At 60.8% G+C, this 55,511-nt stretch carries 43 protein-coding genes, 1 tRNA gene and 1 pseudogene; 23 read left to right on the top strand and 22 right to left on the bottom strand.

Annotation, left to right across the window (positions count from 1 at the left end; translation table 11 throughout):
• Nucleotides 1–1,449, bottom strand: a 1,449-nt coding sequence (gene traA, locus MOV76_RS17290; protein WP_247264953.1) for a Ti-type conjugative transfer relaxase TraA, incomplete at its 3' end; no start/stop codon positions are given.
• A gap of 298 nt (nt 1,450–1,747) precedes the next feature.
• Between traA and MOV76_RS17285 the strand changes: the two genes are divergently transcribed.
• Both MOV76_RS17285 and MOV76_RS40355 read left to right on the top strand, forming a co-directional pair.
• A complete protein-coding gene (locus tag MOV76_RS17285; protein ID WP_130651745.1) occupies nt 1,748–2,761 on the top strand; it encodes a nucleotidyltransferase and HEPN domain-containing protein in 1,014 nt (337 codons plus the stop codon).
• 44 nt (nt 2,762–2,805) lie between these two features.
• A pseudogene (locus MOV76_RS40355) lies at nt 2,806–2,987 on the top strand (IS481 family transposase); the annotation flags it as partial.
• Nucleotides 2,988–3,104: 117 nt separating this feature from the next.
• On the opposite strand, the gene MOV76_RS17280 reads toward MOV76_RS40355, so the two are convergent.
• Nucleotides 3,105–3,181 (bottom strand) — tRNA-His (locus MOV76_RS17280).
• A 129-nt stretch (nt 3,182–3,310) separates the two neighbouring features.
• Nucleotides 3,311–3,760: a phasin gene (locus MOV76_RS17275; protein ID WP_018244864.1), complete on the bottom strand. Its 450-nt coding sequence runs from the start codon at nt 3,758–3,760 to the stop codon at nt 3,311–3,313.
• Between the two features lie 213 nt (nt 3,761–3,973).
• Between MOV76_RS17275 and MOV76_RS17270 the strand changes: the two genes are divergently transcribed.
• Nucleotides 3,974–7,771, top strand: coding sequence for an ATP-binding protein (locus MOV76_RS17270; RefSeq protein ID WP_247264952.1), 3,798 nt, complete (start codon nt 3,974–3,976; stop codon nt 7,769–7,771).
• Between the two features lie 221 nt (nt 7,772–7,992).
• Here the strand turns inward: MOV76_RS17270 and MOV76_RS17265 are convergent, their stop codons facing one another.
• Nucleotides 7,993–9,945 (bottom strand): acetoacetate--CoA ligase, encoded by a 1,953-nt coding sequence (locus MOV76_RS17265; protein ID WP_028733992.1) that lies wholly within the window; start codon nt 9,943–9,945, stop codon nt 7,993–7,995.
• Nucleotides 9,946–10,221: 276 nt separating this feature from the next.
• Here MOV76_RS17265 and MOV76_RS17260 point away from each other — a divergent pair, with 276 nt between their 5' ends.
• Nucleotides 10,222–12,114 (top strand): AsmA-like C-terminal region-containing protein, encoded by a 1,893-nt coding sequence (locus MOV76_RS17260; protein ID WP_028733993.1) that lies wholly within the window; start codon nt 10,222–10,224, stop codon nt 12,112–12,114.
• A gap of 89 nt (nt 12,115–12,203) precedes the next feature.
• On the opposite strand, the gene MOV76_RS17255 is transcribed toward MOV76_RS17260, so the two are convergent.
• The 5 genes from MOV76_RS17255 to MOV76_RS17235 form a co-directional block, all read right to left on the bottom strand.
• Nucleotides 12,204–13,022 (bottom strand): ABC transporter permease, encoded by an 819-nt coding sequence (locus MOV76_RS17255; protein WP_028733994.1) that lies wholly within the window; start codon nt 13,020–13,022, stop codon nt 12,204–12,206.
• Nucleotides 13,023–13,025: 3 nt separating this feature from the next.
• Nucleotides 13,026–13,937, bottom strand: a complete 912-nt coding sequence (locus tag MOV76_RS17250) for an ABC transporter permease subunit (protein ID WP_247264951.1) — start codon at nt 13,935–13,937, stop codon at nt 13,026–13,028.
• 4 nt (nt 13,938–13,941) lie between these two features.
• Nucleotides 13,942–15,084, bottom strand: coding sequence for an ABC transporter ATP-binding protein (locus MOV76_RS17245; RefSeq protein WP_012756109.1), 1,143 nt, complete (start codon nt 15,082–15,084; stop codon nt 13,942–13,944).
• 95 nt (nt 15,085–15,179) lie between these two features.
• The gene (locus tag MOV76_RS17240; RefSeq protein WP_247264950.1) at nt 15,180–16,277 is read right to left on the bottom strand and encodes a polyamine ABC transporter substrate-binding protein; all 1,098 of its coding nucleotides are present in this window, start codon (nt 16,275–16,277) and stop codon (nt 15,180–15,182) included.
• A gap of 126 nt (nt 16,278–16,403) precedes the next feature.
• Entirely contained in the window at nt 16,404–17,813 is a 1,410-nt protein-coding gene (locus MOV76_RS17235; RefSeq protein WP_247264949.1) for a short-chain fatty acyl-CoA regulator family protein, read from the bottom strand.
• A 190-nt stretch (nt 17,814–18,003) separates the two neighbouring features.
• On the opposite strand from MOV76_RS17235, the gene aceA reads away from it, so the two are divergent.
• From aceA to MOV76_RS17175, 12 genes are all read left to right on the top strand, one after another.
• On the top strand, nt 18,004–19,293 hold the full coding sequence (gene aceA, locus MOV76_RS17230; protein ID WP_018445780.1) for an isocitrate lyase: 1,290 nt from the start codon (nt 18,004–18,006) through the stop codon (nt 19,291–19,293).
• Between the two features lie 21 nt (nt 19,294–19,314).
• Entirely contained in the window at nt 19,315–19,551 is a 237-nt protein-coding gene (locus MOV76_RS17225; RefSeq protein WP_018244855.1) for a hypothetical protein, read from the top strand.
• A gap of 374 nt (nt 19,552–19,925) precedes the next feature.
• Nucleotides 19,926–21,071 (top strand): enhanced intracellular survival protein Eis, encoded by a 1,146-nt coding sequence (gene eis / locus MOV76_RS17220; protein WP_247264948.1) that lies wholly within the window; start codon nt 19,926–19,928, stop codon nt 21,069–21,071.
• A 9-nt stretch (nt 21,072–21,080) separates the two neighbouring features.
• Nucleotides 21,081–21,920, top strand: a complete 840-nt coding sequence (locus MOV76_RS17215) for a MurR/RpiR family transcriptional regulator (protein WP_309506198.1) — start codon at nt 21,081–21,083, stop codon at nt 21,918–21,920.
• Between the two features lie 140 nt (nt 21,921–22,060).
• Nucleotides 22,061–22,762, top strand: coding sequence for an N-acetylmannosamine-6-phosphate 2-epimerase (locus MOV76_RS17210; RefSeq protein WP_130715655.1), 702 nt, complete (start codon nt 22,061–22,063; stop codon nt 22,760–22,762).
• The gene (locus MOV76_RS17205) at nt 22,759–23,769 is read left to right on the top strand and encodes a Gfo/Idh/MocA family protein (protein ID WP_247264947.1); all 1,011 of its coding nucleotides are present in this window, start codon (nt 22,759–22,761) and stop codon (nt 23,767–23,769) included. The genes MOV76_RS17210 and MOV76_RS17205 overlap by 4 nt, the downstream gene beginning before the upstream one ends.
• Before the next feature lie 60 nt (nt 23,770–23,829).
• Nucleotides 23,830–25,122, top strand: a complete 1,293-nt coding sequence (locus MOV76_RS17200; RefSeq protein WP_247264946.1) for a sugar ABC transporter substrate-binding protein — start codon at nt 23,830–23,832, stop codon at nt 25,120–25,122.
• 54 nt (nt 25,123–25,176) lie between these two features.
• Complete coding sequence (locus MOV76_RS17195) at nt 25,177–26,049, top strand: carbohydrate ABC transporter permease (RefSeq protein ID WP_130715652.1); 873 nt, start codon at nt 25,177–25,179, stop codon at nt 26,047–26,049.
• Nucleotides 26,049–26,858, top strand: coding sequence for a carbohydrate ABC transporter permease (locus MOV76_RS17190; protein WP_130718759.1), 810 nt, complete (start codon nt 26,049–26,051; stop codon nt 26,856–26,858). The genes MOV76_RS17195 and MOV76_RS17190 overlap by 1 nt, the downstream gene beginning before the upstream one ends.
• Entirely contained in the window at nt 26,855–27,955 is a 1,101-nt protein-coding gene (locus MOV76_RS17185; RefSeq protein ID WP_130715651.1) for an ABC transporter ATP-binding protein, read from the top strand. The genes MOV76_RS17190 and MOV76_RS17185 overlap by 4 nt, the downstream gene beginning before the upstream one ends.
• An 11-nt stretch (nt 27,956–27,966) precedes the next feature.
• A complete protein-coding gene (gene nagB / locus MOV76_RS17180) occupies nt 27,967–28,722 on the top strand; it encodes a glucosamine-6-phosphate deaminase (protein ID WP_247264945.1) in 756 nt (251 codons plus the stop codon).
• Entirely contained in the window at nt 28,719–29,561 is an 843-nt protein-coding gene (locus MOV76_RS17175; RefSeq protein WP_247264944.1) for an ROK family protein, read from the top strand. Before nagB ends, MOV76_RS17175 begins: the two co-directional genes overlap by 4 nt.
• Before the next feature lie 98 nt (nt 29,562–29,659).
• Here MOV76_RS17175 and MOV76_RS17170 read toward each other — a convergent pair whose 3' ends face one another.
• Nucleotides 29,660–30,529, bottom strand: a complete 870-nt coding sequence (locus MOV76_RS17170) for a LysR family transcriptional regulator (RefSeq protein ID WP_247264943.1) — start codon at nt 30,527–30,529, stop codon at nt 29,660–29,662.
• A gap of 90 nt (nt 30,530–30,619) precedes the next feature.
• On the opposite strand from MOV76_RS17170, the gene MOV76_RS17165 reads away from it, so the two are divergent.
• Complete coding sequence (locus MOV76_RS17165; protein ID WP_247264942.1) at nt 30,620–30,856, top strand: hypothetical protein; 237 nt, start codon at nt 30,620–30,622, stop codon at nt 30,854–30,856.
• Here the strand turns inward: MOV76_RS17165 and MOV76_RS17160 are convergent.
• The 4 genes from MOV76_RS17160 to MOV76_RS17145 form a co-directional block, all read right to left on the bottom strand.
• Complete coding sequence (locus MOV76_RS17160; protein ID WP_247264941.1) at nt 30,829–32,676, bottom strand: methyl-accepting chemotaxis protein; 1,848 nt, start codon at nt 32,674–32,676, stop codon at nt 30,829–30,831. The two genes, MOV76_RS17165 and MOV76_RS17160, sit on opposite strands and share 28 nt — an antisense overlap.
• 258 nt (nt 32,677–32,934) lie before the next feature.
• Entirely contained in the window at nt 32,935–35,466 is a 2,532-nt protein-coding gene (locus MOV76_RS17155) for a HAMP domain-containing methyl-accepting chemotaxis protein (protein WP_018445785.1), read from the bottom strand.
• A gap of 311 nt (nt 35,467–35,777) precedes the next feature.
• A complete protein-coding gene (locus MOV76_RS17150) occupies nt 35,778–35,921 on the bottom strand; it encodes a hypothetical protein (protein WP_018445786.1) in 144 nt (47 codons plus the stop codon).
• A gap of 271 nt (nt 35,922–36,192) precedes the next feature.
• A complete protein-coding gene (locus tag MOV76_RS17145; protein ID WP_047622516.1) occupies nt 36,193–37,413 on the bottom strand; it encodes an NAD(P)/FAD-dependent oxidoreductase in 1,221 nt (406 codons plus the stop codon).
• 88 nt (nt 37,414–37,501) lie between these two features.
• Between MOV76_RS17145 and MOV76_RS17140 the strand changes: the two genes are divergently transcribed.
• The 5 genes from MOV76_RS17140 to edd all read left to right on the top strand — a co-directional run bounded on the left by MOV76_RS17140 (nt 37,502) and on the right by edd (nt 44,467).
• The gene (locus MOV76_RS17140) at nt 37,502–38,938 is read left to right on the top strand and encodes a glutamine synthetase family protein (protein WP_047622517.1); all 1,437 of its coding nucleotides are present in this window, start codon (nt 37,502–37,504) and stop codon (nt 38,936–38,938) included.
• Nucleotides 38,939–38,947: 9 nt separating this feature from the next.
• Complete coding sequence (locus tag MOV76_RS17135) at nt 38,948–40,246, top strand: FAD-binding oxidoreductase (protein WP_247264940.1); 1,299 nt, start codon at nt 38,948–38,950, stop codon at nt 40,244–40,246.
• 135 nt (nt 40,247–40,381) lie between these two features.
• Nucleotides 40,382–41,857, top strand: coding sequence for a glucose-6-phosphate dehydrogenase (gene zwf, locus MOV76_RS17130; protein ID WP_018244847.1), 1,476 nt, complete (start codon nt 40,382–40,384; stop codon nt 41,855–41,857).
• 10 nt (nt 41,858–41,867) lie between these two features.
• On the top strand, nt 41,868–42,566 hold the full coding sequence (gene pgl / locus MOV76_RS17125) for a 6-phosphogluconolactonase (RefSeq protein ID WP_028734002.1): 699 nt from the start codon (nt 41,868–41,870) through the stop codon (nt 42,564–42,566).
• A 77-nt stretch (nt 42,567–42,643) separates the two neighbouring features.
• Nucleotides 42,644–44,467 carry a phosphogluconate dehydratase gene (gene edd, locus MOV76_RS17120; RefSeq protein WP_018445790.1) on the top strand — a complete coding sequence of 608 codons (1,824 nt, stop codon included), beginning with the start codon at nt 42,644–42,646 and terminating at the stop codon, nt 44,465–44,467.
• Between the two features lie 118 nt (nt 44,468–44,585).
• On the opposite strand, the gene MOV76_RS17115 is transcribed toward edd, so the two are convergent.
• From MOV76_RS17115 to MOV76_RS17090, 6 genes are all read right to left on the bottom strand, one after another.
• Nucleotides 44,586–44,939, bottom strand: a complete 354-nt coding sequence (locus MOV76_RS17115; RefSeq protein ID WP_018445791.1) for a hypothetical protein — start codon at nt 44,937–44,939, stop codon at nt 44,586–44,588.
• A gap of 176 nt (nt 44,940–45,115) precedes the next feature.
• Nucleotides 45,116–46,204: an ABC transporter ATP-binding protein gene (locus MOV76_RS17110; RefSeq protein WP_018244844.1), complete on the bottom strand. Its 1,089-nt coding sequence runs from the start codon at nt 46,202–46,204 to the stop codon at nt 45,116–45,118.
• 143 nt (nt 46,205–46,347) lie between these two features.
• Nucleotides 46,348–48,000 (bottom strand): alpha-glucosidase, encoded by a 1,653-nt coding sequence (locus tag MOV76_RS17105; RefSeq protein WP_130728895.1) that lies wholly within the window; start codon nt 47,998–48,000, stop codon nt 46,348–46,350.
• A 34-nt stretch (nt 48,001–48,034) separates the two neighbouring features.
• Nucleotides 48,035–49,198, bottom strand: coding sequence for a carbohydrate ABC transporter permease (locus MOV76_RS17100; RefSeq protein ID WP_047622520.1), 1,164 nt, complete (start codon nt 49,196–49,198; stop codon nt 48,035–48,037).
• Between the two features lies 1 nt (nt 49,199).
• Nucleotides 49,200–50,213: a carbohydrate ABC transporter permease gene (locus MOV76_RS17095; protein WP_018445795.1), complete on the bottom strand. Its 1,014-nt coding sequence runs from the start codon at nt 50,211–50,213 to the stop codon at nt 49,200–49,202.
• Nucleotides 50,214–50,400: 187 nt separating this feature from the next.
• Nucleotides 50,401–51,762: an ABC transporter substrate-binding protein gene (locus MOV76_RS17090; RefSeq protein ID WP_018244840.1), complete on the bottom strand. Its 1,362-nt coding sequence runs from the start codon at nt 51,760–51,762 to the stop codon at nt 50,401–50,403.
• A 297-nt stretch (nt 51,763–52,059) separates the two neighbouring features.
• Here MOV76_RS17090 and MOV76_RS17085 point away from each other — a divergent pair, with 297 nt between their 5' ends.
• Entirely contained in the window at nt 52,060–53,085 is a 1,026-nt protein-coding gene (locus tag MOV76_RS17085; RefSeq protein ID WP_247264939.1) for a substrate-binding domain-containing protein, read from the top strand.
• Between the two features lie 16 nt (nt 53,086–53,101).
• On the opposite strand, the gene folD is transcribed toward MOV76_RS17085, so the two are convergent.
• Both folD and MOV76_RS17075 read right to left on the bottom strand, forming a co-directional pair.
• The gene (folD, locus tag MOV76_RS17080; protein ID WP_018244838.1) at nt 53,102–54,001 is read right to left on the bottom strand and encodes a bifunctional methylenetetrahydrofolate dehydrogenase/methenyltetrahydrofolate cyclohydrolase FolD; all 900 of its coding nucleotides are present in this window, start codon (nt 53,999–54,001) and stop codon (nt 53,102–53,104) included.
• 120 nt (nt 54,002–54,121) lie between these two features.
• The coding region (locus tag MOV76_RS17075) for a succinoglycan biosynthesis protein exop (protein WP_247264938.1) at nt 54,122–55,511 on the bottom strand (1,390 nt) is incomplete at its 5' end.

Below are 55,511 nucleotides of genomic sequence, written 5' to 3'. Positions count from 1 at the left end.
GATGACAAGCACATTGCCACGTTCGAGCAATTCGCGTCCGCTGGCCCAGGCGAGTTCCCAGGCGGCGAGTGTCCGCGACCTGATGCCGGAACTGTCTTCCAGCCCTTCGGCGGCTTTCCCGGCAAGGGCAGCACCGATCACCCGGCGACCATCATGTTCCCAGGCAACGCGTGCAGCGGCAAGCAAGGTCGACTTGCCGGCGCCGGCAAGGCCGACCACGGCGGCGATACCTTTGTCGCGGGTGATATGGTGGATGGCATCCACCTGTTCCGGATCGAGCCGGAATGACGTGTCCGGATCCCGCGTTTCGACCTGTCTGATCGCGGCTGCAACCACCCGATCGGAAACGGCAAATCCGCGGCCCTCCACCAGAACCTGCGCCGACCGCCCCATGTCATATTCGATGCGCAGCATCTCCCGCGTGGTGAAGACGGCAGGTTCGCTCGCCTTTCCCGTTTCGGCATCGATCTGCTGCGGCTTCAGCATGATGAGATCGTCCGACGCCATCAGGCGCGCGCGGATATTGGCGAAGTCCGCGGGATCGTCGACAGTGCGATGCAGCGCCTTGGCGATATCGCGCTCATTGAAGGTGGAGCGTTCGTTGCTCAACTGCTTCAGCAGGAGCGCAGGATCTGCAAGCAGCCGGTCGGCCATCTCCTGGCGACGGGCAAGGTCGGCCGGAGCAAAATACATCTCCGCGTCCCTGCGGGAGAGGGCTGCCTTCTCCGGACCGAGATGTCTTTGCGCGATGCCATCGAGGCCCTGTTCGGCATAGGAGCGGCCATCGAGCCGGATCTCGTGACCGGCAAGCGCCAGGTGCCGGCTGGCCGTTTCCGCCCAGGCGATCTTCCACGCCTGCAAGGTTTCCTTGTCGCCGCCCCAGGACTTATAGACAATCCGACCAGTGGGCCGCCTGGCCGTGACAAAACGCAATGGCTCGCCATTCTCTCCCAAAACAGGAGCGTTTTTCGGCCCGAAGCCCTCCTCCGTCAGCGGTCTCACGGTCGTTAACAGATGGATATGCGGATTGCCGTCTTTGTCGTGATAAACCCAATCGGCGACCATTCGCTCGGACGTAAAGTTATCACGGACGAACTCGCGCACCAGCGCGATGTTCTCGGCCCGCCTCAGCTCTTCCGGCAACGCGATGATCAACTCGCGCGCCAGCCGCGCGTTTGCCTGTTTCTCGAAAGCTTCAACAGCATTCCACAGCGCTTCACTGGCACCAGCGACGGAACGCCCCTCGACCGCCGACCGCAGCCAGGCCGGCGTCTGATCCGGTAGGGCCAGTTCCTCGTGCACCAGTTCGGAAGCCCCGCCGCGATAGCTGAACGACGTACCGGCCTGTTCGTCCATCATCCTCGTGCGATGACGATAGGCGGCGGCCGAGACGATGTTGCGTCCCGCTCCCCTGCTGATCACCTGCGCTCTGACGAACATGATCGCCATGATTGTCCTCGCATATTCGGAGCAGTGCACCAACAAGCGACGCCGCTCTCTTGCAATGGTCAGGCCGAACGACGTTTTTGCGCCGGGTCCTTATCAGCTGCGACAAATAAGCAATTTAACTGATTTTTTCAAGATAGTATAATCGAATACTTAATTCACGCTTTGTTCGGGCTGTGCACGGCGTTCCGACTACGCCGCGATCAGACAGAACTTGTCCCTAAGCGGCTGAAGTTTTTCATCAATCTCGAGCGTGGGTTGGCAACCGGATGAGACACAAGGGCAAAGCTGGAGTTGAGCGGTGCTAAATTTGCCAGTAGACGATATTGGATCTTTCGCCTATCGATTGCTCATGAAATCGTCGCTCGATCATATGCCGCTTCGCAAGCAGCGAGAACTCGGCCGGGTTCTCGAAATCCTGCACGAGGAATTCGAGGATGCGCTGAAGGAAGGTACGGCCGATTTCAAGAAGCGCGGCAGGATCCTGAAGATTCTCCTGTTCGGCTCCTACGCGAAGGGTGGATGGGTCGATGAACCCTTTACCATGAAGGGGTATCGCTCCGATTTCGATCTGCTGATCATCGTCAACAACCGCAAGCTCTGCGAATTCACCGAATATTGGCACAAGGCCGCCGACCGGCTGATCCACGAAGCCTCGATCGAAACGCCGGTTAGCTTCATCGTCCATTCCAGACGCGAGGTGAACACCTACCTCAAGGAAGGACAGTATTTTTTCTCCGATATCCGCAAGGAAGGCATCGTTCTCTACGAACTCGACGATGAGCCGCTGGCCGAGCCCGAGCCTCTTTCGGCGGAGGATCGACTGCGGTTGGCAAAAGAGATTTTTGAGCAAAGGTTTGCCGAAGCCACAACCATCCTGGAGACAGCTAAATTTCAACTCAGCAGGTCGGAAAGGACCGGGGACGCCTGGATAAATTGGTCGGCATTCAGCCTGCATCAATCGCTCGAACAAGCCTACTCCTGCGTCCTGTTGACCCTAACCAACTACGGCCCGCCATCGCACAACCTCAAGTTTCTGCGCTCGCTCGCTGAGGAGCAGGACCGCCGGCTGGCCGAAGCCTTTCCGCGTGATCAGCATCGTGAGCGCGCCTGGTTCAACACGTTGAACGAGGCATACGTGAAGGCGCGCTATTCGAAACATTTCGAAATTAGCGAGGAAGCGCTTGGCTGGCTCGCTGAACAAACTGCATTACTGCTCGAACTGGTCAAGACGGTTTGCGAAGGGCACCTGGAGGTCCTTAAAGGAATAGTTTGCAGCGACGTAGTCAAACGAGATTCGCTGTCATGCGGTTGACCAGCCGTATGAATGTAATTCGGCATCTCGGCACGACCGGCTAAAAAATTTTCAATTGCTACAAAGATGACGGCCTGGAGGCCGTGGCGGATCGGTCGCGACGGCCGAAGCATTGCGCCAACCACTCCGTGAACCGGTCGAGGCGATGATCATCTCGCAAAAGAAGCCGCATTGGGCTGCCAGGAAGATCAGAGAACTGCTGGTCAAGCGCGTGGCCGGCGATGTCGGCCTGCGGTCGAGCAAAGGACTTTGCGTCCGATCGGCAACCCGTTCGCCACGAGGTTGTCACCTATGTCTTAGGGACGCTCTGTTACCTATTTCTTCGATATGGACAAGTGGGAGATGGTACGGTTGGGGGGTCTCGAACCTCCGACCTCAGGTGCCACAAACCTGCGCTCTAACCAACTGAGCTACAACCGCATAAATCGCGCTTGGCGCGACGGGGGTCACATACGAGGACTTGGCGACGAATTCAAGCCCCATTCCTCGCCAATATACAAAAAGGCTGGACGCGAGGTCCAGCCTTTTATCTCCGATCGGTAAAACCGATCAGGCAACCTTGAAGGAAGCCATGGCCTTTTCGGCGGCGTCCTTGGAGGGCTTTGCGAGCTTCTCGGCCACCTGCTTGGTGGTTTCCTGGATCGACTTCGCCTGCTCGACGGTGAGTTCGGCCTGCTTGCGGATGAACGAGGTCTGCAGCTCGAAGAATTCGGCAGGCGACTTGACGCCGAGCAGCGCTTCGAAGTGCGACAGCGAGTTCTCGGAATTGACGCGCAGGATGTCGATCGCCTTCAGGCCGATCTCGACCGAGCCGGCCTGAGCCGTCTGGACGGTGGCTTCGAGCGTCTTGCCGGCTTCCTCGCCGGCGGTCTTCAGCTTGGCATAGGCATCCTTCGACTGCTGAGCGCCCTTTTCGGCGAATTCACGGAAAGATTCCGTGAACTTGGACGGGTCGAAAGAAGCGATTGAAAAAACGTCGTCGGTCTTTATGGTAGCCATGGGTCGCATCCTTTGGGTTGAGGCAGCCGCTGCCTGCGTTTGTTGGATGATGCTTATATAAGACATTTCATTGTGCATTGCAACAATTATTGTGCGGTGCACAAGACGTTAACCTTTCCGGCCGAAAACCCCCTCCTCTTCTGGACCGGCATGCGCCCCGCAGTTATTAATAAGCCGTTAATTTAAGAAGGCCGACAGCGACAAGGTTCGAACATGCCCGCAGTCCAATATCCGTTCATCGATATCGCCGTGCATGCACGGGTACGGGAACGCTTTTCACGCGGCGAGGCCATGGTGCTGTTTTCGGCCGATCTTGCCCGTCTGCTCTGGGCGAACGGTGCAGGTGCCGAGCTTTTCGGCCATTCGGCTGTCTATGACCTGCTCGATCAGGGGGTCGACCGCGCCGACATCACCTTCCGCCAGCTGGAAACCGCCGCGCGCCAGCTGACCGATATCGGCGACAGCCGCAGCCTGATGATCCGCGTTGCCAAGGGCTTTCAGCGTGCGCAGGTACAGGCGGCTGCCGAACTGATCCGCCTTTCCCAGGGCGAAAAGGCCATCCTGTTTTCAGTGCCGATCTCGGCAAAGCCACTCGCGGCCGGCGCATCGGCGGCCCAGATGCTGCAGGGACTTGATGATCCCGACACACATATGGCGGTGATCGGCGCCAATGGCGAGGTCATCGCGGCCTCGCCGGGCTTTGCCTCGCTCGGGATCTCCGAGCAGACGGCAAAAACCTTGATCAACCTTGCCGGCGCGCATCCCGACCGGTTGGTGAAACGACCCGTCGCCACCAGCAGAGGCAATCTTCCGGCCGCCGTCGGCAAGCTCAGCGACGATCCGGCGTTCAATCTGCTTTTTGCCGTGGAGACTGCGATCGGTCATCTCGACGGGATCGATGCGCCCGCGCTCGACCCGGTCGATGCGCCCGCACAGGAAGAAAGCGTGCCGCCGGCCGAAGCGCTTCAGGACGAGCCTGTTGCCGCTACAGGCTTCACCGATATCATCGACGCGGTCTCGGGAATCGAAGAGGTCGAGGAGACGCTCGAGGAGATCGCCGGCGAAAGCGAACAGCCGGCCGGGACAGCTCTAGCATCCGCAGACGAGGCGGTTGACGATGGGCTGTATCCTGCCGCGGATGCGAAGCCGGAGAGCAACGAGAGCACGATCGACAGCAGCGCGGCTGAAGCCTCCGAGCCCGTCGCGGTCATCGAGGACGATTTGGCCTCCGTTGCCGATACGGTGGAACCGCCTGTTGAAGCCAGCGAAACGCCTATCGAAGACACGCCGGAAGCGGTCCATGAACAGCCCGTCATCGCAAAGTCTGTGGTCGCCGACCTGCCCCCGCTTGCGGCTGAGCCCGGCTTCGTCTTCAGGCCGAACAGCCGCGCCACGCGCTTCGTCTGGAAAATCGACGCCGAAGGCCGGTTCAACGAGGTCAGCCACGAATTTGCCGAGGCCGTCGGTCCGCACGCCTCCGATATCATCGGATCTGCCTTCGGCGATGTCGCCGCCCTCTTCAATCTCGATCCTGACGGCAAGCTTTCCGAGGCGCTCGCCCGCCGCGACACTTGGTCGGGCAAGACGATCCTCTGGCCGGTCGAAGGCACCAGCCTCGTCGTTCCGGTCGATCTGGCGGCGCTGCCGACCTATACCCGCAACCGCGACTTCGATGGGTTCCGCGGCTTCGGCGTCGTCCGGCTTTCCGATGCCCAGGAAGATCCGCTGGCGCTCGGTCTGACACTCGGCCCTGATGGTATCGGCCATGACGCAGCGAGCCTCGGCCCACCTGCCGAAACCATTGCCGAGGTGGTAGATGAAGCGGAGACAGCGCTTGAAGAACCGCTGATCGAACCCGCCCTGACGCAAGAGGTCGAGGATCAGGCGCCGCAGACGGAGCCAGCGCCAGAAGAGATTGCCACCGAGCAGGTGGCCATCGAGACACCTGCCCAGGAAAGTGCAGCAGAAAAAGCGGAAGGCAGCGTCGATGCCGGCGACGTTTCCGCTGCAGAGCCCCCAGCCGATCTTCCGCAAGAGCCGCCGGCGCTTCGCATTTCGGAAACGCCCAATCGCCGTTTCTCCGACAAAATCGTTCAGCTCCACAACAGCGGTGCTGCGCTGACGGCCGCCGAACAGGCCAATTTCCGCGAGATCGCCAAGCGCCTCGAAGCCTTCGGCGCCAGCAAGGACGAGCCTGCCGTTCCGGCGCCGATAGAAACCGCCGTCACCGAAACCGCCGGCTTCGAAAAGGCCTCCGGACCCGAAGAGGTCGAGGCCGAAACACCCATCTCCGAGAAGGCGGAAACACTGTCGCTCGAAGAGGTGGCGGCGCAGGAGGCGATCTTCGAGAATGCCGTCGAGGCGCAGAGCGAAGACGACGACGCCACCGAAGAGCCTTCAGTCATCGCCGAAGACGAGGCAACGGAAGGGCTCGAGGAGACGGTCAGCCAGATCGAGGTTCTCACCAGCTTCATTCCGCCGCGCGTCAAGATGACGGACGGGCTTTCGGTGGGCACGGTCGACCAGTTGCCTGTTGCCGTGCTCATCCATATCGGCGATGCGCTGATCCATGCCAATCCGGAATTCATGCGGCTGACGGGCTACGATTCGCTCGAGGCATTGCGCGAGGTGGGCGGCATCGAAGCCCTGCTGCAGCGCCGTGAACTCGAGGAAAAGTCTGTCGGCACCGGCACCATGATGCTTGTCAAGGCCGATGATACGCTGGCCCCGGTGACCGCGCGGCTACAATCGGTGCGCTGGGAAGACGCCAACGCATTGATGCTGGCGTTGATGCCGGTGGAAGGCAAGGAAGATGGCCGTGGCGAAGCAAACCGGTCCGAGGGCCGTTCCGAAGGCCGCCCCGAGCGGATGGTCGAGAAAGTCGCCAAGCTTCAAGTCGAAGTGGAGGAATTGCGCTCGATCCTGGAAACGGCGACCGACGGCGTCGTCGTCATCGGCACCGAGGGCGACATCCGCTCGATGAACCGGTCGGCCAGCGCGCTTTTCAATTACGACGAGCAGGAGACGCGCGGCAAACCCTTCGTCATGCTGTTTGCCCATGAGAGCCAGAAAGCGGTCATCGACTATCTGAACGGCCTCTCCGGCCATGGCGTGGCAAGTGTGCTGAACGATGGGCGTGAAGTGATCGGCCGCGAGGCCGCCGGCGGCTTCGTGCCGCTGTTCATGACGATGGGCCAGCTCACCTCCTCAAACGGCTATTGCGCCGTCATCCGCGATATCACCCAGTGGAAGCGCACCGAGGACGAGTTGCGCAACGCCAAGGGTGCGGCTGAAACCGCCAACGCGCACAAGACCGATTTCCTCGCCCGTGTCAGCCACGAAATCCGCACGCCGCTCAACGCCATCATCGGCTTTTCCGACATGATGGCGGGCGAGCGCTTCGGCCCGATCGGCCATCCGCGTTATATCGAATATGCCAATGACATCGGCCGCTCCGGCCGGCACGTGCTCGACATCGTCAACGACCTGCTCGACATTTCGAAGATCGAAGCGGGCGAGATGGATCTCGATTTCGATGCCGTCGGTCTCAACGAGGCGGTCTCCGAGGCCGTGGCGCTGATCCAGCCGCAGGCGAATGGCCAGCGCGTCATCATCCGCACGGCGCTGTCGCAATCGGTGCCCGATGTCGTGGCCGACCTGCGCTCGATCAAGCAGATCGCCCTGAACATCCTGTCGAACGCCATCCGCTTCACCCCATCAGGCGGGCAGATCGTCGTTTCCACATCTTATGAGGCCAATGGCAGCGTCGTCCTCAGGGTCCGCGATACCGGCATCGGCATGACGCGCAGCGAACTCGACCAGGCGATGAAGCCGTTCCGGCAGGTCTCCTCGACCCAATCGCGCCATCGCGGCGACGGCACCGGGCTCGGCTTGCCGCTGACCAAGGCGATGGTGGATGCCAACCGGGCAACGTTCTCGATCAATTCGACGCCCAACGAGGGCACGCTCGTCGAGATCACCTTCCCGTCGCAGCGCGTGCTGGCCGGCTGATCGGAGCGCAAAGAAAAGGCAGCCAAAGGCTGCCTAGAATTTAGTGCTGTTCAACAAGAGCTCAGTCGATCAACGTCATGTTTCGGAGGCCAGAAGGCCCCAGGCCGCCTCGTTCATGTGCGACCCCCAAGATGGCTTCACCTTTGACAAACCTTTCTTAACGAAAGGTTTCCATGACAGGAGATTGATAGAGGGTGAAAGCTTGTAGTTTCCGATCGCTGTCAATCCTTCAGTTCGCTTAGCCCGGCGAAGAGCCGCAGCGCCTCGGGATTGGCAAGCGCTTCCTGGTTCTTAACCGGCCGGCCGTGAACAACCTCGCGCACGGCAAGCTCGACGATCTTGCCGGATTTGGTGCGGGGAATATCAGCAACCGCGATGATCTTCGCCGGCACGTGCCGCGGCGAGGCGCCGGTGCGAACACGCGTCTTGATCGCCTTGACGAGATCCTCCGTCAGCGTCACACCGGGGGCAAGGCGAACGAAGAGGATGACGCGCACGTCGTCGTCCCACTCCTGGCCGATGCAGAGCGCCTCGGCCACCTCCTCCATCTGCTCGACCTGATTGTAGATCTCCGCCGTGCCGATGCGAACGCCGCCAGGATTGAGCGTCGCATCCGAACGCCCGTGGATCACAAGGCCGCCATGCTCCGTCCATTCGGCGAAGTCGCCGTGACACCAGACATTGTCGAAGCGGTCGAAATAGGCGGCGCGATATTTGGCGCCATCGGGATCGTTCCAGAACATTACCGGCATCGAGGGGAAGGCCTTGGTGCAGACGAGCTCACCCTTCTCCCCGCGCACCGGCTTGCCATCATCGTTCCAGACATCGACGGCAAGGCCGAGGCCGGCCCCCTGGATCTCACCGCGCCAAACCGGCTGCAGCGGATTGCCGAGCACGAAGCAGGAGACGATATCGGTGCCGCCTGAGATCGAGGCGAGCTGCACGTCTTCCTTGATGCCCTCATAGACGAAGGTGAACCCCTCAGGCGACAGGGGCGAACCGGTGGAGGTCATCAGCCGCAGGCTGGAAAGATCGTGACTTGCGCGCGGCGTCAGCCCGCCCTTGCGCACCGCATCGATATATTTCGCCGAGGTGCCGAAGATGGCGAATTTTTCGGCCTCGGCATAGTCGAACAGCACGTTGCCATCGGGGGCAAAGGGCGAGCCGTCGAACAGGCAGAGCGTTGCGCCGCTGGCGAGACCGCTGACCAGCCAGTTCCACATCATCCAGCCGCAGGTGGTGAAGTAGAACAGCTTCTCGCCCGCCTGCAGGCCGCAATGCAGCCGGTGCTCCTTCAGATGCTGCAGCAGCGTGCCGCCGGCCGAATGCACGATGCATTTCGGCACGCCTGTCGTGCCTGACGAAAAGAGGATGTAAAGCGGATGCGCGAAGCCAAGCCGCGTGAATTCGACTTCCCTTGCCTCATAGGGCGCGACAAAGGCCTCGAGCGTTGAAGCCCCCGGCGTCTTGCGCGCCACTGCCTCCGCATCGCCGGCGTAGTGGACAATGACGGAGGGAATACCCAGACTTTTTGTGACGGTGGCGACCTTGGCGCCGACATCCTGCAGCTTGCCGGAATACCAATAGGCATCGCAAGCGATGAACAGCCTCGGGCCGATCTGGCCGAAGCGGTCGAGCACACCCTGCTCGCCGAAATCAGGAGAGCAGGACGACCAGATGGCACCGATTGAGGCGGCGGCGAGCATGGCGGCGACGGTCTCCGGCATGTTCGGCATCATGGCGGCGATGCGGTCGCCCTTGCCGATCCCGAGTGCTGCGAAGGCCTGCTGCAGCTTCGAGACCAGCGCGCGCAGCCGGTCCCACGACCAGCGGTCCTCGGCCTTGTCCTCGCCGCGGAAGATGATGGCATCGCCCTCACCGCGGCCAGACAGCAGGTTCTCGGCGAAGTTCAGTGTCGCGTCAGGAAAGAAGCGGGCGTCCAGCATGCGATCGCCATTGGCAAGCACCTCTACGCCGCGCTCTCCCTTCACGCCGCAGAAATCCCAGACGGTCGACCAGAAATTCTCCCGCTCGGCCACCGACCATGCGTGCAGTTCCTCAAAGCCAGAAAGAGAAAGCCCGAAATCGGCATTGCAGCGTTCCATGAAGGCATGGATCGGGCTTTTTGCAACGGCATCCCCCGAGGGCACCCAAAGTGGTCTGTTATCCTGCATTCAATCCTCCTCCCCAATGCCGTCTTTATATCATGCTGCATTGCATTATAAAGTGCGGAACCGACGCGATCCGTCGCCTGGAGCATGATGCCGAAAAGTGTGAGCGGTTTTCGGACGACATCATGCTCCAACTATTTAATTGAAAGTGCTACAGCGTCCTTTGCGCGTCTGAAATGACGCGCGGCACTGTATGGGATTTGCATATGCCTGATATTTCCTATATCCGCCGAATTCAGCGCATAACGGGATGACCGGCTGAATTTGCCGGCGGAGATCATGAGCACGTCAAGACATCGCAGGTGGCGCAGGAAGATCGGACCCGTTTCGCGCTGGCTTCCGGCCTTCGCCCGCCTGTCGACGGTATTCCTGCTGATAGCGCTCGCGCTTTTCGTGGCGCTCAGGGTCGCCGCACCCTATCTCATCTCGACCGGCTTCGTGCGCTCCGGCATCGAGGACGCGCTGTCGAAATGGACGGGCTACCATGCCGAGATCAAGGGCAGTCCGGTTCTCGAATTCTGGCCGACGCCGCGCATCACACTGAACCAGATCACCATCCGCCAGCCGCGCGAAAGCGGCGACAAGCTGCTCGGCAGTATCGAAAGCCTGTCAGCCGATTTCAGCCTCATCGATGCGTTGCGAGGCCGGACGAGCTTCCACGAATTCCACCTGGTGCGCCCCAACTTGGCGCTGACGCGCGACGAGAAAGGGCTGATCGACTGGAGTTATGCCGGCCTGCTCGCACGCGCGATCAACGGCGTACGCTCCGAAAACGGAGCTGAGGTGCTTGCTCGGGATCTCGATGCCGAGATCGGCGCAGTGACGGTCGAGGACGGGACGCTTGTGGTCACCGACATCAAGTCCGCCAAGACCTATCATTTCGATAGCGTCACCGCAGATATCGCCTGGCCGAGGCTATCCGGCGCGATCTCGGCGGTCGTCATCGCCCGCATCAACGGCGAGGACCTGAAGGTCGATTTCGCCTCGCGCCAGCCGCTGCTCGCCTTTGCCGGCAGGAATGCCGAGACCCGGACGTCGCTCACATCAAACCTGTTGACGGCGCACTTCCAGGGGATTGCCAGCATCGCCAGCCTTTCGGCCCTTTCCGGCAATATCACCGCCAGCATTCCCGATGTGCCGGCACTGCTGACATGGTCGGGCAAATCGATCCCCGGCATCGCAACGTTGAAGAGCGCTTCGCTGGAATCCGACATCATGTCGTCGGGCAACGGGCTGCGCTTCAACAATCTCAGTCTCTCGCTGAACGAAGCGAGTGCCACCGGGGTGATGGACCTTTTCACCCAACCCGGAAAACGGCCGAAGATCGGCGGCACGCTGGCCTTCGACCAGATGAACCTCAAGCCCTTCCTCGATGCCTTCGCCCTCAGGCTCGCCGCCGGCGAGGCGGAGGAAATCTCCGCCGGCATAACCGGGCCGCTGCGGCTGCTCGATGTCGACGTCAGGCTTTCGGCACGGCGCGCGCAGATGGGTCTCTTCGAGCTTTCCGACGTTGGCGCCAGCGTGATCGTTGCCGGCGGCGAAGCGAAATTCGATATTGGCGACAGCCAGTTCGAAGGCGGCGAGATGACCGCGCATCTGGAAGCGACGCAGCGCGACTTCGACGGCGGCGGCAGGCTGCAGCTGTCGATCCGCAATGCCGACTTCGCGGCCCTTGCAGAGCGCCTGCAACTGAAGGGTCCGCTGCCGCTTGCGACAGGATCGCTCGATCTCGACCTGCAGTCGCCGAAGGCGATTTGGACGACCGGCCTTGCCGACGTCACCGGCAAGCTGCACTTCTGGACCAGGGAAGGCACGATTCCCGGCATTGATGCTGCGGCATTGCGCACGCAGGCAGCCGAAAAGCCGTTCTTTCCGCTGAGCGCGGCAGCAGGCGGCGCCTTCGCCTTCAACCAGCTGAACCTGCAGGCCGATTTCGCCAACGGCACCGCCGAGATGCACGACGCCCGTATCGCCGGCGCCACTCAGACGCTGACGCTTTCCGGCGTCATCACCTATCAGTCGAACGGGCTGGCGCTTTCCGGATCGCTGGAGGCAACCGATCCTGCCAAGGCGGCGGAGCTGCCGCTTCTGCCGTTCTTCGTCGGCGGTTCATGGCCGAACCCGGTGATCTCGCCGGTTCCACTTTTCGGCAATACACCCCACGCGCAATGAAGCATGTCGCGCAAAAGCGTGCAGCGGTTTTGCGAGAACGACATGCGTAAAATGGAGACATAAAGCGCAAGGAGCACGCGCTTTAGACCTCACGCCCCTGCGGCGGCGGCGCGTTCGTCCCTCTGCCGCTGCGTTTCGCGGCGCTTGGTAATGATCGAGGCGCAGATGACGCCGAAGGCGACGATGCCGATCAGGATCGTGCACACCGCATTGATCTCGGGCGTCACGCCGAGGCGGACCTGGCTGTAGATCCTCATCGGCAGCGTGGTGGCGCCAGGCCCCGAGGTGAAGCTCGCAATCACCAGATCGTCAAGCGACAGGGTGAAGGCCAGGATCCAGCCGGAGAGCACGGCTGGCGCGATGATCGGCAGGGTGATCTCGAAGAAGGTGCGCACCGGCGGCGCGCCGAGATCCTGGGCAGCTTCCTCGATCGAATGATCGAAACTGAGCAGGCGCGACTGCACTACGACGGCGACGAAGCACATGGTCAGCGTCGTGTGCGCGAGCGTGATCGTCCAGAAGCCACGATCGAGACCGATCGCCACGAAGAGCAGCAGCAATGACAGGCCGGTGATGACCTCCGGCATGACGAGCGGGGCATAGACCATGCCCGAAAACAACATGCGGCCGCGAAAGCGGGTGTAGCGCACCAATGTCAGCGCCGCCATCGTGCCGAGGATGGTTGCAAACGTTGCCGACAGCAGCCCGACGCGCAGCGTCACCCAGGCAGCGTCGAGCAAGGCCTGATTGCTCATCAACGAGACATACCATTTCGTCGAGAAGCCGCCCCAGACGGTCACGAGTTTGGATTCGTTGAAGGAGAAAATGACGAGAAGCACGATCGGCAGATAGAGGAAAGCGAAGCCGAGCGTGACGGAGACGATGTTGAAGCGGGTCCATTTCAGCATGGCTTATTTCCCCCGCTCTTCGGCTTTGGCCTGGACATTCTGGAAGAAGACGATCGGGATGACCAGGATCAGCAACAGGATGGTCGCCACCGCCGAGGAGACCGGCCAGTCGCGATTGGAATTGAACTCGTTCCACAGCGTCTTGCCGATCATCAGCGTCTGCGACCCGCCGAGCAGATCGGGAATGACGAATTCGCCGACGGCCGGGATGAAGACCAGCATGCAGCCGGCCACCACGCCGGGGATCGACAGCGGGAAGGTGACGCGCCAGAAGGCGGTGATCGGCGGGCAGCCGAGATCCTGGGCGGCTTCGATCAGCGTGCCGTCCATCTTCTCGAGCGCCGAATAAAGCGGCAGCACCATGAAGGGCAGATAGGAATAGACGATGCCGATATAGACGGCGGTATTGGTGTTGAGGATGATCAGCGGCGTATCGATCAGGTGCAGCGACAGCAGCAGCTGGTTGAACAGGCCCTCCGGCTTGAGGATGGCGATCCAGGCGTAGACGCGGATCAGGAAGCTCGTCCAGAAGGGCAGGATGACGAGCATCACCAGCGTCGGCCGCAGGCCACGTGGCGCCTGCGCCATGCCGTAGGCGATTGGATAGGCGATCAGCAGCGTCAGGAAGGTGGAGATCGCGGCGATCATCACGCTCGACACATAGGCGTTGAAATAGAGCGGGTCGTCGGTGAGGTAGGTGTAATTGTCGAGGGAGAATTCGCCGATCTTGCTTAAGAGGCCGGCCCAGCCGTCAGCGAAGGAGAAGACAGGCTCATAGGGCGGCATGGCGATCGCCGTCGTCGACATCGAAATGCGGAAGACGATGAAGAAGGGCGCCAGGAAGAAGAGCAGCAGCCAAGCATAAGGGATGACGATGACGAGGCGATTGTAGAGGCCGGACGTGAACTTCCCCATGATGTCAATCCTTCAGCAGGACGCCGGCATTCTCGTCGAAGGAGACCCAGACTTCCTGATCGTAGGTGAAGGGGTCGTCGACGGAGCGCTGCGCATTGAGCGACGAGGCCTTGACGACGTTGCCGCTCTGCAATTTCACATGGAAGACGGTCATGTCGCCGAGATAGGCGATATCCCAGAGTTCGCCTCTGGCGGCGTTGACGGAGGCGTTGGCGGGCGGCGTGCGCCCGACCCGCATCTTTTCCGGCCGGATGGCGAAACCGACGGCGCTGCCTGCAGAAGGTGTTTCGGCGGCGGCGACACGCACGCTGAAGCCGCTGTCGACTGATATCTCGACGGTGCCATTGCCCGATGAGGCGACCTTGCCGTCGAAGATGTTCACGTCGCCGATGAAATCCGCGACGAAACGGCAATTCGGCGCCTCGTAGATCTCGGCCGGCGTCGCCACCTGCACGACCTTGCCGTGACTCATGACGGCGATACGGTCCGCCATGGTCATCGCCTCTTCCTGGTCGTGGGTGACGACGACGAAGGTGAGGCCGAGATTCTGTTGCAGGTCCATCAGCTCGAACTGGGTTTCCTCGCGCAGCTTCTTGTCGAGCGCGCCGAGCGGTTCGTCGAGCAGCAGCACCTTCGGGCGCTTGGCGAGCGAGCGGGCCAGCGCCACGCGTTGGCGCTGGCCGCCGGAAAGCTGGTTCGGCTTGCGGGAGGCAAATTGCTCCAGCTTGACGAGCTTCAGCATCTGCAAGACGCGGTCAGTCATCTCGTCCTTCGCCATGCCGTCCTGTCTCAGGCCGAAGGCGATGTTCTTCTCGACCGTCATGTGCGGGAAAAGCGCATAGGACTGGAACATCATGTTGACGGGGCGCCTATAGGGCGGCGTGCCGGCCATGTCGGTGCCGTCGAGCACGATTTCGCCCGAGGTCGGCTGCTCGAAGCCGGCGAGCATGCGCAGAAGCGTCGACTTGCCGCAGCCGGAAGCGCCGAGCAGCGCGAAGAACTCGCGGTGATAAATATCGAGCGACAGGTTATCGACGGCGGTGAAATCACCGAAACGCTTGGTGACGTTCTTGATGGATATGAAGGGCTTGGCGGACGGATCGGTCCAAGGTGCGAAAGAGCGGCGAATATTGCCTAGAGACTTCATATTGTTCCCCGAAAATACATTCTTTTGCTCCCGGCTTCACCCGGCCGGAATCGTCAAAAAAAGACCCGGACGTTTCCGTCCGGGCCGTTATGCTATTATTGGCCGGTGACCACGGTGGTCCATAGCCGCGTCACGATCCGCTGCGTCTTCGGATCGAGCGGCGGAACGGTGAAGAGTTTCGCCATCACCTCGGGCGTCGGGTAGATCGCCGTATCCTCGAGGACCTCCTTGTCGAGGAACGGCTGCGACGCCTTGTTGCCGTTGGCGTAGAAGACGAAGTTCGAGGCCTTGGCGATCACTTCCGGCTTCATCATGTAGTTGATGAATTCATGGGCTTCGGCGACATGCGGCGCATCCTTCGGAATGCCGAAGACGTCGAAGAAGATCTGGGCTCCCTGCGACGGCACCGAATAATCGACCTTGACGCCGGCATTGGCTTCCGCGGCACGGTCGCGGGCCTGGAACATGTCGCCGGAATAACCGAGCGCGATGCAGATATCGCCGTTCGCCAGCGCGCTGATATACTCGGATGAATGGAACTTGCGGACGAAGGGACGGACGGCCGTGAGAACCTCTTGCGCCTTCTTAAGATCGGCTGGATCGGTGCTGTTGGGGTTGAGCCCGAGATAGGCGAGCACCGAGGGCACGACGTCGGTCGGGGAATCCAGCATATAGATGCCGCAATCCTTGAGTTTCGCCGCTTTCGCCGGATCGAACAACGCGTCCCAATTGGGCTTGTCGTCGGTGCCGAGGGCAGCCTTGACCTTGTCGACATTATAGCCGATGCCCGTCGTGCCCCACATGTAGTCGACGCTGTATTCATTGCCGGGGTCGAAGGACGCCACGCCCTTCATGATGACGTCCCACATATTGACCAGGTTCGGCAGCTTCGATTTGTCGAGCTTCTGGTAGACGCCGGCGGCGATCTGCCGCTGCATGAAGGATACGGTGGGGACGACGACGTCATACCCCGAGCCACCGGCCAAGAGCTTGGTTTCCAGCGTCTCGTTGGAATCGAAAGTGTCGTAGACGACCTTGATGCCGGTTTCCTTGGTGAAATCCTCGAGGATGGAACTGTCGATATAATCCGACCAGTTGTAGACGTTGACCACGCGTTCCTGGGCAAAGGCCGGAGCGGCAGCAAGGAGTGCGGTAACGGCGGCGGCCGTCACGCATAGAATGGTTGACCTCATGACTTCTCCTGTTTGTTCAAAGATTCCGCACCCCCGGACATCTTTTCCCTCTGGTTTTCCACGCAGACTAAGAAGGAATTTCACAGCCCACAAGCGCAAAATCCTGCGCCCTCAATGATTTCACAATCACTGGAAATCAAAGGCGCTGAGCCCCGCCACCATCTCATCGAGCCCGAGCGGTCTCGTCACCGGCGGCTCGGCCCGGGAAAGGCAGCCGCGTCGCTCGCAAAGGCGACATGCCGGACCGATCGTGACCGGATCGAGCGCCATCGCCTGCCCATAGACCACACCCTCGCCAAGGGCAGCGTCGCAGCCGATCAGGATCGCGGTGCGCCTGATCCTTTCGCCGAATTCGACGCTCGGTCCCTCCAGGGTGCGGGCGACCGTCAGGAAGGATGCCCCGTCCGGCATGACCACCGTTTCGGCAAGGATCTGGCCCGGCTGCAGGAAGGCGGCATGGATATTGAGCTTCGGACAGCCGCCGCCGAAACGGGCCTGCGGAAAGCCCTGGGCGCCTGCCCTGCGCAGCCGGTGGCCAGCGGCATCGATCTCGATCAGGAAGAAGGGAATGGCCGCCGCTCCGGGACGCTGCAGCATGGCAAGGCGCGCGGCGGCATGACCGAAGGAGACGCCGAAGCGTGCACGCAGAATGTCGATATCGTAGCGCGTTGCCTTGGCGGCCGAAAGAAAGGCCTCGTAGGGCATTGCAAGCGCCAGTGCGGCGATGCGGGCAAGCTCGAAACGGGCGATGCGGCGTGCCTCGGCGGAGGAGAGCGAAAGATCGGCGAGCTCGGCATCGATTGCCGGCAGCAAAGCAAGAGTCGCAGCTTCGATTGATATCTCATGCGCGCGGTCGGCCTGTGACAGGCGCTCCGAGATGAAAAGCCGCATCGAATGGCGATCGAAACGGCGGCGCAGATCCGGCATCACATGGACGGGCAAAACACGTACCGCGATGCCGCGCTCGGAACGCAGCCAATCCTTCAGCCCGGCAGCAAGATCGAGGCCGCCGGGGAGCGTTGCGGCAAAAGCTTCTGCCGCCGTCTCGATCCGTCCGAAATAACCAGACCTGCGCTCCAGCGTCTCGCGCACCTCGTCCAACGGCAACCGGCCGGCAGCGACCGGTGCATGTCCTTCGGCGGCCATCAGCGCCGTCAGATCGGACAGCCTTGCCGCCTGCTCGCGATAGGCGCGATAGAGCTTGATCATGCCGCTCGCGGCATTGGGTGCTGCCTCGGCCACCTCCACCAATTCCTGATCGCCCGGCAACTCGCCCGACAGCAGCGGATCGACAAAGATCTCCTTGAGCTGATCGAGACTGCCGCCGGTCTGCCCCCGCAATTCCTCGAGATCGACCCTATAGACGCTTGCAAGCTTGAGAAGGAGCTGCACCGTCAACGGACGCTGGTTGCGCTCGATCAGGTTCAGGTAGGACGGTGATATTTCAAGCGCTTCGGCCATGGCGGTCTGCGTCAGCGCCAGCGCATTGCGGATGCGCCTGACTTTCGGGCCCGCGAATATCTTTCGTTCCGCCATGTCACACCCTTTGACAAGGAAGGAGCGCCATATTTACAAAATTTTACACATTCACAGCGCCGCTCTGTCAATCCTCGTCATCTTAACCTCTTTCCAAGCAAGAAATCAAAGGTTTTTCTGGCCATATCGGCTCATATTGTCAATCTTGTCATGCAGCACCTTTGTCGGGCTTTTTAATAAGGAGAGCAGCATGACGGATTTTTACAAGCTTGTTCCAAACGCAACAGCTGATCGTTTCGACGGCATCGAGAGACCGTACTCGACCGATGACGTGCGGCGGCTCAGAGGCTCGGTGGCGCTGCGCCATTCGCTGGCCGAAATGGGGGCGGACCGGTTGTGGCAGCTTCTGCACCAGGAGGATTTCGTCAATGCGCTCGGCGCACTTTCCGGCAACCAGGCCATGCAGATGGTGCGCGCCGGGTTGAAGGCGATCTATCTCTCCGGCTGGCAGGTGGCGGCCGACGCCAATACGGCATCGGCGATGTATCCCGACCAGTCTCTCTATCCGGCCAATGCCGGTCCGGAGCTTGCCAAACGCATCAACCGCACGCTGCAGCGCGCCGATCAGATCGAGACCTCGGAAGCCCAGGGACTTTCCGTCGAGACCTGGTTCGCACCGATTGTTGCCGATGCGGAAGCAGGCTTCGGCGGACCACTCAACGCCTTCGAAATCATGAAGGCCTATATCGAGGCGGGTGCCGCGGGCGTTCACTTCGAGGACCAGCTTGCTTCGGAGAAGAAATGCGGCCATCTCGGCGGCAAAGTGTTGATCCCGACGGCCGCCCATATCCGCAATCTCGACGCCGCGCGGCTTGCCGCCGACGTCATGGGCGTTGCGACGCTCGTCATCGCCCGCACCGACGCGGAAGCGGCAAAGCTGCTGACGTCAGACATCGACGAACGCGACCAGCCCTTCGTCGACTATGATGCCGGCCGCACGGTCGAAGGTTTCTATCAGGTGCGAAACGGCATCGAGCCCTGCATCGCGCGTGCCGTCGCTTATGCGCCGCATTGCGATCTCATCTGGTGCGAGACCTCGAAGCCGGACCTCGATCAGGCGCGGCGCTTTGCCGAAGGCGTGCACAAGGTGCATCCCGGCAAGCTACTCGCCTATAATTGCTCGCCTTCCTTCAACTGGAAGAAGAATCTCGACGAGGCGACGATTGCGCGGTTCCAGCGCGAACTCGGCGCGATGGGCTACAAGTTCCAGTTCATCACGCTCGCCGGCTTCCACCAGCTGAACTACGGCATGTACGAACTGGCGCGCGGCTACCGGCAACGGCAGATGTCGGCCTATTCCGAGCTGCAGCAGGCGGAATTCGCCGCCGAGGTCAATGGCTATACCGCGACCAAACACCAGCGCGAGGTCGGCACCGGCTATTTCGACGCCGTGTCGCTCGCCATCACCGGCGGCCGGTCTTCGACCACGGCGATGCACGGCTCGACCGAACATGCGCAGTTCAAACCGGCTGCGGAATAACTCGAAGAGGAGGAGATGATCATGGCATCCATCACACGCGTCAGGGAACGGGCCGAGGAGCAGGCAAGCAGCATGAGCGAGGATCAGCAGACGACGATCCGCATGCTCGCCAACGATCTGCATCGGCTGAACCAATCGGTCATGAAAGCTGTCGAGGCCGGCGTCTCGGTCGAACTGGTGCGCTCGGCCCGTCATCACGGCGGCGACGGTAACTGGGGTGACCTGCTGATCCCCATCGTCGTCACCAACCGGCATTGACGAAAAGCCGACCGTTGGCGGGGTGAAGTCGGCCCCATTTCTCAATCGGAGCGCCTGCGCGCCAGAGAGACGCGTGGGCGCTTATCCTTTTCGAAAACTCGTCCCGATCTGAGGCGCGCGCGCCGGGTCGCACGGTGCGCTGGTCACTGCCCTTTACAATTTGGCGCAATTGTCACCTTCGCCAAGTCGGCGTTCCAAGGAATGACCGAGCCGATAGGTTGGCGTCCCACGGTACCAGATCGTTCAACCTGTGCCGGATCGAAAATTAAGGACCGTTCAGGTCAGCTGGGATGGCCCTCGACAGCTCCGCACCGTTCGTATAAAAATATTTTTCAAATTTTCAATTTTTCTGGCAATTATCACCAGGGCGAACCATGACGTCACGTATTGCAGTAACACAAGATGCGGATTTCATCGTGAGGGCCTATGCAACGTCCTTCGGGTTTACGGTGCAACAGACTGAAGCCTATGTGGGCAAGGTGGGCCTCGAAAACTTCTATATCGCCGACCATGAGGATACGCCGGCGGCGGTCTTCGCTCTCATCGCCACCGGGCACTGGTTCGGTGGTAGAGCCGTGCCAGCATGCAACATTGCACATGTGGCCATTCTACCCGAATATCGCGGCCTGGGTCTCGCAGATGCCATCCTGGAGGATGCAGGTGCGATCGCTGCCCGCAGAGGCGCCCTCCTGACAACCTTGTTTGCATCAACCCGCCCCGTCTATCGAAGAGGCGGCTATGAATTGGCCGGATCGGAAATTGTCTACGAAGCGGAAACGTCAGAGCTTTATAAAATCAAGGAAAAGTACCAGTGCCGTCAGGTGACGCTGCCTGCCGCGCTACCGACCTTAGCCTCTATCCATGAGCGACAATGCGTGGTGGAGGCAGGTAATCTGCAGCGTAGTACGGCACAATGGTCCCTTCTTTTGACGTGGCCGGATCCCCCGACATCCATTTACGTCTTCGACGAGGACGAGGACGTTGCGTATGTGATCATCGATACGAGCAATCCCGAATGTATGATCATCCGGGATTGGGCGGCGCTGTCCGGACGGGCGGCTCGGTGCATATTGCGGTTTTTAGGGACATTCTCGACGGTATACCCGCGGGTGCGGTGGCACGGTTCGGCACAGGACAAGTTGGTTTTCGCGATGCCGGACAAGGGATGGCGTCTTGTCCACCAGGAGGAGTTTCTAATGCGGGTCCTTTCCGCAAGGGACGCGCTTCTGGCGCGTGGCTACAACGCAGTGACCGAGCAGGTCACGTTGGAGATAATGACGGGCGATCAGGTCGAGACGCTATCGCTCTCCATCGAAAACGGCACACCGTATTGCCGAACGCATGAAGCCGGCTCACCCATCGTGAAAATCGCAAGTGAACATCTTGCAACTCTCTATAGTGGCTTTCGCTCCGCGAGTTTTCTTGCAAGAGCGGGGTGGATAAACGGTGATCGTGATGGCGTAATGGCATGCGACCGCATATTTTCCGGCCCGTCCCCCTGGGTCGGAGAACATTTTTAAGGACATCACGTGAATCCGACACCGCATATGGCTCTCGTTGCGAGTATTCGCTCCCGCGCTCCGAACATGACGCGCGCGCTCCAGCGTGTTGCAGATTACACGTTGGAAGACCCGCAGGCGGTACTTTACAAAAGTATCACCGAGCTTGCAGAAGACGCGCAATCCTCGGAAGCCAGCGTGATGCGGTTCTGCCGTGAACTGGGATTCACTGGGTTCCAGAATTTCAAGCTGGCTTTGGCGCAGGAGTTGGCTACACAGAGCCAAACCAGCGTCCCGATATCAACGGGAGATCCGGTTCAGAACCTCGTGGAGACCGCAAGAACAGCCCTCGATGAAACGGAGCGGCTGCTCGACCGTAGCATAATACAAGCCGTTGCCCAGGAATTGCTGCAGGCAAAACACATCGAGATTTTTGGTGTCGCCGCTTCGGCGATCACGGCGCAATATCTGGAATACAAGCTCGCACGCCTGGGTGTGCATTCACATATCGCCCGCGACGCGCATCTGGCAACTATGGCTGCTGCCACCTCAAATCCCGCTGATGTCTATTTCCTGATTTCAAGTTCGGGCTCGACCCTTGATACGGTCAAGATTGCCGAGCTTGCGCATGCGAGGGGCGCACGCGTGATCGGGATCACCAATCGATCGAAAAGCCCACTGGCAGCCACGTGCACGCATGTGCTGTTGGCATCCTGGCCGGAGACACCGCTTACGGGGGGCGCGTTTCCCTCGAAGATCAGCCAGTTACTGATTGTCGATGCTCTGGCGTCCTATATGACGATGGCCGAGCCGGACCGTCTTATTACCATTCTCGACACCGCCCAAAGCGTTACCGACCGCAACGTTTAAGACCCCTGCGAGCGCCCCTTTTTCGTCGGGTTGATTTTGCCTCTTGCCGTTTGGCGGAAATTTTCATCATAAATAATTTCTTGACGGTTTATTTCACTATGATACCGTGAACTCGAATTTGAGACGAAGGGTATTGGAACTTGAGCATCCTTGAAGCCTTGCGCGGAACACTTGCCGTTTCCTGTCAAGCGGCTGACGGCAGCCCCTTGCAGCCGACAGATCACATTGTGGCGCTTGCCAAGGCGGCGGTGTTGGGTGGCGCGAAGGCGGTTCGTATCGAGGGCGTCGCAAATGTGTCCGCCGTGCGAAATGCCGTCAGCGTCCCCGTCATCGGTATTACCAAGATCGAGCATCCGGATTCAGAGATTTACATCACACCGACGCTGGAGGACGTTCGCCAGCTTTGCGAGGCGGGCGCAGACATTGTGGCGTTTGACGCCACTGCGAGACCAAGACCCTGCAGCGTCGCTGCCCTTGTCAAGGCAGTGCATCAGGCGGGCCGGATCGCCATGGCTGATATCAGCACCTTGGACGAAGGGCGGGCAGCAGTTGCCCTAGGTGCTGATTTCGCAGGCACGACCCTGTCTGGATACACATCCTATTCGCCACAGAGCGAGGCGCCGGATTTTAAGCTGATGGAAGATCTTTTCCGTGCAGGCATCCCGTTCGTGGCCGAGGGCCGCATCTGGGAACCATCCGATGCACGCAGAGCCATCGAATATGGCGCAGCGTTTGTCGTGGTCGGTTCTGCCATCACCCGTCCGGATGTGATCACACGACGGTTTGCGGATGCTGTGGCCGGTGCACGAACAACGCCTGAATTCAATGGAGAAAGCAGATGACAAGGAATCGCGTTGCCGTGATCGGAGCCGGCTTCATGGGCTCGATGCATGCTTCGATTTTCGCAAATGAACCCCGCGCTGAACTCGTCGCCGTCGTCGATAGCGACATCGGACGCGCCACTGCGCTGGCAGGTCAGTTACGCGGCAACGTCAAAGCCTACAGCTCCCATCTGGAACTGCTGGCTGCCGAAGAGCTTGATCTGGTCAGTATTTGCACACCAGACCACCTTCATCTCGATCCGGCGCTCGCCATTGCGGCAAAGGGCATAAATCTCTTCGTTGAAAAGCCGATCGCCTCGACCATGGAAGATGCAGCCAAGATCGTCGCTGCATGCAAGGCGGCGGGCATCAAGCTAGGGGTCGGCTATCTGCTTCGGTTCGACCCACGCTACTACAAGGCGCGCGAGCTGATTACGTCGGGCAAGATCGGCACGCCTATTCACATCTATGCCCGCCGCAACAGCGCCCGAACCGAAGGCCCCAAGCGTTACGGCGGCACCTTACCGCTCGCGCTGCATGTCACAGTGCATGATGTCGACATGGTGCTTTGGATGCTCGAGGGTCAGACCCCAGTTTCCGTCTACGCCCAGCAGACTGACATTCTCCTCGGATCGCTCGGCACGCAGGATACGATCGCGGCGGTCGTACGCTTCTCGGGCGGGACCGTCGTGACGTTTGAAAGCGCCTGGTCATTGCCTGCCGGCGCTCGCCACATGATCGACGCACGCATGGAACTCATCGGCACAGAGGGTTCATTCGAAGTGCAGTGCGGCGATAGCGGCCTTTATTTCGCAGACAACCAGACATCGCGCGAGATCGACACCCAGCATTGGCCGATCGTCGAAAATCGGGTTGGCGGCGACCTCAAGCTCCAGCTTGCCAGCGTTCTCGAATGGCTCGACGGCGGCCCCTCTCAAGTGGCCAGCGGCGAAGAAGCCATTCGCTCGTTGGAATTGACCCGAGCCCTCATCCGCTCGGCGGAAAGCGGCGAGGTGGAGAGACTCTAGCGCATCATCAATCAAACAATTCAACGCAACGCATGGATAGCTCAAAAAAAGGGGAATGACATGAAACGACGCCAACTACTTGCACTCACGTTTGCACTTGCGACCTCTTCGGCCCTGCCGGCGATCGCACAGAACGCCAATCAGCCATATGCAGGAACGCATATTGCGGTTCTGATGGAAGGTCACCCGACCACCGATGGCATCCAAAAACTGTTGCCGGAATTCACCAAGGAAACCGGCATCGAAGTGGAACTCGAGGTCATCCCGGAATCCGACATCACCGCCAAGATGCTCCTGGAGTTCTCGTCCGGCTCTGGCCGCTATGATGTCGTCCAGAACAACATCATCTATATTCCGGGCTTCGTTAAGGCCGGATATATCGATCCACTCGACGATCTTGCGAAAAAGCTGCCCAAATATCTCGACCGCGCCGATTTCGTCCCAGGCTACCTCAACACGAATATTGTCGACGGCAAACTCTACGGCTTGCCGGTTTATGGCGAGAGCACGTTCCTGATGTATCGCAAGGATTTGTTCGAGCAATACGGCCTCACCCCGCCGAAGACGTTTGACCAGGTTATCAGCGCGGCAAAGACCATCAAGGAAAAGTCCGACGGCGAAATCGCAGGCATTACTATGCGCGGCGCCCAAGGTATCCAGAACGTCTATGTCTGGGCAGGCTGGCTGTGGGGTTACGGCGGCGAATTCCTCACCAAGGATGGAAAGTCGGCCCTCGGAACGCCAGAGGCCGCCGCCTCGCTCGATGCTTTTGCAAAAATCCTGCGCGACTACGGTCCCGTCGGCGCTGCCAATTTCGGTTGGGAAGAAAACCACGTTCTCTTCCAGCAGGGCAAGGCCGGCATGACAATGGATGCAACGGTCAACGGAGCATTCAACGAGGACTCGGCTGTGTCATCAGTGGTCGGCAAGGTTGGCTACGTGCCGGTTCCCAAACAGACCGACGCATTGAAGGGTGGCTCATCGTCCCTCGCTGTGCACAGCCTCTATATCACGTCGGCCTCCGCCCAGAAGGAAGCGGCATGGCTGTTTGTGTCGTGGGCAACGGCGAAGGAGCAGCAAATCAAGTCGTTTAGCATCGCGCCCAACTCCGGTGTCACGTCTGAAGCTGCGTTGAATTCGGATGAATTTAACAAGCGCTATGGAGCCTTCAAGGAAGCGATGTTGGCTTCGATCAACCAGGGCAATCCGCAATATCTGCCGACGGTCACGGCTGCGAACGAAATCATCAACAATGCTGGTATTGCCGTATCCAAGGCGCTCGCCGGCACCGTTTCGGCAAAGGACGCATTGGCGGAAGCCAACACGGCCAACGACGCAGCACTCGCCCGCTAACAAACGGGCGCCACGTCCGGATTATCCGGACGTGGCTACACTGCGGGGAGAATTATGCTCAACGACGCGACAAAGCTTTTCTATCAGCCGGTGGTTGCTTTTTTCGGCGCAGTCTCGGTGGTCATCACGATCTACGTCGTGTGGCTGACATTCCACGATATCAGCCTGATGCGGCCCGGACAGGAACGGTTCATTGGACTGGACAACTACTTGCGGCTTTTGCTCGACCCACGCGGTCTCAATGCTCTCTGGCGCACGGTCCTTTTCACGGTGCTGGCCACGACGATTGAACTGATCATCGGCCTTTTTGTCGCCTTGCTGCTCGACCGGGAATTTCATGGCAAGAAGGTTGCGCGAGCTATCATGCTCGTGCCCATCGTCATGACGCCCATCGTGGTTGGGCTGACATGGCGTTTCATGTTCGACCCGTCGAGCGGTATGGCGAACTACCTCCTGTCCCTGCTTCATCTCGGTCCGTTCGATTGGCTTGGCAACCCAAACTTCGCCCTGTTCTCAGTGATGATTGCCGACATCTGGCAATGGACACCCTTTGTCGTACTCTTGACGATGGCATCACTGGAATCGCTGCCGGGCGATCCGCAAAACGCCGCGCGTGTCGACGGCGCCCGGGAGTGGCAGGTTCTCTGGCACATCACCTTACCGGCGCTTCACCGTGCGCTTCTTGTCGTCGCCCTGATCCGGGCCATCGACAGCGTGAAGACCTTTGACATCTTCTACATCATGACGCGCGGCGGGCCAGCGCTATCGACGGAAACGCTCAATCTCTACGGCTATATTTCGGCATTCACCAATTTCGACATTTCCTACGCGCTGACCATTGCCATGGTGTTGACGATCTTCACCAATGTCGCGCTGCTGTTGCTGTACAACCTTGCCTTCAAGGCCCAAGCACGGGGAGCCGTATGATGCGCAAAATGGCCTTCTATATCGCCATCCTCGTTCTCATCGTGGTCGTGCTGTTTCCGCTCTACTGGGTAGTCGTCACATCGGTAAAGACGACGAAGGACGCCTTTGCGATCCCGCCGGTTTGGTTCTTCGAACCGACCTGGGAGAACTACCAACGCATTCTCAACAATGGCGTCTTCATTCGCGCCTTCATGAACAGCGTCCTTATCTCCATTACGGCAAGCGCTATATCGGTCGCGATCGGTGCACTTGTCGCCTATGGGCTCGTGGCACAGGAAGAACCGGTGCGCCGCAGCAATGAAAAGTTCGTGCTGAGCCTCAGGATAGCACCACCGCTGATCTTCATCATTCCCACGTATTTTCTAGCCGCGCAGTTGAAATTGCTCAACAATCACTGGGTGATCATTGCGGTCTACGCCTTCATCAATGTGCCCTTTGCCATATCGCTGCTCATCACCTTCTTCGAGGACATACCGAAGGAGCTGCGCGACGCGGCAAAAGTGGACGGCGCGCGCGAATTGACGATCTTCTGGAACGTGTTCCTGCCGGTTGCCAAGGGCGGCATCGTCGCGACGATGATCCTGTGTGTGCTGTTTACCTGGAATGAGTTCTTCATCGCCCTCGTCCTGACCGGGCGGGACACCCAGACACTGCCCGTCAGTATCACCTCGTTCCTGACTTTTCAGGGGGTGCAGTGGGGACCGCTGACGGCAGCCGCAACACTTGTCATGCTGCCGATGCTTGTTCTCGGCATGTTGGTTCAAGGCCAGGTCGTACGTGGCATGTCACTCGGAAGTATAAAAGGATGACCGGAATGATCCAGGCCAGCAAGCAGTCGCTTTCCCTACGGAAAATCACCAAATCCTATGGCCCGATCTCCGTGCTGAAAGGGATTGATGTCGAGGTCGATGAAGGCGAATTCGTCGTCCTTCTCGGCCCCTCCGGCTGCGGGAAATCCACCCTGCTGCATGCGATCGCGGGTCTGCATCCGATCGACGCGGGAGAAATCGTGATCGAGGGTCGACCAGTGACACACATCCCGACACGGGAGCGCGATGTCGCAATGGTGTTCCAATCCTATGCGCTCTACCCGAACATGACGGTTGCGCAGAATATCGGCTTTCCGCTGCGGATGCGCAAACTCTCGCGTGAGACAATTTCGCAAAGGGTGTCCGAGGTCGCACGCCTCTTGCAAATTGAACCGCTTCTCGAGCGGAAGCCGCGCGAGCTTTCGGGTGGCCAGCGCCAGCGTGTTGCCATCGGACGGGCTCTTGTGCGCGACCCGAAGATTTTCCTCTTTGACGAGCCGCTGTCGAATCTCGATGCGACGTTGCGTGTCGAGACACGCGCCGAGATCAAGAGACTGCACGAGCGCGTCGGAAAGACAATGGTCTATGTGACCCACGACCAGATCGAGGCCATGACACTAGCGACCAGAATTGTCGTGATGAACAAGGGCGATATTCAGCAGATCGGCTCGCCCTATGAGATCTATCACAAACCGGCCAACACCTTTGTGGCCCGGTTCGTCGGCTCGCCGTCCATGCAGTTTATCAGCGGCCGCCTTGTTATGGATGGGACTGCAGTGATCTTCACGGATGGAAAGGATTGGAAACTGCCTCTTCCGCTCCCAGGACTTTCCGAAGGCATTTCGGGAGACGTCATCCTTGGTTTGCGGCCGGAACACATAAAGCTGGCCCGTCACGATGAGGAGGGTCATGACGCCATCGTCGACCTAGTCGAGTCGACAGGCCCTGAGGACAACGTCACTTTATCGATCAACGGACAGACGGCGACAGCCAGGCTGGAAACCGGGAGCACCGCCCCTGGGCAGACGATCAAGGTACAGATAGCGGCCGAGAAAGCGTCCGTTTTCGACGCCAAGACTGGACAGCGCCTGAATTGAACGGAAAAACCATGGAAATCATCGTCAAGGATACGGTCGACGAAGCCTCTGCCATCGTCGTGGAAATTCTGCTCCGGCAAGTCGAAGAAAAGCCGGACAGCGCGCTCGGTTTGCCGACGGGAGCGACGCCCCTTGGAGTGTACGCTCGTCTGATTGAGGACTTTCGAAATGGCCGTGGTTGCTACAATCGTGCCCACGCCTTCAACCTTGATGAGTATCTTGGGATTTCGGGCACGGACACTGCATCTTATGCCTTCTACATGCGTGAAAACCTGTTCCGGCACATCGATTTCATGCAGCGACATATCCATATTCCAGACGGTTCGGCTGCGGATGCGAGCGCGGAGGCCAAGCGCTACGAAACGCAGATTGCAGCGCGTGGAGGCATCGACCTGATGTTTCTCGGCCTTGGCCGCAACGCCCACATCGGCTTTAACGAACCGGGATCTCCGCATGACACCCGCACCCGGCGGGTTGCGCTGACAGCCTCGACGATGGAAGCCAATGCGCGCTATTTCGAGCCGGGCGCACGCCAACCCACGCATGCCATCACGATGGGAATCGGCACTATTCTAGAATCGCGGAAAATCGTTGTTCTGGCGACCGGCATCGAGAAGGCCAGCGCGGTTGCGGCAAGCCTTGCAGGGCCAATAACAGATGCCGTTCCCGGCTCCGCGCTCGCACGCCATGCCCATACGACCATTGTGCTGGACAGGGACGCCGCCCACGAGCTTGATCGCATACTGGCGTTGGAGATTGACGCGTGACGAGGCCGGTGCTTGCCATCGATATCGGTGGAACAAAAACGATGACGGCGCTCGTGTCTGACGGCGAGGTCCTTGGGGAGGTGACCGTTCCAACACAGCGTTCTGACGGACCAGATACCTGGCTCACCAACGCCCACGCTGCTGCGGAGCGTTGGTATGGTGAATATGACGCAATCGGCCTTGCGGTGACCGGCTTCATCCGCAATGGGCTTTGGTCCGCCATGAACCCAGAGACATTGGGGATACCCGAAAACTACCCGCTGGTCGAAAAGACATCGGCTTTGTTTGGCGTGCACGCACTCGCAATGAACGACGCCCAGGCGGCAGCGTGGGGTGAGTATCGCTATGGCGCCGGTTCAGGCGGCGATCTTGTCTTCCTGACGGTATCGACGGGCGTGGGCGGAGGCATCGTGGTCAACGGCCGGCCCCTCGGCGGCCTTGCCGGACATTTTGGCTTGATGCAAAGTTTTGGTGATAGCTCCTCTTATCTAGAGGACCAAGTGTCCGGGCGCTGGATGCAGGCAGAAGCCGCGCGACAGGGATTTGGCGCCATGCCCGCCCCCGACATTTTTAATGCTGCGCGGAATGACGAAACTTGGGCGAAAGCGATCGTTACACGATCTGCGTGCGGGATCGCCATGCTTTGCCGGGATATTCAACTGATACTGGATCCCGCGGAGATTGTGATTGGAGGTGGGGTCGGCCTTGCTGAAGGCTATCTCGATCTGGTTCGCGATCTCAGCATTCAAGTCCCTTCCACCATAAGATCGAACATAGTACCCGCTAAACTGGCTGCGCAGGCTGGAGTCATCGGAATTGCCGATCTTGCAGGCCGATAACTTCTCCCGGATGATCAGGCTACCGAAGTGACAAATCGCGCTGATCGCAGAATGATAGAGCGTCCTTAGCGCGTCTGAAAAGACGCGCTAAGGACGCTCTAGCCGCGGCTCGGTCGTTTTCCGGCGAAGAGATCGGCATAACTTTTGATGAGCTTGGTCATGCGGTCGGCGACCGTGCGGATCTCCGGGCGATGACGATCCTCGGCATTCATGACGATCCATTGCCGGTGGCGCAATTCTGGCAACTCGCCGCCCTGCCGCTGCAATTCGGGGTGGAGATCGCCGACGAAACAGGGAAGCACGGTCTTGCCGGCGCCGGCGCGCACCAGATCCGGCAGCGAACGCGGCCGATTGACGGTGGCGACGATCCCTGTCGCGGCATGGGCGTGCGGCCAGCGCAGATAGGCCGATATCGCCTCATCCGCGGCGACTGCAATCCAGCGCTCGTCGGTCTCGGCAGCGTTGCGCCTGATATAGACGGCATAGGCCACCTCCCCAAGCTGACGTGCGGCGAGATTGGCCTCTTCAGGCTCGAAGGCGCGAATGCCGATATCGCTCTCGCGATAGGCAAGGCTTGCCCGCGCCTCGCCGATGGTGAGCGAAATGGCGAAGGCATCGCCCGGCATGCGGATTGCGGCGAAATTCTCCGTCAACAGCCAGGCGACCCAGGTGCCGGCGGCAATCCTGACGGTCGTGCCGCCCTCGCCGGATTGCCGCCACGCCTCGACCTTGCGGGCGGCGGCTTCCATTTCCTGAAGGTGATCGAGCAGCGCCTGACCATCCGGGGTCAGACGGTATCCGGTCTGGCTGCGGACAAACAATGCACGGCCGATCTCCTGTTCGAGATCGAGCATGCGCCGGCCGACGGTCGCAGGACTAAGCCCGCTTGCGGTGCTTGCTCCCGTCAACCCGCCGAGCCGGGCGACCTGCAGGAAAAGCTGATAGGAATCCCAATTTGCGTTTTTCATTAATGAAAAACATAGCGGGATTTTCCCCGTTTATAAAGAGAAATTCGATGCCTAGATCAGCTGATGTCTTACACAGGAAAGGACATCGTCATGATCGACATGATCACCATCGCAGGCACCATCGGCTATCGGCACTCTCCCAAGCGATGCGGTTGCAAGGCGGACGAGGATAGATTCTACGCCGATTTCGGAAACAGCAGCCTCATTGGCTTCGCCGCCTGGCTGACGTCGCTCGATCTCAACCTGGGAAGGCGCCGCAAGGCCGCGGCGCATTCCCGTGGCAGCTGCGGCTGCGCGGTTCAGGCGACTTTTCTTGCCCCGAGATGAGCCGGTGCGGATTCTGCGACGATGCGGAAACGCTCGATCAGCGCCATCAGCGTGTCGGCCTCGCCGGCGAGCAGGCGGCTTGCCTGCGTTGTCTCGGCAACCATCGACGCGTTCTTCTGGGTCATCTGGTCCATGGCGTTGACCGAACCGTTGACCTCCTGCAGCGCGGCCGACTGATCGCGGCTGGCCGTGGCGATGGTCTCGACATGGCCGCTGATTGCGATGATCTCCTGGCTGATCGAAGCAAGGACACTGCCGGTCTTCTGGACCAGTTCGGAACCTGCCGTCACTTCCCGGCTCGATGTCTCGATCAGCGACTTGATCTCGCGCGCCGCATCGGCCGAACGCTGGGCGAGTTCGCGGACTTCCTGGGCGACGACGGCAAACCCCTTGCCTGCCTCGCCGGCGCGTGCCGCCTCGATGCCGGCGTTCAGCGCCAGAAGATTGGTCTGGAAGGCGATGTCGTCGATCACCTCGATGATCTGCTCGATGCGCTGCGAGGCCTGCTCGATGCGCTCCATGGCGGAGACGGCATCGCCGACGACGGCGCCGGAATTGTCGGCGGTCTTCTTGGTCGCGGCCACGACATTGTTGGCTTCCCGGGCCCGCTCGGCGGAAGAACGAACCGTCACGGTGATCTCCTCCACCGCGGCCGCGGTCTCCTCAAGGCTCGCCGCCTGCGCCTCGGTGCGCTTCGAAAGTTCGCCGGCAGAGGCGGAGACGGCGCCGCTGCTGCGCTGGATGCTCGAGGCGCTGTCGCGGATGCCGGACAGCGTATCCTGGAGCCGCAGAAGGGAAGCGTTGAAATCAACGCGCAACTGCTCCAGCCGGCCGACGAAGGGCGTGCCGATCGTCTGCGAGACATCGCCCTGCGACAGGCGCCCGCGGCCGGCGGCAAGCTGGTTGACGGCAAAGTCGATCTGGCCGTCGAGCGAGCGCTTGTCGGCATCGTTCCTGGCGCGTTCGGCATCGCTCAAGGCGCGCTGTTCGGCGGCCTGGGTTTCCAGATCGCGCCTTGCGCGGGCGCTGTCGCGGAAAAGCGCCAGGGCCCGGCCGATGTCGCCGAACTCGTTCTTCTTTTCGATACAGGGGATCGCTCCCTCGAGATCGCCCGCGGAAATCGAGTGGACGCTCGTCGTCAGCGCCTGCAAAGGCTTCACCGACAGGCGGATCGCATAGAAGGCGAGAACGCCGACGATGAGCATGACGATGGCGCCGACGCCGAGAACCAGCATCTGCAGCTCATACATGCGCTGGTAATAGAGCTCCATCGGAATGCCGATGAAGAGAATGCCGACATTGGCGTTCGAGGCGTTCTTGATGGGGAAATAACCGGTCATGAACTTGCGGCCGAAAAGCTCCGCCGGTCCGTAATAGGCTTCCCCCCTGGCGAGAACCGGCTGGGCCGGGTGCTCGGCGACCAGCTTGGTGCCGACGGCGCGGTCGCCGTTTTCCTTCTTGACGTTCGTGGAGATGCGGACGTAGTCGCCACCCTGCTTTTGGAAGATGGTCGCAACGCCGGCGATCGACTGCGCGGTGCGGTCAACCAGCGAATGATCGGCAAGGGCCGGAATGGCGTCTTCGGTGACGGCGGAGAGCTGATTGCCTTTCAATTCGATCTTTGCAGCCTGATCGGCTGCGCCGTAGAGGACAGCCATCGCACGGGCGGCATCCCTGGCGTCGGAGACGGCCCCGTCCATGACCTGATGGCTCAGATTGTAATAGGTCACGCCGACGATGGCGGCCGTGCTGATGGCCAACAGAAACAGCGTGATCGCAACGATCTGGCGTACGATCGACGTAGAGAAAAGGCGCAGCATCGAGACCCCCGGGAGATAAACCAAGGTTAAATTAGACTAAAAGCGTTAAGGAAGATTCTCCGCAAATCATGGCTGTCGGAGATATTCATCGCCTCGTTTCCAAGCGTTTTCCGATTAGCCCGGCGTGATAGGCTGCCCGGCATTCGAGCTATTATTCCATCGTTCAAATCTTCTCAATCGAGGCGCTGTTTTTCAGAATAAAGAAAAACGGCCCCGGAAAGTCCGGGGCCGTTCGCATGAAGACGGATCGATCGATGATCAGGCGGCGCGGTAGACCGGCGCGGCGGCCGCCTCGCCGTCGATCTTGAACTGCTGGATGAGCCGGCGCAGCGAATCGGCCTCGTCGGCCAGTTCGCGGCTGGCGGCGGTTGTTTCCTCCACCATGGCGGCGTTCTGCTGCGTCATCTGGTCCATCTGGTTGACGGTCGCGTTGACGCTCTGCAGCGCGTTGGACTGGTCGTGGCTGGCGCGGGCGATCATCTCGACATGCTGGCTGATCGTGACGATCTGGGCGCTGATCTTGGCGAGCACCGTGCCGGTCTCCTGCACGAATTGCGAGCCGGAATTGACCTCGTTGGTCGACTTGTTGATCAGCCCCTTGATCTCCTGCGCCGCGGCGGCGGAGCGCTGGGCCAGTTCGCGGACCTCCATCGCAACCACCGCGAAGCCCTTGCCGGCTTCACCGGCGCGCGCTGCCTCGATGCCGGCGTTGAGCGCCAGGAGGTTGGTCTGGAAGGCGATCTCGTCGATGACGCCGATGATCTGCTCGATCTGGCGCGAGGCATCCTCGATGCGGCCCATCGCGTCGATCGCATTGCTGACGACGACGGCGGAATCGTCGGCGCTGCGCTTGGCCTGGCGGACGATCTGGTCGGCATCCTTGGCGCGTTCGGCCGACGAACGGACCGTGACGGTGATTTCATCGACGGCGGCCGCGGTCTCTTCGAGCGAGGCAGCCTGCTGTTCAGTGCGCTTGGAGAGGTCCTCGGCGGACTGGGCCATCTGGTTGCCGTTGCCCTGGATCAGTTCGACATTGTCGCGGATCTGGCTCATCGTCGCCTGCAGGCGCATCATCGAACCGTTGAAATCCTGGCGCAGCTGTTCGAGACGGCCGATGAAGGGCGTTTCGATCGTCGTCGAGATATCGCCCTGCGACATGCGTTCGAGGCCGGCGGCGAGTGCGTTGACCGCAAATTCGATCTGACGATCCATCTCGCGCTTTTCGGCGTCGTTGCGCTGGCGCTCGTGTTCGGCGGCGGCGCGTTCCTCGTCGCTCTGCTCCTCGATGCGGATCTTCGAGATGGCGTTTTCCTTGAAGATGCCGAGCGCGCGGGCCATGTCGCCGATTTCATCGTGGCGCTGCTCGCCGGAGATGCTGGTGTCCAGCGCGCCTTCGGCGATGCGGCGCATGGCGGCGGTGATATGGCTGATCGGGCGCTGCAGCGTCAGCACCAGGGCAATGCCGCCGAGGATCGACAACAGGATGCCGAGACCGGTGGTCATGACGGAGATGCTGTTTGCCTGGGTGCGCTCGGTGCCGGCCGTCTGCTTCTGCAGCTCGGCGAAATCAGTCAGCTTTTTCCAGATCTGGTCGAGCTCCTGGCGGGCGGCGGCATAGGCGGTGACGCGCTCGCCGATCGTGTCGACGATCTTGGAGCCGCCGCCGGAGATGATGTCGAGCGCCGGCTGGATCGCGCCTGATATGCCTTCGGCAAAACCCATGCCCTTGGCGCTGGTGATCAGTACCTGCATGTCCTTGCCGAGCGTGCCGGCCTGCTGCTGCAGACGCACGAGATTTTCCTTGCTGGAGTCGGCGAGAAAGTCGGAAAGAACGATCTGCAGCGAATAGACGGAATTTTCGAGACGCCTCGTATCCTGCAGGACCGAGTTGGCCTGGGCAATCCGGCCGTCGAGCGCGGCGAATTCCTGGGTCGCGTCACGCATTTTCTGCGTGGCGGTCAGCTGCGTATAGGTCGAGGTCTGGCGGAAGCGCGAAACCAGGCGGCCGAGTTCGGTGGCGGTCTCGTCGGTCGGATTGGGCGTCTGGACGATCGCCTTGATTCCGTCGATGGTCGCAGCCAGCGCGTCGATGACATTCTTCTGATTGCTCGGAACCGAGATGGCGATCAGACGCTGCGATTTGATGATCTCCGGCATCTGTTCGTTGATGAAGGCGATCTTGTCCTGCGGTGTCTGCGGCTTGCTGAAGCCGCTGGCGACGGTGCCGAGAAAATCGCCGCCCTTCAACAGGCGGTCGGCCGTGCGAAGGGTGCTGGTGGCGGCGCTCTCGTCGCTCTGGACTGTACTCTGCAATTCCTCGGCCTGGTAGGACACGGTGAAGCGGGTGCTGATCACGCTCTTCTGCGCTGCATCGATCTGCTCATGCAATGCCCGCTCCTGCTCGTGCAGCGCCCAGAGCTTGTCGACGACGCCCGAAATGTCCTTGGTGCGGCGCGATGCCTCCGCAAGGCTGTCGCGACCGGCGGCCTCATCACCAACCTGGTTCAGCGTCTGGTCGAGCACGCCTTGCTGGGTCTTCAGATCCGCGAGCAGCTTGTCGCGCGCCTCAGGGCTGGTGACGCGCAGGAAATCGTCCATCGAACCATAGAGATCTTTGAAGCCGCTGAGCGACTGCAGCACGCTGTTGGATATTTCCATGCGGCCCTGCAGCAGCCCCGAAGCGTAGAGGCCCGTCAGGCCCACCGCCGAAATGGTGACGACGAAAGGCAGAACGAAGATCAGGACTTTCGTCTTGATCCTGAAACGGGAAAGAATCTTGTCAATCAACATGGCGTTCCGGGCCTTTCATACACCACTCCTCCCGCAGGCAGCCACATGGCGCCAGCCGGGTGCACATCGAGCTATTCTTAGTTACATTGGGGAACCCGGAGGCCAGGCGGCAGTCATTGCCAGTTCATGTCCAAGCAACTTGGAGATGCCCAAATATTCGCGAGCAATTGTGTCAGATTAGATATTAATTTTCGGATAAGCTGTTATGGCGGGTTAAGCCAAGGCAGTGAAATAGTTGCAAATTATGGGCCGCGACGCCGCGGTGCGACAATAGCCACGTCGCAACGTTCGTTCCAGGTCTGCGGACAGGATTAGATGAAGTGCGAGAGCAGCAGCGCGATGCTGGCGGCGGTGGCGCCGACTGCCAGCATCAGATAACGCAGGGCGACCATTCGAGCGTTCGGCTTTGCCTCGGCAATTGCGATGGCGCGGGCGCGTCGTGTGTTTCTGGTCATGGTCGAAACCTCACTTCTCTCTGACACAACAACAATCCAACAAATCGGCTTGCCGGTAAAGCTTAATTTAGGAACGACCTTACAAACCGCCAATTGAGACAGGATGGCGCACCTCTATTAAAAAGTCTTGAATCGGCTTTTCTAAAGCACGTCGCGTCGAATCGGAATCATGCGACGCGCTTTAGGTCTTTGCTTTCTGATCAGCGCTGTGCTCCTCGGCCTCATGCAAGTCGTTATCCCAAAACCGCTGCGCACTTTTGGGCGACATGCATCAGGCCCATTCACCGGCGGCAAAACCGGAGGCCCAGGCCCACTGGAAATTATAGCCGCCAAGCCAGCCGGTGACGTCGACGCATTCACCGATGAAATAAAGGCCGGGCACAGCTTTTGCTTCCATGCTGCGTGAATCGAGCGCTGCCGTGTCGATGCCGCCGAGCGTCACTTCGGCGGTGCGATAACCTTCCGAGCCGGACGGTTTGACCGCCCAATTCTGGGCGCCGGCGGCAAGACGCAGCAGCGCCTTGTCAGGCAGGTCGGCCATATTGCCGGAGATTTTCTCGCGCTCCACGAGAAACTGTGCCAGCCGCTTCGGCAGGATATCGCCAAGGGCTGTCTGTGGCGACTGGCGGCCATTGAGCTGCTTTGCCGTCTTCAAATGCGCCGCAATATCGATATCCGGTTCGATGGCGACCACGATCTCGTCGCCCTCGCGCCAATGGGAGGAAATCTGCAGGATGGCCGGGCCGCTCAGCCCGCGATGGGTGAACAGCAGCGCTTCGCGGAAGGCGGTCCTGCCATGGCGAATTTCGGCCCGGGCGGCGATGCCGGCGAGCGGGGCGATGCTTTCCAGCAGGCCGGGGTCGAGCGTCAGCGGCACGAGGCCGGGTCGGGTTTCGAGCACGGCCAAGCCGAACTGCTCGGCGAGGCGATAGGCAAAGCCGGTGGCACCCATCTTCGGGATCGACTTACCGCCGGCGGCGACGATCAGCGACGATGCTTCATAATGACCTTCGCCGGTCGATACCCGGAAGCCGACTTCGGTCTTTTCGACACCTGATATCTCGGTGCCGAGATGCAGCATTGCACCGGCCATGCGCATCTCCGCCAGCAGCATGCGGATGATGTCTTTGGCGCTATCGTCGCAGAAAAGCTGGCCGAGCGTCTTTTCGTGCCAGGCAATGCCATGGCGGTCGACCATGGCGATGAAATCGGCAGGTGTGAAACGGGCAAGCGCCGATTTGCAGAAATGCGGATTGGCGGAGAGGAAATTCTTCGGTCCGGCATGGATATTGGTGAAATTGCAGCGGCCGCCGCCCGATATGCGGATCTTCTCGCCAGGCGCCCTGGCATGGTCGAGGACCACGACCGAGCGACCGCGTTTTCCCGCGCCAATGGCCGCCATCATGCCCGCCGCCCCGGCGCCGATGACGATGACGTCGCTTTTGCGCTGCAAATCCGTTTCCCCGATCAAAATCACGTCTTCTTTTTCCATCAAAGGGCGAAAGTCAACGTTTGCCACCCCTCGCCAATTGGCAAAGTCTGGTTATGATGGTGCCACGATCAACACAAACCGGTGTGTCATGTCCCCAAAAAAGACGACGCTGAAACCTGCCAGAAACGTACCCGCCTCGAAGAAAACTCCCCCGGAACCCGGATCCCTGCGTGGCGTTGCGAACTGGAAGGAAGCAGCGCGGTGGCTGAGGGACAGAGGCATCGAAGACATCGAATGCATCACGCCGGACCTTGCCGGCGTTGCGCGCGGCAAGATGATGCCGAGCTCGAAATTCACCTCGAACACGTCGCTGGCACTGCCTTCGGCAATCTATCGGCATACGATATCGGGCGAATATCCCGACGAGACGGAGAGCTTCCGCTACGAGCCGCGCGACAGCGACCTGAAGCTGATGCCCGATCTTTCGACGCTTTCGGTCGTGCCCTGGGAGACCGACCCGACGGCGCAGGTGATCTGCGATATTGTCGATTCGGACGGCGGCGAAGTGCCCTATACGCCGCGCAACGTGCTGAAGCGCATCATGAGTCTTTATCACGAGCGCGGCTGGAAACCGATCGTGGCGCCTGAGATCGAATTCTATCTCGTCGCCAAGAACGACGATCCCGACTATCCGCTGCACCCGCCCAAAGGCCGGTCCGGCCGCTCGATCCTCGGCGGCCAGGGCTATTCGATCGCCGGCATCAATGAGTTCGACGAGCTGATCGACGACGTTTATCATTTCTCGGAGAAGCAGGGGCTGGAGATCGATACGCTGATCCACGAAGAGGGACCGGCGCAGCTCGAGATCAACCTGCGCCACGGCAATCCGATCGAACTTGCCGACCAGGTGTTCCTGTTCAAGCGGACGATCCGCGAGGCAGCGCTGAAGCACGACATCTACGCGACTTTCATGGCCAAGCCGATGCAGGGTCAGCCGGGTTCGGCGATGCATATCCATCAGTCGGTGGTCAATATCGAGACGGGCACGAACATCTTCTCCAATCCCGACGGATCGGCTTCGAAGGAATTCTTCCATTTCATCGGCGGCATGCAGAAATTCGTGCCAAGCGCGATGGCGATGCTTGCGCCCTATGTGAATTCCTACCGGCGCCTGCAGCCGGATATGTCCTGCCCCGTCAACAATGCCTGGGGCTACGACAACCGGACGACGGCCTTCCGCGTTCCGGTTTCCGATCCACAGGCGCGGCGCGTTGAAAACCGGCTGCCGAGCTCGGACGCCAACCCCTACCTCGCACTCGCCGCCTCGCTCGCCTCCGGCCTGCTCGGCATCATGAAGGAGATCGAGCCGACGGCGCCGACCGAGGATTCGGCCAATGAGGGCTCGATCGATCTGCCGCGCGGCCTGCTGGAAGCCGTGGCGCTGCTCGAGGACGAACCCGCTTTCGAGGAGATGTTCGGCAAGCAGTTCATCGGCCTTTATGCCGGCGTCAAGCGCGGCGAGTTCGAAACCTTCATGCAGGTGATCAGCCCCTGGGAGCGGGAATTCCTTCTGCTCAACGTGTGAGGGACTATCATGGCATTGCAGGAGACATGGCAGAGCCCGATCGCGCCCGGGCTGTCCTGGTATCAGGCAACCGTCGGGGAGCGGCCGACCTATGCCGCTCTCGACGGCTCGAGAACATGTGACGTCGCCATCGTCGGCGGCGGCTATACCGGACTGCAGGCCGCCTATAATCTTGCCAAATCAGGCGTTTCGGTGGTGCTGATCGAGGCCTGCCGCTTCGGCGACGGGGCGTCCGGGCGCAATGGCGGCCAACTCGGCACCGGCCAGCGATGGTGGCCGGAAGAACTCGAGGAGAAGATCGGCTACGAACGCTCGAAGGCGCTGTTCGATCTTGCCGAGGCGGCTAAACGCCATCTCATCGATTTCGCCCGCGAGCATCAGATCGAGATCGACTATGTGCCCGGCCAGCTCAACGTCGCACATAAGGCGAGCTACAAACGCGCCTATTACGAAAATGCCGAGATCGCCGCCTTCCGCTACGACTATCCGCATCTGCGCTTCATGGACGAGAAGGAAACGCAGGAAAGGCTCGGCTCGAAGCGTTTCCATTGCGGCGTGCGCGATGTCGGCACCGGCCACATCCATCCGCTGAAGCTGCTGGTCGGGCTGGCGCAGGTCGCTGCCAATGCCGGTGCTGAAATCTTCGAGATGACCAAGGCAACGGCGATCCGCCAGGGCGGCGGCAAGGTGACGATCGAAACCGAAAGGGGAACGATCACCACTGAGCGCGCGCTAATCGCCTGCGACGGCTATATCGATGGCCTCGAACCAGTGACGGCAAGCCATGTCATGCCAATCCGCTCCTTCATCGGCGCCACGGCGCCGCTCGACGGGCATCCCGGTGTGCTGCCGGGGGGCGAGGCTGTGGCCGATTCGCGCTTCGTCGTGCGCTACTTCCGCAAATTCGGGGACGGCCGCCTGCTGTTCGGCGGACGCGAGGCCTATACGTCGGACAACCCGCGGGACATTTCTGAGCACATCCGCCGGCAGATCGCCGAGATCTATCCTGACCTGAAGAACATTGACATCACCCATGCCTGGGGCGGCAGCGTCGGCATCACCATGCCGCGTCAGCTCTTCGTGCGCGAGGTCATGCCCGGGGTCATCTCGATCGGCGGTTATTCCGGCCATGGCGTCATGCTGTCAAACTACTGTGGCAAGCTCTATGCGGAAACGGTGCTTGGAAAATCCGGCGATCTCGATCTCTTCACATCGCTCGATATTCCCGCCTTTCCCGGCGGGGCCCGCATGCGCGCACCGTTGCTTTTCCTCGCCTTGTCGTGGTTTGCACTTCGCGACAAGTTTTAGTCCGATTGCGGATTTCCTCTTCCGGAAATTCGCTCTAAAACCGGTTCCTGAGAGATTCATTGCACTGCACACTGGCTTTTTTAAATCGATTAGATTAAAAGGGCCGCCAACCAGCCTTGATTGAGAGACAAGCTCATGAGCAGCCAAATCATTCCCGTTGAGCCCTTTGATTATGTCGTCTTCGGCGGCAGCGGCGACCTTGCAGAACGCAAGCTTCTGCCCGCGCTGTATCATCGCCAGATCGAAGGCCAGTTTTCGGAACCGACCCGCGTGATCGGCGCCTCGCGCAGCCCGTTGACGCACGAGGAATACCGCAAATTCGCCAAGGACGCGCTGAACGAGCACCTGAAGAAGGGTGAATACGACGAGGCGGAGGTGGAGAAATTCTGTGCCCGCCTCTACTACGTCTCGGTCGACGCCCGCACGGATGCCGGCTGGGATCAGCTGAAGAAGCTGCTCGACGAAGGCAAGGATCGCGTGCGCGCCTTCTATCTGGCCGTCGCTCCGGGCATCTTCGGCGACATCTCGCAGAAGATCCATGACCACAAGCTGATCACCAAATCGACCCGCATCGTCGTCGAGAAGCCGATCGGCCGCGACCTCGCCTCGGCGCTGCAGCTCAACGACACGATCGGCCGTGCCTTCAAGGAAGAACAGATCTTCCGCATCGACCATTATCTCGGCAAGGAGACGGTGCAGAACCTGATGGCGCTGCGCTTTGCCAACGCGCTCTATGAGCCATTGTGGAACGCCAACTACATCGACCACGTGCAAATCACCGTGGCTGAATCGGTCGGCCTCGAAGGCCGCGCCGGCTATTACGATACGGCTGGCGCGCTGCGCGACATGGTGCAGAACCACATCCTGCAGCTGCTCTGCCTGACAGCGATGGAAGTACCCTCGTCGATGGATTCGGAAGCCGTTCGCGACGAGAAGCTGAAAGTGCTGCGCGCGCTGAAGCCGCTCAATGCCTCGAACGTCGAGCAGGCGACGGTCCGCGGCCAGTATCGCGCCGGCGCATCGGGCAGCGGCCCGGTCAAGGGCTACCTCGAAGAGCTCGAAGGCGGCGTGTCGAATACCGAGACCTTCGTTGCCATCAAGGCCGAGATCAACAACTGGCGCTGGGCGGGCGTTCCTTTCTACATCCGCACCGGCAAGCGCCTGACCGGGCGCATGTCCGAGATCGTCATCACCTTCAAGCCGATCCCGCATGCGATCTTCGATCAGGCGGCCGGGCGCATCGTTGCCAACCAGCTGATCATCCGCCTGCAGCCGGATGAGGGCGTCAAGCAGTCGCTGATGATCAAGGATCCGGGCCCGGGCGGCATGCGCCTGCGCAACGTGTCGCTCGACATGAGCTTCGCCCAGGCCTTCAACGTCCGCAATCCCGACGCCTACGAGCGCCTGCTGATGGACGTGATCCGCTCCAACCAGACCTTGTTCATGCGCCGCGACGAAGTCGAAGCCGCATGGAAATGGGTGGATCCGATTCTCAAGGGTTGGGAAACGACCGGCCAGCAGGTGCAGGGCTATACGGCCGGCACCTGGGGCCCCAGCCAGGCCATCGCGCTGATCGAGCGCGACGGCCGCACCTGGCATGACGAGATCTAGGACGAAACCGATGGCATCGACCCTGCATTCCTTCGCCAGCGCCGCAGATCTCGCCGGCAACCTCGCCGACAAGGTCGCGGATACGCTTTCGGCGGCGATCGCCGCTCGTGGAACGGCGTCCATCGCCGTTTCCGGCGGCTCCACGCCGAAGGCCTTCTTCCAGGTGCTTTCGACGCGCGACATCGCCTGGGACAAGGTGACAATCACCCTTGTCGACGAACGCTTCGTGCCGGCCGACAATGCGCGCTCGAACCATTTGCTGGTCGACGCCAATCTGCTGCAGAACAAGGCAAAGGCGGCACACTTCCTGCCGCTCTATCAGGACGTGGCTTCCGTGGAGGAGGCAGCCTTGCTCGCGACCGAGAAGACCAAGGCGATCAGTTCCCCCTTCGACACCGTCATCCTCGGCATGGGCGGCGACGGCCACACGGCCTCGTTCTTTCCCGGCGGCAGCAATCTTGCCAAAGCGCTCGATGCATCGACGCCGCGCGGCATCATCACCATGGAAGCGGAAGGAGCCGGCGAGCCGCGCCTGACCTTCACCTTCTCCAGTCTTGAGGATGCCGCACTCCTGGTTCTCCATATTGAGGGCGAAGGCAAAAAAGACGTTCTCGCCAAGGCGGAAGGCAGCGGTGACGAGGCAGAAATGCCGATCCGCGCCGTTCTGCGCCGGGCCACTTCCCCGGTCGAGATCTACTGGGCTCCCTGATCAGCCGTCATCCGGATTGAGATTCAGGCCAGAGCCGCCGAAACAGATAGAGACAACGAACAAGGCAGGGATTTTCCATGTCCGCTCACGCACGCATTTCTGCGATCACCGATCGCATCGTCGAACGCTCGAAGCCAAGCCGCGAGCGCTACCTGGAACGCCTGCGCGCCGCCGCTTCCAAGGGTGTCGCGCGCTCGGTGCTCGGATGCGCCAATCTTGCCCATGGCTTCGCGGTCTGTTCCCCCGCCGACAAGGATGCGCTCGCCGGCGACCGCATCCCCAATCTCGGCATCATCACCGCCTATAACGACATGCTCTCGGCCCACCAGCCATTCGAGACCTATCCGGCAATCATCCGCGAGGCGGCAGCCGAAGCAGGCGGCGTGGCGCAGGTGGCCGGCGGCGTGCCGGCGATGTGCGACGGCGTCACCCAGGGACAGCCGGGCATGGAGCTCTCGCTCTTCTCGCGCGATCTGATCGCCATGTCGGCGGGCGTCGGCCTGTCGCATAATATGTTCGATGCCGCCCTCTTCCTCGGCGTCTGCGACAAGATCGTGCCCGGCCTCGTGATCGCTGCCCTGTCCTTCGGGCACCTGCCGTCGATCTTCGTCCCGGCCGGTCCGATGACCACAGGCCTGCCGAACGATGAGAAGTCGCGCGTGCGCCAGCTCTTCGCCGAGGGCAAGGTCGGACGCGCCGAACTGCTGGAGGCGGAATCGAAATCCTATCACGGCCCCGGCACCTGCACCTTCTACGGCACCGCCAATTCCAACCAGATGCTGATGGAGATCATGGGCTTCCACATGCCCGGCTCGTCCTTCATCAATCCCGGCACGCCGTTGCGCGAAGCGCTGACACGCGAAGCCGCCAAGCGGGCGCTGGCGATCACCGCACTCGGCAACGAATTCACGCCGGCGGGCGAAATGATCGACGAGCGCTCGGTCGTCAACGGCGTCGTCGGCCTGCATGCGACCGGCGGTTCGACCAATCATACGCTGCACCTCGTCGCCATGGCGCGGGCAGCCGGCATCCAGCTCACCTGGCAGGACATTGCCGAGCTTTCGGAAATCGTCCCGCTGCTTGCCCGCGTCTACCCGAACGGCCTTGCCGATGTGAACCATTTCCAGGCGGCCGGCGGCATGGGTTTCCTCATCAAGGAACTCTTGAAGCACGGACTGGTGCATGACGACGTGCGCACGGTCTTCGGCCAGGGTCTCCAAGCCTATACGGTCGATGCCCGTCTCGGCGAAAATGGTGCCGTCCTGCGCGAGCCGTCGCCTGACAAAAGCGTCGATCCCAAAGTGCTCTCCAGCATCGAAACGCCGTTCCAGGCGAATGGCGGGCTGAAGATGCTGCGCGGCAATCTCGGCAAGGCAGTCATCAAGATATCCGCCGTCAAGCCGGAGCGCCACATCATCGAGGCGCCGGCAATCATCTTCCACAGCCAGCAGGAGCTGCAGGACGCCTTCAAGGAAGGCAAGCTCAACCGCGATTTCATCGCCGTCGTGCGCTTCCAGGGCCCGAAGGCGAACGGCATGCCGGAACTGCACAAGCTGACGCCGCCGCTCGGCGTGTTGCAGGATCGCGGCTTCCGCGTGGCGCTCCTCACCGACGGGCGCATGTCCGGCGCATCCGGCAAGGTGCCGGCAGCGATCCACGTCACGCCGGAAGCGGTCGACGGCGGTCCGATCGCCCGCATCCGCGAAGGCGACATCATTCGGCTGGACGCGATCAAGGGCACGCTCGAGCTGCTCGTCGATGCGGCTGATTTGGCCGAGCGGGAGCCGGTGACCGTCGATCTCTCCGACAATGAATTCGGCATGGGCCGCGAACTCTTCGCGCCGTTCCGCCGCGCCGTCGGACCTTCGGACCAGGGTGCAAGCGTGCTCTTCCACCACTGAGTGGGTGGCTTCTGGCAAACAAAAACCCGCGGGGAGCATGAAGCACCCGCGGGTTTTTGATTTCAATCCGGCTTACTGAAGTAGTGAGCCATTCACACGTCCTGGTGGACGCGCGTCTTTAGGCTCGAATATCGAGAACGTAGTCGCGGTGCGCCGGATGGGTGCTGTAGACGAAGATCTTGTTCAGCTCCTTCTGCGTCAGCAGGCGCAGGAAGCGGACATCGATCGTATTGTTGGCGTTGACCTTCATCAGCAGGCAGCCGACCTTGGTGATGCGAGCATCCGGAATATCCAGATAGAACTGCTTCGGCAGGCTGAACTGGGTCAGGATTGCGAGCGTCGCGCTGCTCATCGAAATCCGGACAATGTCGCAGCGGCGCGAAGCCGCATGCATGACGCCCTTTTCCGTATATTCGATGCGCGCGGCGTTCATGGTGTCCTCCATCTTGAACCGCGCCTCGCGGTCATACATGAAGGATTCTTCCTTGCTCAGGAAATGAGATTTTGGCTGTGACGGATTGGAAGCGGCCACGTGCTTATCCCCCTCATAAATTGACGAGGAAAAGGTAGCAGCCGATCTTTAACAGAAAGTGAGAATTCGGCCCGTCCCGCACAATTCTTGGGGCCATCACCCCAAAAATGGCCGCCTCACTTCCGGTAGGTATGGCCGGTTGCGTCAAAGAGATGCAACTTCTGCCTGTCGGCGGCAAACCGCATCCTCTGTCCCTTCTTCACATCATAGATGCCGGGCAGCTTGACGACGATCGGCTCGCCCGGAACCAGGCCCTCGATATAAAGCAACGTCACTTCGCCGAGCGCTTCGACGATCGACACTTCACCTTCGAAAAGGTAGTCGCCGCCATCGGCAACCCGGAGATCCTCCGGACGAACGCCGAAGCTTGCCTGCTTGCCCATTTCCGACGCGTCGGTTGCCACATCGAGGGTCACCGACATGCCGCCGGTCAGCGTCACCGTCGTCTGGCTTCCGGTTCCGGCGACCGTCGCCGGAATGATGTTCATCGCCGGCGAGCCGATGAATTTCGCGACGAAGAGGTTTGCCGGGCGCTCGTAGAGGTCCAGCGGCGCGCCGACCTGTTCGATATTGCCGGCTGAGAGAACGACAATGCGATCGGCGAGCGTCATCGCCTCGACCTGGTCGTGGGTCACGTAGATCATCGTCGTATCGGCCATCTGTTCGTTCAGACGGGCGATCTCGATGCGGGTCGCGACGCGCAGCGCGGCATCGAGGTTGGAGAGCGGCTCGTCGAAGAGGAAGACCTTCGGATCGCGGCAGATGGCGCGGCCGATCGCCACGCGCTGGCGCTGGCCGCCGGAAAGCGCCTTCGGCAGGCGATCGAGATATTTGGTCAGCTGCAGGCTCTCGGCCGCCGCCCGGACGCGGCGGTCGATTTCCTGCTTGCTTTCGCCGGCGATCTTCATGCCGAAAGCCATGTTGTCGAACACGGTCATATGCGGGTAGAGCGCATAGGACTGGAAGACCATGGCGATGCCGCGCTTGGAGGGCGGCACGTCATTGACGAGATGGCCGTCGATATACATCTCACCGCCGGTGATCGCCTCGAGACCGGCGATCATGCGCAGAAGCGTGGACTTGCCACAGCCGGACGGACCGACGAAGACGATGAATTCGCCCTGCTTGATATCGAGGTCGATACCATGGAGAACGTCCACGGAACCGTAGGATTTGCGGATATCCTTCAGCGTCAGTCCAGTCATTTCTCTCTCCCCTGTGTTCCTTAGGCCTGTGTTCCTAGAGCATGATGCCGAAAAGTGTGCGCCGTTTCCGGCATCATGCTCTATTTCTTTGATTTAGATCAGGATTCAGATTTTAGGCCCATCGGGCCCAAAATCATCCTGATCTAGGCAAGACGGGCGAAATACGCCCCCCAGGCCGGAATATCGATCTTGTCGCCATAGTTGTTGCTGGTAAAGCCATGGCCCGTCAATGCCTGCCATTCTCCAGCAGGCAGAATGACGGCGGCCTCGGCCGGGCTCATGTTGAAGATGCAGAGCAGCTTCTCATTGCCATATTCACGGGTGAAGACCAGGCTATCGCCCTGTTGTTCCTCGAATTCGATCTCGCCCTTGGCAAAAGCCGGGTGCAGCTTGCGGAAGGCGATGAAGCGGCGATAGTGCTCCAGCACCGAAGTCTCATCGCCCAGCTGGACGCTGACGGCACGCAGGATATGCTCGACCGGCACCGGCAACCAGGGCTTGACCGTCGAGAAGCCGCCCTGGGCGACCTGGCTGTCCCAGACCATTGGCGTGCGGCAACCGTCGCGGCCCTTGAATTCCGGCCAGAACTGGATGCCATAGGGGTCCTGCAGATCCTGATAGGCGAGATCGGCCTCGGTCAGCGCCAGTTCCTCGCCCTGATAGAGGCAGACGGAGCCGCGCATGGTCATCAGCAACGAGGCATAGAGCTTGGCGAAGGCGTCGTGATCGGCGACCAGCCCGCCCCAGCGGCTGACATGGCGCATCACGTCGTGATTGGAGAAGGCCCAGCAGGCCCAGCCATCGGGTGCGGCAGCTTCAAAATCCTGCATCACCTCCTCGACGCGCTCCGGCGTCAGCGGATCGGGCGCCAGGAACTCGAAGGCATAGCACATATGCATCTTGTCGTTGCCGGAGGTGTATTCGCCGACGATTTCAAGGCCGCGCTGGCTGTCGCCGACTTCGCCGACGGCGGCGATTGCCGGGAATTCTTCGAGAACGGCGCGGAAGCGCTTCAGGAAGGCAAGGTTCTCCGGGCGGTTCTTGTCGTAGAGATGCTCCTGAAAATTATAGGGATTAACCGCCGGCGCCGTCGAAGCGTTGCGGCGCTCGGGAGCAAGCGCCGGATTGTCGCGGAGTTGCGTGTCATGGAAATAGAAGTTGATGGTGTCGAGGCGGAAACCATCGACGCCGCGATTGAGCCAGAAGCGCACGACATCCAGCAGACGGTCCTGCACCTCAGGGTTATGCAGGTTCATGTCCGGCTGCGAGGTCAGGAAATTGTGCAGGTAATATTGCATGCGCGTCGGGTCCCACGCCCATGCCGAGCCGCCGAAGATCGACAGCCAGTTGTTCGGCGGCGTGCCATCCGGCTTGGCGTCGGCCCAGACATACCAGTCGGCCTTGGCGTTGCTCTTGCTCGAGCGGCTTTGCACGAACCAGGGATGCTGATCCGAGCTGTGGGAGATGACGAGGTCGATCATCACCCGGATGCCGAGGCGATGAGCCTCTGATATCATCGTGTCGAAATCCACCAACGTGCCGAAGATCGAATCGACATTCTCGTAGTCGGAAACGTCATAACCGAAATCCCGCATCGGCGAGGTGAAGAAGGGCGAGATCCAGATTGCGTCGACGCCAAGGCTTGCCACATGCGGCAGGCGGGCGGTGATGCCCTTCAGATCGCCGATGCCGTCGCCGTTCGAATCCTGGTAGGAGCGCGGGTAGATCTGATAGATCACCGCGCCGCGCCACCAGTCCTTGTCGGGGGTCGAGATCGATTGAGAAGCCACGTTCATGGAATATCCTGTTTGAAGTCACGGTCGGGAATGGTCAGCCTCCCTTGACCGAACCCGCCAGCAGACCGCGCACCAGGTAACGCTGCAGCCCGAAGAAGACGAGCAACGGCACGATGATGGTGACGAAGGCCGACGCCGTCAAAATCTCCCAATTGCCGCCGCGAGAGCCGAGCAGCGCGTTCAGGCTGCCGGTCAACACGAGGTGGTCCTTGTCGGTGCCGAGGAAGACCATGGCGACGAGCAGGTCGTTCCACACCCACAGGAACTGGAAGATGGCGAAGGAGGCGAGTGCCGGGAAGGACAGAGGCAAAACGATGCGGACGAAGATCTCGAAATCGCTTGCGCCATCGACGCGGGCCGATTCGATGATCTCCTTCGGCAGGCCGGCAATATAGGCCCGCAAGAGATAGATGGCGAGCGGCATGCCGAAGGCGGTATGGGCCAGCCAGATGCCGGGATAGGTCTTCGACGGCTGGCCGAGCATGTTGCCGATCTCGTTATAGAGACGCAGCAGCGGGATCAGCGACATCTGCAGCGGCACGACGATGAGGCCGACGACCAGCGCAATCAGCAGCCCGCGGCCGGGAAATTCCATCCAGCTCAGGGCATAGGCCGCGAAAGCGGCAATCAGGATCGGGATGATCGTCGCCGGGATCGTCACGGTCAGCGAGTTGATGAAGGACTGGCCGATGCCCTCGCCGGTCAGAACCGTGTTGTAGTTCTGCATTGTGAATTCCGGCGGCGCGGAGACGGACGCATAGATGCGCTTCGGGCGTTCGTCGGGCGAGAAGGCGGCATTCTTCACATAGCGATAACTGCCGTCGCTGTTGATCTGCAGAGTTTCGCCGTCGCCGAGATCGGCGGTCTCGCCGGCCTTGAAGGCGGCCGGCTGCTGTATGCGGTTGCCGAAGGCCTTCACCGCCCGGCCGGTCTGGCCTTCCAACACATTGCCCGAGATGACGTAGGTCGTACCCTCCTGCTTTTGCTGGTCGGGTGTACCGAGGCGGACCGCGGCCGTCTGGGTCGAGCCGACGAAGGCTGTCCACCAGCCGGAGACGACGATCTGGTCCTTGTCGCGCAGCGCGCTGACGAAGATGCCGAGCGTCGGGATCAGCCAGACGATGACGATCAGCAGAACGGCTGCGTGAACGAAGAGGCGGGCGGGGCCGATCTTGAAGTAGCTTCCGATAGCGGTCATCTCAGTGCCCCTTCAGTTCGCGATTGGCGCGGCGCACGTTCCAGACCATGATCGGCGTGACGGCGAGCATGATGATGATGGCGATGACCGCACTTCGCCCGGAATCGCCGCCGCCGCGGAACATCCAGTCGAACATCAGGTTCGCCAGCACCATCGTCTGCCACTGGCCGTTGGTCATGGTCAGCACGATGTCGAAGACCTTGAGGACGAGGATGGTGATCGTCGTCCAGACGACTGCGATGGAACCCCAGACCTGCGGCACCATGATGCGCCAGAAGATCTGCCAGCCATTGGCGCCGTCGATGACGGCGGCTTCGATCGTCTCTTCCGGAATGCCGCGAAGGGCGGCCGACAGGATGACCATGGCGAAACCGGTCTGGATCCAGATCAGGATGACCATCAGGAAGAAGTTGTTCCAGAAGGGAATGGAGATCCACACCTCGGGCGTGCCGCCAAAAGTCTGGACGATGGCGTTCAGCAGGCCGATCTGGACGTCGTTGCCGCCGCGATATTCATAGATGAATTTCCAGATGACCGAGGCGCCGACGAAGGAGATCGCCATCGGCATGAAGACGATGCTCTTGGCGATATTGCCCCACCAGATGCGATCGGTCATCACGGCGATGACGAGGCCGAAGAAGGTGCAGGCGGCCGGCACGACGGCGAGCCAGAGGATGTTGTTGAAGATCGACTGGCGGAATTCGCGGTCGCCGAGCGCCCATTTGTAATTGGCGAGGCCGACGAACTGCAGACCGGCGCGGTCGTAAAAGGAGAGGATGAAGGTCGCAACGACCGGATAAACGAGATAGACGATAAGCAGGAAGAGTGCCGGGCCGATGAACAACCACGGCCGGACGAGCGCACGGCGGTTGAGATTGCGCGATGCGGCGCGGATGTCGCCATCCTTCACCGGCAGAGCGAGATCCAGGATCTTGTTCGAAAAATAGAAATAGGCCGAGCACGCGAAAACGGCGACGACCACGACGCCCAAAGCGGACACTATCTGCGACAGCATTTCGTCCCTCCCCTGCTTCCCCTGATCTTATTCCGACCGGTTGTTATGCTGACGGATCAGCGCCGGTCATCGTCAATCTTTTTGTGTTGCCCAATCACAATATATCCTGCGATGGCCGGGCTCTTTGCGAGCCCGGCCAGTCATGCAAGCCATGCCGCCGGCAAGCCGGCGGCATAATTTTGAAAGATTACTTGATGCCGTCCCAGGCGCTCTGGATTTCGCCTGCAGCCTCTTCAGCGGACTTGCCGCCGACGAAATCGACCATGCCCGTCCAGAAGGCGCCGGCGCCGATCTTGCCCGGCATCAGGTCGGAACCGTCGAAGCGGAAGGTGGTGGCGGAGGTCAGAATCTCGCCTTCCTTCTTCATCTGCGGGTTGGCATAGGCCTCGGTGCTGACGCCCTTATACGGCGTCAGGAAGCTCGACTGCGCCATCCAGACCTCATGGGCGATCGGGGTCTTCAGGAAGTCGATGAAGGCGCGGGCCGTCTTCGAGTCCTTGGCGATCGAGACGAGCGTGCCGGCGCCGAGAACCGGCTTGCCGAGTTCGGGATGCGAAGCAAAGGTCGGCATGTAGAAGAAGTCGGCATCCTGGCCGAGCTTCGTGCCCTCAGGGAAGAAGGACGGAATGAACGAGGCCTGATGGTGCATGTAGCACTTCGGCGGAACCGCGAAGAGGCCCTTCGGGCTGTCGCGGAAATCGGTCGAGGCCACGGCTGCGACGCCGCCATCGACGTATTTCGCGTTCTTGGCGAACTTGCCGAACTCGTCGATCGCGGCAACGACGGCCGGATCGGTGAACTTCAGCTCGTTGGTCGTCCACTTGTCGTAGGCTTCCGGCGGCTGCATGCGCAGCATGATGTCTTCGACCCAGTCGGTCGCCGGCCAGCCGGTGGCGCCGCCAGAACCAAGACCGATGCACCAGGGAACGCCGCCATCCTTGACGATCTGATCCGTCAGGGCATGCAGTTCTTCCATGGTCGTCGGGATCTTGTAGCCGGCTTCCTCGAAGTTCTCCGGTACATACCAGACCAGCGATTTTACGTCGGCCTTATACGGGAAGGCGTAGAAGGCTTCCTTGCCGTCCTTGCCCTTGTAGGTGCCGTAACCGACCCAGCTGTCGCCGGCGCCGTAATTGTCCTTGATCCACTTGGAGTTGTCGTCGCCGAGCGGCGTCAGGAAGCCCTTGCTGGCGAGATCGGCCAGGAGGCCCGGCTGCGGCAGAACGGCGATATTCGGCGGCGAGCCTGCCTGCGTGTCGATGACGATCTGCTGTTCGTAGTTTTCGGAAGAGGAGTATTTGACATCGATGCCGGTGGCTTCGGTGAAATAGGCAAGAACGCTCTGGAAGAACGCCTCGTCCTCGCCGCGCCACGGCCCGAAGATCGTCAGCGGCTGGCCCTTCAGATCGGCATGAGCAGCCTTGAACTCGTCATAGCTCTTCCAGTTGAACTTGGCATCCTGTCCCGGGGCAAATTTCAGATCGGCTGCAGACGCAGTACCGGCAAAAAGCGCTGCCACGGCAACGCCCATCAAAAATGACTTTTTCATGTGATCAACCTCCCATCACAATCCCAACCGCGCCGAATTCCCTCCAAAAGAAATTTCAAAGCGCTTTGACAGCCAACTCATTTCACTTTCGGGGGAATGGAGTCAAGTCAATTCGCGAAAACCCGCGGTGAACATGCTAGATATCGCAGCGCAGCAACGTCTATCGGGAAATATGGAGCGATTTTTCTTGAGTCAAGCGCGCCAGATGATACATAATTGAAAGCGCTTTGGATGCCACTGGGAGGCGGCAGGCCTTTTCAGGACGGCGGACGGGCGGGCCGGGAGGAAGCATAGCAGGTGAATCTCAAGCAGCTATCGGAATTGCTGGGGCTGTCGCAGACGACAGTGAGCCGAGCGCTAAACGGCTATCCCGAGGTCAACGAGGCGACCCGGGAGCGTGTGCTCCAGGCTGTCAAGGAAACCGGGTACCGCCCCAATAAGGCGGCGCAGCGGCTTGCGACCGGCAAGGCAGGCTCGATCGGCCTCGTCATGCCGACGGCGCCCGGCCACCAGTCCGACGTGCATTTCGGTGAATTCCTGGCCGGGCTCGGCGAAGAGGCCGTACGCCACGATTTCCACTTCGTGATCATGCCGGCCGACCCGGATGAAGAGGTGGCGGCGCTGCGGCGCCTTGCCATCAGCGGCAATGTCGATGCCCTGTTCGTCGCCTATATGCGCGGCCACGACCCGCGGCTCGCCATGCTGAAATCGCTCTCCATGCCCTATGTCGTGCACGGCCGCTCCTTCGGTTCGGAGCCGGACTATCCCTATCTCGACATCGACAATGAAGGCGCCTTCTACGATGCGACGCGGCTCCTGCTGCAGCTCGGCCATACGCGCTTTGCGCTGATGAACGGACCGATGCATCTCGATTTTGCCATCCGCAGGAAGAACGGCGTCATATCAGCCCTTGCCGAGCGCGGGCTGGTACTCGATGAGGGTTGCATGAGCCACGCGCTGATGACGGACGAGCAAGGCCTGCTGGCGATGGAACACTTTCTGCAGTTGCCGGAGCGGCCGACGGCGATCCTCTGCTCCAGCACGGTGCTGGCGCTCGGCGCGATCCGCGCGGTCAACCAGGCCGGATTGCGGCTCGGTGAGGATATCTCGCTGATCGCCCATGACGACGTGCTGCCGCTGCTGAAACCGGAAAGCTTTTCCGTGCCGCTGACGACGACACGCTCGTCATTGCGGGCGGCCGGCGTTCGCATCGCGCAGCGGCTGATCGGCACGGTCAAGCAGGCCGGCCCCTTCCCCGACCAGGAGCTCTGGAAGACCGAGCTGATCGTCAGGGCCTCGACCGGTCCTGTTCCCCAGGCCTAGAGCCTTTCTGGTCTAGTCAAAACTGCGGCGGTGTCTGCCCTGCGGTGCGATGGGCGGCGATGACGGTGTTCGCCATCAGCATGGCGATGGTCATCGGCCCGACGCCGCCGGGAACCGGGGTGATGGTGCTGGCGACCGCGGAGACCTCCTCGAAGGCGACGTCGCCGACGAGCCGGGTCTTGCCCTCGCCTCTTTCGGGGGCTGGCACCCGGTTGATGCCGACGTCGATGACCGTCGCACCTGATTTGACCCAATCGGCCCTGACCATCTCCGGCCGGCCGACGGCGGCCACCAGGATATCGGCGTTGCGGCAGACCTCGGCGAGATTCTTGGTCCTGGAATGAGCGATCGTCACGGTCGCATTGGCGTTGAGCAGCAATTGCGCCATCGGCTTGCCGAACAGGTTGGAGCGGCCGATGACGACGGCGTTGAGGCCGGACAGATCCTCGCCATGGGTGCGGCGGACGAAAACCATGGCGCCGGCCGGCGTGCAGGAGACCAGTCCGGTCTTCAGGTCGCCGGTGGCGAGCTTGCCGGCATTGACGACGCTCAGGCCATCGACATCCTTTTCCGGCAGGATCGACTGGATGATCGCCTCGCTGTCGAGCGGCTTCGGCAGGGGCAGCTGCACCAGGATGCCGTGGATCGACGGATCGGCATTGAGGGTGGCGACGAGGGCTGCCAGCTCCTCCTGCTTCGTCTCGGCCGGCAACGTGTGCTGGACGGATTTGAAGCCGCATTCCTTGGCCATGCGGCTCTTGGAACCGACATAGGCGTGGCTTGCCGGATCGTCGCCGACGATGACGACGGCAAGGCCGGTGGTGACGCCGCTGCTCTTTTCCAGCGCTGCCGTCGCACTCTTGACCGTCTGAATGACCGATGCTGCTACGTTCTTGCCGTCGATTACTGTCGTCACACGTCTCTCCGCCCTGTTTCGCGTCAATCTATGGATAGTTGACGAGCGTCAAATGCCCGCTAACGCCCTATCCTGTCGGAAAGCGGCAACGCAATATCAAAAATGCAAGGAAATGTTCGTTCAACGCAACGGCTGCCGCGCTTCGAGCGCATGAACACGAAGCCGGTCGCGCAGGCCGGAGATCTCGGAGCGCAGCACCTCCATCTCGTCGACTTGGGCGGGGTCCTGCGCGAACGTCGGCGGCAGTGCGGTCTGCGGCGGGGATACCGGCATTTTCTCCCTTGCGGGATCGGCGACGGGCCGACGCAGGCGCAGCAGGAAAGCCGCGGCAAGACCGACCACAAGGCCCGCGGCGGCGCCGATCAGCGAGCGGGCGATCCGGCCATCCGTTGCCGATACCGCCGTCGCCAGTGCCGGCTTCAGGAGAACGATACGACCGTCGGCGGCCGCTCCCACCGCTGCGGACGTCGCCTCTTCCAGCCGCGAGCGCGCGGCATCGGCTTTTTCGCGCAGCTCGGTCAGACGTGACAAATCGACGCCGGTATCCCGGCTCTGGGCGATCAGCGTGTTGCGGCGGTCATTGAGGCCCTTGCGCGCATCGACGGCGGCCTTGGCGGCGAGGTTGGCAGTCTGGGCAAGACGGGCAAGCTCCTTGCCCATATTCTCCTTCAGACCATCAGTTTCGGCCTGCTGCTGCAAGAGGCGCGGATGGCGCGGGCCAAGCTCGGCGGAAAGCTGCGCAAGCGCTGTCTTGGCGACGGCATATTTGTCGCGCCAGTCCTGCAGCGCCGGCGAGAGCATATCGGAGGGCAACGAACCGTCGAGCACCTCGGCAAGTTTTGCGGCCTTCAGCCGGTCGGTCTGCGCCTTGGCGGCAAGAATATTCTGGTCGGCCGCTTTCAGATCGGCATCGAGCTGGTCGATCTGGCGGCGAAGATCAATCGCCACCTTGACGTTGCCCTCGCCGCTCTTTGCCGTGAAAGCGGCAAGCTCCGCCTTCGCCTCGTCATAGGTTTTGCGCAAGGCGGCATCGGTTTCGGCGTTGCCGCCAGGGCCGTCTGCTGCGGAAACCGCTTCGGCAAGCCTGGCGGCGATGCGCATGGATTTGCCGCTGTCGCCGGTCGTCACCCTGACGAGGATCGTGCCTGTCGCGGCATCGGGCAGTATCTCGACCGCATGCTTCAGCGTCGCCTCGGCGCGCGAGGCCGGATCGGCAGCAGCACCGGTCGCCGAGAGGAGATCGAGCGCGACGCCGAGCGCATTGGCGCTGGCGCCGGCAAATTCGGGATCATGATCGAGTTTCAGGGCGGCGACCGTCGAAGCAACCGTACGCGCCGACAACAGCCCTTTCGCAGCAGCCTGGGTGAACGCAGCACGGCTTGCCGCATCCGCCTTCACGGAAAGCGTCGTTTCGGCGCGATAGAGAGCCGGTGAAGCCGGCATCAGCGCCGGCAGGCCCGCACCGACGATCGTCGCGGCCGCGACCATCGTCGCAAGACCAATGCCGCCG

The sequence above is a fragment of the Rhizobium sp. PRIMUS64 genome (genome assembly GCF_023006465.1).
GTDB lineage: Bacteria > Pseudomonadota > Alphaproteobacteria > Rhizobiales > Rhizobiaceae > Rhizobium > Rhizobium leguminosarum.
This window is presented reverse-complemented; position numbering and strand designations above follow the sequence as displayed.

Excerpts from the sequence above, each read along its gene's own strand:
- MOV76_RS17275 (WP_018244864.1), bottom strand. The coding sequence starts at position 3,760 with ATGGCTACCATAAAGACCGACGACGTTTTTTCAATCGCTTCTTTCGAC.
- MOV76_RS17270 (WP_247264952.1), top strand. The coding sequence starts at position 3,974 with ATGCCCGCAGTCCAATATCCGTTCATCGATATCGCCGTGCATGCACGG.
- MOV76_RS17265 (WP_028733992.1), bottom strand. The coding sequence starts at position 9,945 with ATGCAGGATAACAGACCACTTTGGGTGCCCTCGGGGGATGCCGTTGCA.
- MOV76_RS17260 (WP_028733993.1), top strand. The coding sequence starts at position 10,222 with ATGAGCACGTCAAGACATCGCAGGTGGCGCAGGAAGATCGGACCCGTT.
- MOV76_RS17255 (WP_028733994.1), bottom strand. The coding sequence starts at position 13,022 with ATGCTGAAATGGACCCGCTTCAACATCGTCTCCGTCACGCTCGGCTTC.
- MOV76_RS17250 (WP_247264951.1), bottom strand. The coding sequence starts at position 13,937 with ATGGGGAAGTTCACGTCCGGCCTCTACAATCGCCTCGTCATCGTCATC.
- MOV76_RS17245 (WP_012756109.1), bottom strand. The coding sequence starts at position 15,084 with ATGAAGTCTCTAGGCAATATTCGCCGCTCTTTCGCACCTTGGACCGAT.
- MOV76_RS17240 (WP_247264950.1), bottom strand. The coding sequence starts at position 16,277 with ATGAGGTCAACCATTCTATGCGTGACGGCCGCCGCCGTTACCGCACTC.
- MOV76_RS17235 (WP_247264949.1), bottom strand. The coding sequence starts at position 17,813 with ATGGCGGAACGAAAGATATTCGCGGGCCCGAAAGTCAGGCGCATCCGC.
- aceA (WP_018445780.1), top strand. The coding sequence starts at position 18,004 with ATGACGGATTTTTACAAGCTTGTTCCAAACGCAACAGCTGATCGTTTC.
- MOV76_RS17225 (WP_018244855.1), top strand. The coding sequence starts at position 19,315 with ATGGCATCCATCACACGCGTCAGGGAACGGGCCGAGGAGCAGGCAAGC.
- eis (WP_247264948.1), top strand. The coding sequence starts at position 19,926 with ATGACGTCACGTATTGCAGTAACACAAGATGCGGATTTCATCGTGAGG.
- MOV76_RS17205 (WP_247264947.1), top strand. The coding sequence starts at position 22,759 with ATGACAAGGAATCGCGTTGCCGTGATCGGAGCCGGCTTCATGGGCTCG.
- MOV76_RS17200 (WP_247264946.1), top strand. The coding sequence starts at position 23,830 with ATGAAACGACGCCAACTACTTGCACTCACGTTTGCACTTGCGACCTCT.
- MOV76_RS17195 (WP_130715652.1), top strand. The coding sequence starts at position 25,177 with ATGCTCAACGACGCGACAAAGCTTTTCTATCAGCCGGTGGTTGCTTTT.
- MOV76_RS17190 (WP_130718759.1), top strand. The coding sequence starts at position 26,049 with ATGCGCAAAATGGCCTTCTATATCGCCATCCTCGTTCTCATCGTGGTC.
- MOV76_RS17185 (WP_130715651.1), top strand. The coding sequence starts at position 26,855 with ATGACCGGAATGATCCAGGCCAGCAAGCAGTCGCTTTCCCTACGGAAA.
- nagB (WP_247264945.1), top strand. The coding sequence starts at position 27,967 with ATGGAAATCATCGTCAAGGATACGGTCGACGAAGCCTCTGCCATCGTC.
- MOV76_RS17170 (WP_247264943.1), bottom strand. The coding sequence starts at position 30,529 with ATGAAAAACGCAAATTGGGATTCCTATCAGCTTTTCCTGCAGGTCGCC.
- MOV76_RS17165 (WP_247264942.1), top strand. The coding sequence starts at position 30,620 with ATGATCGACATGATCACCATCGCAGGCACCATCGGCTATCGGCACTCT.
- MOV76_RS17160 (WP_247264941.1), bottom strand. The coding sequence starts at position 32,676 with ATGCTGCGCCTTTTCTCTACGTCGATCGTACGCCAGATCGTTGCGATC.
- MOV76_RS17155 (WP_018445785.1), bottom strand. The coding sequence starts at position 35,466 with ATGTTGATTGACAAGATTCTTTCCCGTTTCAGGATCAAGACGAAAGTC.
- MOV76_RS17150 (WP_018445786.1), bottom strand. The coding sequence starts at position 35,921 with ATGACCAGAAACACACGACGCGCCCGCGCCATCGCAATTGCCGAGGCA.
- MOV76_RS17145 (WP_047622516.1), bottom strand. The coding sequence starts at position 37,413 with ATGGAAAAAGAAGACGTGATTTTGATCGGGGAAACGGATTTGCAGCGC.
- MOV76_RS17140 (WP_047622517.1), top strand. The coding sequence starts at position 37,502 with ATGTCCCCAAAAAAGACGACGCTGAAACCTGCCAGAAACGTACCCGCC.
- MOV76_RS17135 (WP_247264940.1), top strand. The coding sequence starts at position 38,948 with ATGGCATTGCAGGAGACATGGCAGAGCCCGATCGCGCCCGGGCTGTCC.
- zwf (WP_018244847.1), top strand. The coding sequence starts at position 40,382 with ATGAGCAGCCAAATCATTCCCGTTGAGCCCTTTGATTATGTCGTCTTC.
- pgl (WP_028734002.1), top strand. The coding sequence starts at position 41,868 with ATGGCATCGACCCTGCATTCCTTCGCCAGCGCCGCAGATCTCGCCGGC.
- edd (WP_018445790.1), top strand. The coding sequence starts at position 42,644 with ATGTCCGCTCACGCACGCATTTCTGCGATCACCGATCGCATCGTCGAA.
- MOV76_RS17115 (WP_018445791.1), bottom strand. The coding sequence starts at position 44,939 with ATGTATGACCGCGAGGCGCGGTTCAAGATGGAGGACACCATGAACGCC.
- MOV76_RS17110 (WP_018244844.1), bottom strand. The coding sequence starts at position 46,204 with ATGACTGGACTGACGCTGAAGGATATCCGCAAATCCTACGGTTCCGTG.
- MOV76_RS17105 (WP_130728895.1), bottom strand. The coding sequence starts at position 48,000 with ATGAACGTGGCTTCTCAATCGATCTCGACCCCCGACAAGGACTGGTGG.
- MOV76_RS17100 (WP_047622520.1), bottom strand. The coding sequence starts at position 49,198 with ATGACCGCTATCGGAAGCTACTTCAAGATCGGCCCCGCCCGCCTCTTC.
- MOV76_RS17095 (WP_018445795.1), bottom strand. The coding sequence starts at position 50,213 with ATGCTGTCGCAGATAGTGTCCGCTTTGGGCGTCGTGGTCGTCGCCGTT.
- MOV76_RS17090 (WP_018244840.1), bottom strand. The coding sequence starts at position 51,762 with ATGAAAAAGTCATTTTTGATGGGCGTTGCCGTGGCAGCGCTTTTTGCC.